This window comes from Ensifer sp. ENS02 (assembly GCF_014851885.1).
GTDB classification, from domain to species: domain Bacteria; phylum Pseudomonadota; class Alphaproteobacteria; order Rhizobiales; family Rhizobiaceae; genus Ensifer; species Ensifer adhaerens.
This window is the reverse complement of record NZ_JACVAO010000014.1, coordinates 56,267-112,539: the sequence shown is the minus strand read 5'-3', so window position 1 is coordinate 112,539 and position 56,273 is coordinate 56,267. Positions and strand designations below refer to the sequence as shown.

Annotated in this window: 55 protein-coding genes (2 of these 55 running past the window's edge); 20 read left to right on the top strand and 35 right to left on the bottom strand. The window is 62.6% G+C overall.

Going from position 1 to position 56,273, the window contains the following annotated elements; translation table 11 throughout:
- From IB262_RS26705 to IB262_RS26685, 5 genes are all read right to left on the bottom strand, one after another.
- Positions 1-378: the 5' portion of an ABC transporter ATP-binding protein gene (locus IB262_RS26705; RefSeq protein WP_112975175.1), read on the bottom strand. It extends 624 nt beyond the left edge of the window; the window shows 378 of its 1,002 coding nt (coding positions 1-378); the start codon lies at positions 376-378; its stop codon lies off the left edge, out of view.
- Between the two features lie 11 nt (positions 379-389).
- Positions 390-1,220, bottom strand: coding sequence for a carbohydrate ABC transporter permease (locus IB262_RS26700; RefSeq protein ID WP_034794097.1), 831 nt, complete (start codon positions 1,218-1,220; stop codon positions 390-392).
- A 5-nt stretch (positions 1,221-1,225) separates the two neighbouring features.
- A complete protein-coding gene (locus IB262_RS26695) occupies positions 1,226-2,098 on the bottom strand; it encodes a sugar ABC transporter permease (RefSeq protein ID WP_060518902.1) in 873 nt (290 codons plus the stop codon).
- Positions 2,099-2,240: 142 nt separating this feature from the next.
- Positions 2,241-3,551, bottom strand: coding sequence for a sugar ABC transporter substrate-binding protein (locus IB262_RS26690; RefSeq protein ID WP_060582418.1), 1,311 nt, complete (start codon positions 3,549-3,551; stop codon positions 2,241-2,243).
- 199 nt (positions 3,552-3,750) lie between these two features.
- The gene (locus IB262_RS26685; protein ID WP_192493993.1) at positions 3,751-4,704 is read right to left on the bottom strand and encodes a sugar-binding transcriptional regulator; all 954 of its coding nucleotides are present in this window, start codon (positions 4,702-4,704) and stop codon (positions 3,751-3,753) included.
- A gap of 311 nt (positions 4,705-5,015) precedes the next feature.
- On the opposite strand from IB262_RS26685, the gene IB262_RS26680 reads away from it, so the two are divergent.
- Positions 5,016-6,377 carry an NAD(P)-dependent oxidoreductase gene (locus IB262_RS26680; protein WP_112975176.1) on the top strand — a complete coding sequence of 454 codons (1,362 nt, stop codon included), beginning with the start codon at positions 5,016-5,018 and terminating at the stop codon, positions 6,375-6,377.
- A 20-nt stretch (positions 6,378-6,397) separates the two neighbouring features.
- On the top strand, positions 6,398-7,711 hold the full coding sequence (preA, locus tag IB262_RS26675; protein ID WP_112975177.1) for an NAD-dependent dihydropyrimidine dehydrogenase subunit PreA: 1,314 nt from the start codon (positions 6,398-6,400) through the stop codon (positions 7,709-7,711).
- 65 nt (positions 7,712-7,776) lie between these two features.
- Here the strand turns inward: preA and IB262_RS26670 are convergent, their stop codons facing one another.
- Entirely contained in the window at positions 7,777-8,799 is a 1,023-nt protein-coding gene (locus tag IB262_RS26670; protein ID WP_112975178.1) for an NAD(P)-dependent alcohol dehydrogenase, read from the bottom strand.
- 107 nt (positions 8,800-8,906) lie between these two features.
- On the opposite strand from IB262_RS26670, the gene IB262_RS26665 reads away from it, so the two are divergent.
- The 3 genes from IB262_RS26665 to IB262_RS26655 all read left to right on the top strand — a co-directional run bounded on the left by IB262_RS26665 (position 8,907) and on the right by IB262_RS26655 (position 12,891).
- On the top strand, positions 8,907-9,806 hold the full coding sequence (locus IB262_RS26665) for a LysR family transcriptional regulator (protein WP_034794112.1): 900 nt from the start codon (positions 8,907-8,909) through the stop codon (positions 9,804-9,806).
- Between the two features lie 327 nt (positions 9,807-10,133).
- Positions 10,134-11,810 (top strand): adenylate/guanylate cyclase domain-containing protein, encoded by a 1,677-nt coding sequence (locus IB262_RS26660; RefSeq protein ID WP_112975179.1) that lies wholly within the window; start codon positions 10,134-10,136, stop codon positions 11,808-11,810.
- A gap of 151 nt (positions 11,811-11,961) precedes the next feature.
- Positions 11,962-12,891, top strand: a complete 930-nt coding sequence (locus IB262_RS26655) for a DMT family transporter (RefSeq protein WP_051659304.1) — start codon at positions 11,962-11,964, stop codon at positions 12,889-12,891.
- Between the two features lie 8 nt (positions 12,892-12,899).
- Here the strand turns inward: IB262_RS26655 and IB262_RS26650 are convergent, their stop codons facing one another.
- The gene (locus tag IB262_RS26650; RefSeq protein ID WP_034794116.1) at positions 12,900-13,553 is read right to left on the bottom strand and encodes a TetR family transcriptional regulator C-terminal domain-containing protein; all 654 of its coding nucleotides are present in this window, start codon (positions 13,551-13,553) and stop codon (positions 12,900-12,902) included.
- A 282-nt stretch (positions 13,554-13,835) separates the two neighbouring features.
- Between IB262_RS26650 and IB262_RS26645 the strand changes: the two genes are divergently transcribed.
- Both IB262_RS26645 and hydA read left to right on the top strand, forming a co-directional pair.
- Positions 13,836-15,086 carry a Zn-dependent hydrolase gene (locus IB262_RS26645; protein ID WP_090298213.1) on the top strand — a complete coding sequence of 417 codons (1,251 nt, stop codon included), beginning with the start codon at positions 13,836-13,838 and terminating at the stop codon, positions 15,084-15,086.
- Between the two features lie 79 nt (positions 15,087-15,165).
- Positions 15,166-16,620, top strand: a complete 1,455-nt coding sequence (hydA, locus tag IB262_RS26640) for a dihydropyrimidinase (protein WP_134886344.1) — start codon at positions 15,166-15,168, stop codon at positions 16,618-16,620.
- 93 nt (positions 16,621-16,713) lie between these two features.
- Here the strand turns inward: hydA and IB262_RS26635 are convergent, their stop codons facing one another.
- The gene (locus tag IB262_RS26635; RefSeq protein ID WP_112975181.1) at positions 16,714-17,127 is read right to left on the bottom strand and encodes a cupin domain-containing protein; all 414 of its coding nucleotides are present in this window, start codon (positions 17,125-17,127) and stop codon (positions 16,714-16,716) included.
- Between the two features lie 121 nt (positions 17,128-17,248).
- On the opposite strand from IB262_RS26635, the gene IB262_RS26630 reads away from it, so the two are divergent.
- The 9 genes from IB262_RS26630 (at position 17,249) to IB262_RS26590 (ending at position 27,507) form a co-directional block, all read left to right on the top strand.
- Positions 17,249-18,040, top strand: a complete 792-nt coding sequence (locus IB262_RS26630) for an ABC transporter ATP-binding protein (protein ID WP_034794266.1) — start codon at positions 17,249-17,251, stop codon at positions 18,038-18,040.
- Positions 18,030-18,494 carry a GNAT family N-acetyltransferase gene (locus tag IB262_RS26625; protein WP_060518919.1) on the top strand — a complete coding sequence of 155 codons (465 nt, stop codon included), beginning with the start codon at positions 18,030-18,032 and terminating at the stop codon, positions 18,492-18,494. Before IB262_RS26630 ends, IB262_RS26625 begins: the two co-directional genes overlap by 11 nt.
- Positions 18,491-18,826 (top strand): membrane protein, encoded by a 336-nt coding sequence (locus IB262_RS26620; RefSeq protein ID WP_034794138.1) that lies wholly within the window; start codon positions 18,491-18,493, stop codon positions 18,824-18,826. Before IB262_RS26625 ends, IB262_RS26620 begins: the two co-directional genes overlap by 4 nt.
- Positions 18,827-18,828: 2 nt before the next feature.
- Entirely contained in the window at positions 18,829-19,713 is an 885-nt protein-coding gene (locus tag IB262_RS26615) for an ABC transporter permease (RefSeq protein WP_034794141.1), read from the top strand.
- Positions 19,710-20,579, top strand: a complete 870-nt coding sequence (locus IB262_RS26610; RefSeq protein WP_089045639.1) for an ABC transporter permease — start codon at positions 19,710-19,712, stop codon at positions 20,577-20,579. The genes IB262_RS26615 and IB262_RS26610 overlap by 4 nt, the downstream gene beginning before the upstream one ends.
- A gap of 51 nt (positions 20,580-20,630) precedes the next feature.
- The gene (locus IB262_RS26605) at positions 20,631-21,623 is read left to right on the top strand and encodes an ABC transporter substrate-binding protein (RefSeq protein ID WP_034794145.1); all 993 of its coding nucleotides are present in this window, start codon (positions 20,631-20,633) and stop codon (positions 21,621-21,623) included.
- 524 nt (positions 21,624-22,147) lie between these two features.
- On the top strand, positions 22,148-23,335 hold the full coding sequence (locus IB262_RS26600; protein WP_034794147.1) for an efflux RND transporter periplasmic adaptor subunit: 1,188 nt from the start codon (positions 22,148-22,150) through the stop codon (positions 23,333-23,335).
- A gap of 14 nt (positions 23,336-23,349) precedes the next feature.
- Positions 23,350-26,667, top strand: a complete 3,318-nt coding sequence (locus IB262_RS26595) for an efflux RND transporter permease subunit (protein ID WP_034794149.1) — start codon at positions 23,350-23,352, stop codon at positions 26,665-26,667.
- A 159-nt stretch (positions 26,668-26,826) separates the two neighbouring features.
- A complete protein-coding gene (locus IB262_RS26590) occupies positions 26,827-27,507 on the top strand; it encodes a Crp/Fnr family transcriptional regulator (RefSeq protein ID WP_034794150.1) in 681 nt (226 codons plus the stop codon).
- A 47-nt stretch (positions 27,508-27,554) separates the two neighbouring features.
- On the opposite strand, the gene ureG is transcribed toward IB262_RS26590, so the two are convergent.
- The 14 genes from ureG to IB262_RS26520 all read right to left on the bottom strand — a co-directional run bounded on the left by ureG (position 27,555) and on the right by IB262_RS26520 (position 38,106).
- Entirely contained in the window at positions 27,555-28,166 is a 612-nt protein-coding gene (gene ureG, locus IB262_RS26585; protein WP_034794155.1) for an urease accessory protein UreG, read from the bottom strand.
- A gap of 78 nt (positions 28,167-28,244) precedes the next feature.
- The gene (locus IB262_RS26580; protein WP_112975191.1) at positions 28,245-28,916 is read right to left on the bottom strand and encodes an urease accessory protein UreF; all 672 of its coding nucleotides are present in this window, start codon (positions 28,914-28,916) and stop codon (positions 28,245-28,247) included.
- Positions 28,909-29,382, bottom strand: coding sequence for an urease accessory protein UreE (ureE, locus tag IB262_RS26575; protein ID WP_192493992.1), 474 nt, complete (start codon positions 29,380-29,382; stop codon positions 28,909-28,911). The genes IB262_RS26580 and ureE overlap by 8 nt, the downstream gene beginning before the upstream one ends.
- A 2-nt stretch (positions 29,383-29,384) precedes the next feature.
- Complete coding sequence (locus IB262_RS26570) at positions 29,385-29,681, bottom strand: putative quinol monooxygenase (protein ID WP_112975182.1); 297 nt, start codon at positions 29,679-29,681, stop codon at positions 29,385-29,387.
- Positions 29,682-29,850: 169 nt separating this feature from the next.
- Positions 29,851-30,390: a peroxiredoxin gene (locus IB262_RS26565; RefSeq protein ID WP_112771951.1), complete on the bottom strand. Its 540-nt coding sequence runs from the start codon at positions 30,388-30,390 to the stop codon at positions 29,851-29,853.
- Between the two features lie 290 nt (positions 30,391-30,680).
- Positions 30,681-31,352 carry a TIGR02117 family protein gene (locus tag IB262_RS26560; RefSeq protein ID WP_112975183.1) on the bottom strand — a complete coding sequence of 224 codons (672 nt, stop codon included), beginning with the start codon at positions 31,350-31,352 and terminating at the stop codon, positions 30,681-30,683.
- 17 nt (positions 31,353-31,369) lie between these two features.
- A complete protein-coding gene (gene ureC, locus IB262_RS26555; protein ID WP_034794169.1) occupies positions 31,370-33,082 on the bottom strand; it encodes an urease subunit alpha in 1,713 nt (570 codons plus the stop codon).
- Between the two features lie 3 nt (positions 33,083-33,085).
- Positions 33,086-33,730 (bottom strand): Urease operon accessory protein, encoded by a 645-nt coding sequence (locus IB262_RS26550; RefSeq protein ID WP_192493991.1) that lies wholly within the window; start codon positions 33,728-33,730, stop codon positions 33,086-33,088.
- 3 nt (positions 33,731-33,733) lie between these two features.
- A complete protein-coding gene (locus IB262_RS26545; protein ID WP_112975184.1) occupies positions 33,734-34,144 on the bottom strand; it encodes a lysozyme inhibitor LprI family protein in 411 nt (136 codons plus the stop codon).
- On the bottom strand, positions 34,141-34,446 hold the full coding sequence (locus IB262_RS26540) for an urease subunit beta (protein ID WP_034794182.1): 306 nt from the start codon (positions 34,444-34,446) through the stop codon (positions 34,141-34,143). Before IB262_RS26540 ends, IB262_RS26545 begins: the two co-directional genes overlap by 4 nt.
- Before the next feature lie 99 nt (positions 34,447-34,545).
- Positions 34,546-34,848, bottom strand: a complete 303-nt coding sequence (locus tag IB262_RS26535; RefSeq protein ID WP_112975185.1) for an urease subunit gamma — start codon at positions 34,846-34,848, stop codon at positions 34,546-34,548.
- A gap of 123 nt (positions 34,849-34,971) precedes the next feature.
- Positions 34,972-35,805, bottom strand: coding sequence for an urease accessory protein UreD (locus IB262_RS26530; protein WP_060582407.1), 834 nt, complete (start codon positions 35,803-35,805; stop codon positions 34,972-34,974).
- 175 nt (positions 35,806-35,980) lie between these two features.
- Positions 35,981-36,955, bottom strand: a complete 975-nt coding sequence (locus tag IB262_RS26525) for a D-glycerate dehydrogenase (protein WP_112975186.1) — start codon at positions 36,953-36,955, stop codon at positions 35,981-35,983.
- Positions 36,956-37,095: 140 nt separating this feature from the next.
- On the bottom strand, positions 37,096-38,106 hold the full coding sequence (locus IB262_RS26520) for an alpha/beta hydrolase (RefSeq protein ID WP_192357230.1): 1,011 nt from the start codon (positions 38,104-38,106) through the stop codon (positions 37,096-37,098).
- 189 nt (positions 38,107-38,295) lie between these two features.
- On the opposite strand from IB262_RS26520, the gene IB262_RS26515 reads away from it, so the two are divergent.
- Positions 38,296-38,748 carry a MarR family transcriptional regulator gene (locus IB262_RS26515; RefSeq protein WP_112976574.1) on the top strand — a complete coding sequence of 151 codons (453 nt, stop codon included), beginning with the start codon at positions 38,296-38,298 and terminating at the stop codon, positions 38,746-38,748.
- Positions 38,749-38,837: 89 nt separating this feature from the next.
- Here IB262_RS26515 and IB262_RS26510 read toward each other — a convergent pair whose 3' ends face one another.
- From IB262_RS26510 to IB262_RS26460, 11 genes are all read right to left on the bottom strand, one after another.
- Positions 38,838-39,956: a branched-chain amino acid ABC transporter substrate-binding protein gene (locus IB262_RS26510; RefSeq protein WP_034798823.1), complete on the bottom strand. Its 1,119-nt coding sequence runs from the start codon at positions 39,954-39,956 to the stop codon at positions 38,838-38,840.
- A 114-nt stretch (positions 39,957-40,070) separates the two neighbouring features.
- Positions 40,071-40,415, bottom strand: coding sequence for a DUF6867 family protein (locus IB262_RS26505; protein ID WP_034798825.1), 345 nt, complete (start codon positions 40,413-40,415; stop codon positions 40,071-40,073).
- Between the two features lie 24 nt (positions 40,416-40,439).
- A complete protein-coding gene (locus IB262_RS26500) occupies positions 40,440-41,165 on the bottom strand; it encodes an ABC transporter ATP-binding protein (protein ID WP_034798827.1) in 726 nt (241 codons plus the stop codon).
- The gene (locus IB262_RS26495) at positions 41,165-42,049 is read right to left on the bottom strand and encodes an ABC transporter ATP-binding protein (RefSeq protein WP_090298237.1); all 885 of its coding nucleotides are present in this window, start codon (positions 42,047-42,049) and stop codon (positions 41,165-41,167) included. Before IB262_RS26495 ends, IB262_RS26500 begins: the two co-directional genes overlap by 1 nt.
- Complete coding sequence (gene livM, locus IB262_RS26490; RefSeq protein WP_192493990.1) at positions 42,049-43,434, bottom strand: high-affinity branched-chain amino acid ABC transporter permease LivM; 1,386 nt, start codon at positions 43,432-43,434, stop codon at positions 42,049-42,051. The genes IB262_RS26495 and livM overlap by 1 nt, the downstream gene beginning before the upstream one ends.
- Positions 43,435-43,438: 4 nt before the next feature.
- Positions 43,439-44,341, bottom strand: coding sequence for a branched-chain amino acid ABC transporter permease (locus IB262_RS26485; RefSeq protein ID WP_034798833.1), 903 nt, complete (start codon positions 44,339-44,341; stop codon positions 43,439-43,441).
- 287 nt (positions 44,342-44,628) lie between these two features.
- Positions 44,629-47,055, bottom strand: a complete 2,427-nt coding sequence (locus IB262_RS26480; protein ID WP_192493989.1) for an FAD-dependent oxidoreductase — start codon at positions 47,053-47,055, stop codon at positions 44,629-44,631.
- Between the two features lie 253 nt (positions 47,056-47,308).
- Complete coding sequence (locus IB262_RS26475) at positions 47,309-47,863, bottom strand: sarcosine oxidase subunit gamma family protein (protein WP_192493988.1); 555 nt, start codon at positions 47,861-47,863, stop codon at positions 47,309-47,311.
- Positions 47,864-47,873: 10 nt separating this feature from the next.
- Positions 47,874-50,831, bottom strand: a complete 2,958-nt coding sequence (locus IB262_RS26470; protein ID WP_192493987.1) for a sarcosine oxidase subunit alpha family protein — start codon at positions 50,829-50,831, stop codon at positions 47,874-47,876.
- A complete protein-coding gene (locus IB262_RS26465) occupies positions 50,828-51,106 on the bottom strand; it encodes a sarcosine oxidase subunit delta (protein WP_090298248.1) in 279 nt (92 codons plus the stop codon). Before IB262_RS26465 ends, IB262_RS26470 begins: the two co-directional genes overlap by 4 nt.
- Before the next feature lie 74 nt (positions 51,107-51,180).
- Positions 51,181-52,431 (bottom strand): sarcosine oxidase subunit beta family protein, encoded by a 1,251-nt coding sequence (locus tag IB262_RS26460; protein WP_034798844.1) that lies wholly within the window; start codon positions 52,429-52,431, stop codon positions 51,181-51,183.
- A gap of 214 nt (positions 52,432-52,645) precedes the next feature.
- Between IB262_RS26460 and cysQ the strand changes: the two genes are divergently transcribed.
- Positions 52,646-53,422 carry a 3'(2'),5'-bisphosphate nucleotidase CysQ gene (gene cysQ, locus IB262_RS26455; protein WP_034798846.1) on the top strand — a complete coding sequence of 259 codons (777 nt, stop codon included), beginning with the start codon at positions 52,646-52,648 and terminating at the stop codon, positions 53,420-53,422.
- Between the two features lie 28 nt (positions 53,423-53,450).
- Here cysQ and IB262_RS26450 read toward each other — a convergent pair whose 3' ends face one another.
- Positions 53,451-53,837, bottom strand: coding sequence for a response regulator (locus IB262_RS26450; RefSeq protein WP_034798951.1), 387 nt, complete (start codon positions 53,835-53,837; stop codon positions 53,451-53,453).
- Between the two features lie 266 nt (positions 53,838-54,103).
- On the opposite strand from IB262_RS26450, the gene IB262_RS26445 reads away from it, so the two are divergent.
- The gene (locus tag IB262_RS26445) at positions 54,104-54,616 is read left to right on the top strand and encodes a DNA starvation/stationary phase protection protein (RefSeq protein ID WP_112976579.1); all 513 of its coding nucleotides are present in this window, start codon (positions 54,104-54,106) and stop codon (positions 54,614-54,616) included.
- Positions 54,617-54,679: 63 nt separating this feature from the next.
- Here IB262_RS26445 and IB262_RS26440 read toward each other — a convergent pair whose 3' ends face one another.
- Positions 54,680-55,435 carry a Crp/Fnr family transcriptional regulator gene (locus IB262_RS26440; protein ID WP_034798848.1) on the bottom strand — a complete coding sequence of 252 codons (756 nt, stop codon included), beginning with the start codon at positions 55,433-55,435 and terminating at the stop codon, positions 54,680-54,682.
- A gap of 189 nt (positions 55,436-55,624) precedes the next feature.
- Between IB262_RS26440 and IB262_RS26435 the strand changes: the two genes are divergently transcribed.
- Positions 55,625-56,273, top strand: the 5' portion of a protein-coding gene (locus IB262_RS26435; protein WP_060605207.1) for an SDR family NAD(P)-dependent oxidoreductase. The gene runs 209 nt beyond the window's last position; the window shows 649 of its 858 coding nt (coding positions 1-649); the start codon lies at positions 55,625-55,627; the stop codon falls past the right edge of the window.

The following is a 56,273-nucleotide window of genomic DNA, read 5'->3' as shown; positions in this document are numbered from 1 at the left end:
ATAGTCGGTGAGGTTCAGCACGCGGGCTGCATCCGACACCTTCTTGTCGATGACGGCCTTGTCCTCGCCCGCCATTTTCAGGGGAAAGGCGATGTTGGAACGCACGCTCATATGCGGATAGAGCGCATAGGACTGGAACACCATCGACAGGCCGCGCTGTGCCGGTGGCAGTTCGGTGGCGTTCTTGCCGTCGATGACGATGTCGCCGTCACTGACGTCTTCGAGGCCGGCAATCAGCCGGAGCAGCGTCGACTTCCCGCAACCGGACGGTCCGACGAAGACGACGAACTCGCCATTGTTGATGTCGAGGTCGATCGAGGGGATGACGGCATGGGCGCCGAAGACCTTCGAAACCTTGCTGAGTGTAATGCTTCCCATTGTCGTATCCCTTATTTGACCGCGCCGAAGGTGAGGCCGCGTACGAGCTGCTTCTGCGAGAACCAGCCGAGTATGAGGATGGGGGCGATCGCCATTGTCGAGGCGGCCGAGAGCTTGGCGTAGAACAGGCCTTCAGGGCTCGAATAGGAGGCGATGAACGCCGTCAGCGGTGCTGCCTTGGCGGCACTGAGGTTCAGCGTCCAGAACGCCTCGTTCCAGGCGAGGATGATGTTCAAGAGCAGCGTCGAGGCGATGCCCGGGATCGCCATCGGCGTCAGCACATAGATGATCTCCTTGGAGAGCGATGCACCGTCCATGCGCGCGGCCTCCAGGATCTCGCCGGGGATCTCCTTGAAGTAGGTGTAAAGCATCCAGATGATGATCGGCAGGTTGATCAGCGTCAGTACGATCACGAGGCCGGTGCGGGTGTCGAGCAGGCCGGTGTTGCGGAACAACAGATACATCGGCACCAGCACACCGACCGACGGCATCATCTTGGTGGAGAGCATCCACATGAGCACGTCCTTGGTGCGCTTGGTCGGCGAGAACGCCATCGCCCAGGCGGACGGGATGGCGATGATCAGGCCGATCAGCGTCGAGCCGAAGGAGACGACGACCGAGTTCATGAAGTGCAGGAAGTAGTTCGAGCGGCTTTGCACCTCGTGATAGTTCTCCGTCGTCCAGTCGAAGAAGAACAGCGACGGCGGCGATGCGATCGCCTCGGCCTCGGTCTTGAAGCTCGTCAGGAACGTCCAGAGGATCGGGAAGAAGATGAGGATGCCGATCGTCCAGGCGACGACGGTCACAACGATCTTTCTTTGGGTGGAGACGTTGCGTGCCATGGTTCTCAAGCCTCCAGCGTCTTGCCGATCATGCGCATTAGGAAGAATGCGACGATGTTGGCGAGGATGACCGCGATGATGCCGCCGGCCGAAGCACCGCCCACGTCGAACTGCAGCAGGGCCTGCGCATAGACGAGGAAGGTCAGGTTGGTGCTCTGCGTGCCCGGGCCGCCATTGGTGGTGACCAGAATTTCGGCAAAGACCGAGAGCAGGAAGATCGTCTGAATGAGGATGACGACGGTGATCGCGCGGGAAAGATGCGGCAGCACCAAGTAGATGAAGCGGCTCAAGGCGCCGGCGCCATCCATCTGCGCTGCTTCCTTCTGCTCCTCGTCGAGCGATTGCAGCGCGGTCAGTAGGATCAGTGTCGCGAACGGCAGCCACTGCCAGGCGACGATCAGGATCACCGACATCAGGGGTGCGTTGGCGAGAAAGTCGAAAGGCTGCAGCCCGAAGAGCTTGGCGATCCAGGCAAAGAGCCCATTGACCGGGTTCATGAACATGTTCTTCCAGACGAGTGCCGCGACCGTCGGCATGATCAGGAACGGCGCGATGACCAGAATGCGCACGATCCCCTGCCCGAACATCGGCTGGTCCAGCAGAAGCGCCAGCGCGATGCCGCCGATGACAGTGATGAACAACACGCCGAGCACGATCGCCAGCGTGTTGAAGAGCGCCTGGAAGAAAGCGGGATCGGTCAGGAAGTAGCTGTAGTTGGAAAAGCCCGCGAACTCCTCCATCCCCGGCATCAGAAGATTGTAGCGCAGGAACGAGAAGTAGATCGTCATGGCCAGCGGAACGATCATCCAGGCCAGAAGCAGAAGCACCGAAGGCGCAATCATCAGACGCGCGGCGGAGCGGGTGTGCAAGGTCGCCATGGCGTCCCCCCAAATGACGGAATTCAACGCTGTTTCGAGATCGGGTCGGGCGGCGCGTTTTTCCGCGCGAGCCCTGCGGCTACCTTCGGGATTTACCGGGGCGCCAGCCATTTGCGGCCAGCACCCCGGGCCCTTGGGAGCCTTACTTGATGTAACCGGCCTTGGTCATTTCGCGTTCGGTCAGCTTCTGGGCGCTGGCAAGCGCGTCGTCGACGCTCATCTGGCCGGCAAGAGCCGCCGAGAACTGCTGGCCGACCGCCGTGCCGAGACCCTGGAATTCCGGGATCGCCACGAACTGCACGCCGACATAGGGAACCGGCTTGACCGCCGGGTTCTTCGGGTCGGCCGCGTTGATCGAGTCGAGCGTCATCTTCGCGAAGGGTGCTGCCTTCTGGTACTCGGGGTTGGCGTAGAGCGAGGTGCGCGTGCCCGGAGGAACGTTCGCCCAGCCTTCCTTGTCTGCGACGAGCTTCAGATAGTCCTTGCCGGTTGCCCAGGAGATGAACTTCTCGGCCGAGGCGACCTTCTGCGAGCCTGCGGGGATCGCGAGGTTCCAGGCCCAGAGCCAGTTGCCGCGTTTGCCGAGGCCGGTGTCCGGCGCCAGCGCGAAGCCGACCTTATCGGCAACGGTCGATTCCTTCGGGTTGGTGACGAAGGAAGCGGCCACGGTCGCATCGATCCACATGCCGCACTTGCCGGTCTGGAACAGCGACAGGTTCTCGTTGAAGCCGTTGGAGGATGCGCCGGGCGGTCCGGCGTCGTTCATCAGCTTGACGTAGAAGTCGAGCGCGTTCTTCCATTCGGGCTGGTCGAACTGCGGCTTCCAGTTCTCGTCGAACCAGCGGGCGCCAAAGGCGTTCGCGGTCGCCGTCAGGAAGGCCATGTTCTCGCCCCAGCCGGCCTTGCCGCGCAGGCAGATGCCGTAGACTTCGGCGTTCTTGTCTGTGATCTTACGTGCCGCGTCGGCGATGAAGTCCCAGGTCGGCGCGTCGGGCATGGTCAGCCCGGCCTTCTCGAACAGGTCCTTGCGGTACATCACCATCGAGCTTTCGCCGTAGAAGGGTGCCGCATAGAGCTTGCCGTCGATGGTGAGGCCGGAGCGGATCGCCGGCAAGAGGTCGTCGACATCGTAGTCGGCGCCGAGATTGTCGAGCGGCAGCAGCCAGCCCTGCTTCGCCCAGATCGGCACTTCATAGGTGCCGATCGTCATGATGTCGTACTGGCCGCCCTTGGTGGCGATATCGGTCGTCACGCGCTGGCGCAGCACGTTTTCCTCAAGCGTTACCCACTCGAGCTGAATGTCCGGATTCTTGGACGTGAAATCTTCCGTCAGCTTCTGCATCCGGATCATGTCGCCGTTGTTCACGGTCGCGATCGTCAGGGTTTCTGCTTGGGCCAGACCCGACAGTGCGACTGCCGAGCACGTGCCCAGCAGGAAAGTTCTCAAGTTCATCGACTTCCTCCCAGAAGAAATTGAGCATTTGCCTCGCTCATGGGCAATTACTCACTTCTCATGACGAATTGTCAATGCGCATTCGTTGCTGCGGCGCACACAGAAACATTAGAAGATTGTTTTGATTGCCGATTTTTTCGTTTCGCAAATGCGAAAGGACGGCGCTGGGGCCGGCCTTTTCAATCGTTTCGCATAACGATCATGCGTGGAGCAGATAGATCGCCGTCGCCTCATCGGTGATAAGGCCGTTGATAATGCCGCCCTTTACGGCCGCCCGCAGCGCCTCATATTTGCGCTGCCCCTTGGCAAGTCCGATGACAGACGCCCGGTCGCGCGGCGGCAAGGGAACGGAGGCGACGCGCTCGTTGAAGCTGCCCGAGAGCAACGCGCCATCATGATCGAACATCCAGCCACAGATCTCGCCCGCGGCACCCGCCTTGGTCAGACCGGCCATCTCGTCCTGGGCGAGGAACCCGTCCTGGCAGAGCGGCGCGTCCGGGCCGAGCTCGCCGACGCCGACGAAGGCGACATTGGCTTCGGCGCCTAGCTTCAGAGCCACCTGCACCAGGCTCTGGCTGTGCAGCACCTCCCGCTCCTCGGCCGAAGCGGCGAGCACCGGCAGCGGCATCGGAAAATGCCGGGCCTTGACCGCATCGGCCATGCTGAAGATGACGTTGTAATAGGCGGCCGAACCATCAAGGCCGATATTGCCCGTGAGCGACACGATGCGGTGCTGCGGACATTCCATCGGCGGCAACTGATCGACCGCCGCTTTCAGCGTGCGCCCGGTACCGATCGCCAGCACCTGCGGCTCGGACGATTTCAGCCAGCGCTCGATCTCGGCGGCCCCGGCTTCCGCGATGCCAACGGTCGTCGACGTCGAACCGGGATCGCTCGGCACCACCTCCACATGTTTCAGTCCGTATTTGTCGCGAAGACCTGCGGCCGCCTCGAGGCAGGCGGCAATCGGATGGTCAAGCCGAACCTTGATCAGCCGCTCGGACATGGCGAGCGAAACCAACCGCTGCGCCGACTGGCGCGAGATTCCCATGACGGTGGCGATCTCATCCTGGGTGCGGCCAGCGACATAGTATAGCCAGCCCGCCCGGGCAGCATCGTCAAGCCTGTTGTTCGCCTCGCCCCTGCGTGCCATCGCTGTTCTCCATTCCCCCCGATCACGATACTTTTGGATCCTGACGATCCAAAAGTATCGTGATCGATCTTCATAAGCAGAGCGGGGTGCGGGCAGAAAACCGCGCACACTTTTCCTCATCCCGCTCTGATCTGCTGCCACTATTGCCCCGCCCTGTCAAACATCGGCCAAGAACAAGGGCTTGGCAGGTCTGCCGCAAGGCCCGGGATCACAAGGCTTTTCGCCCGTTTCGACCTTAAATTTTTACCGTTTGATAAAAAAATAAAGCGTGTTACCGTTCCATCATCCTGAGAAAACATTGGGAGCCAAAAATGGGAACGACACAATCTGGGATCCTCGGCGGCCGCCTGCCGCTCGGGGAGTACGAGAGCAATTTCTCCGACCTGCATCCACCGCTCGACAGGCACGAGGCCCTCGTCGCTTCCGACCGCTGTTACTTCTGCCATGACGCGCCGTGCATGACGGCCTGTCCCACCTCCATCGATATCCCGCTGTTCATTCGGCAGATATCGACCGGCAACCCGATCGGATCGGCCAAGACGATCTTCGATCAGAACATCCTGGGCGGCATGTGCGCCCGCGTCTGTCCCACCGAAACGCTGTGCGAACAGGCTTGCGTTCGCAACACCGCCGAGGAGCGCCCGGTCGAGATCGGCCGCCTGCAGCGCTATGCAACCGACGTGGCGATGAAAGAGAACAAGCAGTTCTACACCCGTGCTGAAACCTCCGGCCGCAAGATCGCCGTCGTCGGCGCCGGCCCGGCCGGCCTTGCTGCTGCCCATCGGTTGGCCGTCAAGGGCCACGACGTCGTGATCTACGATGCCCGGCCGAAGTCCGGCGGCCTCAATGAGTACGGCATTGCCGCCTACAAGTCGGTCGACGACTTCGCGCAGAAGGAAGTCGACTACGTGCTGGCGATCGGCGGCATCGAAGTGCGCCAGGGCCAGGCGATCGGCCGCGATTTCACCCTCGCCGACCTCTCGGAACAGTATGACGCCGTCTTCCTCGGCCTCGGCCTTGCGGGCGTGAACGCGCTGCGTCTCGAAGGCGAAAGTGCCGAAGGCGTTGACGATGCCGTCGACTTCATCGCCGCCCTTCGCCAGTCGAAGACCAAGGCCGATATCCCGGTCGGCCGTCGCGTCGTCGTCCTCGGTGGCGGCATGACCGCAATCGATGCGGCGGTGCAGGCAAAGCTGCTCGGCGCGGAAGAAGTGACGATCTGTTATCGCCGCGGCAAGCAGCACATGAACGCCTCCGAGTTCGAGCAGGACCTGGCGGCCTCCAAGGGAGTCACCATCCGCCACTGGCTGCAGCCGAAGCGCATTGCCGAAAAGGATGGCAAGGTCGCCGGCATCGAGCTGGAATACACCACGCTCGAAGACGGAAAGCTGACGGCGACCGGCGAAACCGGTATCATTGCTGCCGACCAGATCTTCAAGGCGATCGGCCAGAGCTTCCTCGGAGCAGGCCTCGGCGCGCTGCAACTCGAAGGCGGCCGCATTGTTGCCGACGCCGAAGGGCGCACGTCGCTGCCCAACGTCTGGGCCGGCGGCGACTGCGTGCTCGGCGGTGAAGACCTCACGGTCTCGGCCGTCGCCATGGGCCGCGACGCGGCTGAATCGATCAATCGGGCCTTCGCCGCGGCAGCGCCGCGCGCGAGCGCAGTTGCCTAAGGGATCGGGAGGAGAAACCAATGGCTGATCTTCGCAATAATTTTGTCGGCATCAAATCCCCGAACCCGTTCTGGCTGGCATCCGCCCCACCAACGGACAAAGCTTACAACGTCGAGCGCGCCTTCAAGGCGGGCTGGGGCGGCGTCGTCTGGAAGACGCTCGGCGAGGAAGGCCCGCCGGTCGTCAACGTCAACGGCCCGCGCTACGGCGCGATCTGGGGCGCCGACCGCCGGCTGCTCGGGCTGAACAACATCGAGCTCATCACCGACCGCGACCTCTATGTGAACCTGCGCGAAATGAAGCAGGTGAAGATGAACTGGCCGGATCGCGCCCTGATCGCCTCGATCATGGTGCCCTGCGAGGAAGAGGCGTGGAAGGCGATCCTGCCGCTGGTCGAGGAAACCGGCGCCGACGGCATCGAACTCAACTTCGGCTGTCCGCACGGCATGTCCGAACGTGGCATGGGTGCTGCGGTCGGCCAGGTGCCGGAATACATCGAGATGGTCGTGCGCTGGTGCAAGCAGTACACGCGCATGCCTGTCATCACCAAATTGACGCCCAATATCACCGACATCCGCAAGCCCGCCCGCGCCGCCAAGGCCGGCGGCACCGACGCGGTGTCGTTGATCAACACGATCAATTCGATCGTCTCGATCGACCTCGACAACTTCGCCCCCAACCCGACGGTCGGCGGCAAGGGCACCCACGGCGGCTATTGCGGCCCGGCGGTGAAGCCGATCGCGCTCAATATGGTCGCCGAGATCGCTCGCGATCCGGAAACCTACGGCCTGCCGATCTCCGGCATCGGCGGCATCACCACCTGGCGCGACGCGGCCGAGTTCCTGGCACTTGGCGCCGGCAACGTCCAGGTCTGCACCGCAGCCATGACCTATGGCTTCAAGATCGTCCAGGAAATGATCTCGGGCCTCTCCGACTGGATGGACGCCAAGGGTCACCGCAACCTCGATGATATCACCGGACGCGCGGTCCCGAACGTTACCGACTGGCAGTATCTGAACCTCAACTACATCGCCAAGGCGAAGATCGACCAGGATGCCTGCATCAAGTGCGGTCGCTGCCACATCGCCTGCGAGGACACCTCGCATCAGGCGATCACACAGTTCGTCAACGGCGTACGTCACTTCGAGGTAATGGAAGACGAGTGCGTTGGCTGCAATCTCTGCGTCAACGTCTGTCCCGTCGAAAACTGCATCACCATGGAAGAGCTGCCGGCCGGCACGCTCGACCAGCGCACCGGCAAGCCGGTCGATCCAAACTACGCCAACTGGACGACCCATCCGAACAACCCGATGGCCCGCCAGGCCGCTGAGTAGCGGATCTCGTCACTTCATCGAAACGCCGCCGGACCACAAATCCGGCGGCGTTTTCTCATGTGCCCTCAGAACTCGACGACGACCTTGCCGAACGGGCCGCGGTCGAGATGCGCCAGAGCCTCGCGGAACTGTTCGAACGAATAGCGCGCATCGATGACTGGCTTGATCGCGGTCCGGTCGATCGCGACGACGAGATCCTGCAGCGCCCGGCGGTGAGCGACGCCAATGCCCTGGATGACCGGCGATTTCAGCAGGACCGGCGTGACTGGTGCCGAGATCTCCGCGCCTTCGAACACTCCGATCACCGATATCCGCCCTTGCACGGCAACCGCCTGCAGCGACTTGCCGAGATTAGCGCCGCCCGCCATCTCCAGAATATGATCGGCGCCGTGATCGCCGGTAATCTCAAGAACCCGCTCCGCCCAATCCTCTCTTACGCGGTTGATGCCATGGTCGGCGCCCAGAGCAAGCGCGCGCTCGAGCTTTTCCTGGCTGGCCGACGTGACGATGACCTCGGCGCCATGCGCCTTGGCGATCTGCAACCCGAACAGCGACACGCCGCCGGTCCCCTGCACGACCACGCGATCCCCGGCCTTCGGATGCCCCTTCTCGACCAGCGCGAACCAGGCCGTCACCCCGGCACAGGGCAAGGTGCTCGCCTCGCCGTCGTCGAGGCTCTCGGGTGCTGCGACGAACCAGTCCTCAGGGAAAGCGACATATTGCGACGCGACACCCGGGTTCAGGCCGCCAAGGGCAAACGACGTTGGGTGACGAGCCGTTCCCGGCTTTTGACCGTCGATCCAGGTCGGATCGAAAACGGAGATGACCCGATCGCCCGGCTGAAAGCGCGTCACGCCCCGGCCGACCGCTTCGACCACCCCTGCCATGTCGGAGCCCGGCACGAAGGGGAAGGAAAGCGGCATGCCCATGCCGTTTTCCAAGACCAGCTTGTCGCGAAAATTGAGCGACACGGCCGTCGTGCGAACAAGCACCTCACCTGGGCCCGGCTCCGGAACACGGCGCTCGGTAATTTTGAGGTTTTCGGCTCCAAGCGCGTCGATCGTCCATTCCTTCATCAGTCTTGCCATAGTCCGTTCCTTTCACTGGATTGATCTGATGGAGGAAGCATAGCGTTGAATTTATCTCTCCAGTTGCGATAAGAATTCGCCATATTGGTTCTTAAAAGGAGACAATCTTGGAGCGGTTGGGAGGCATTTCGATCTTCGTCGAGGCGGTCGAAGCTGGTGGATTTTCAGCGGCGGCCGAACGGCTGAACCTCTCGCGCTCCGCTGTCGGCAAGACGATTGCCAAGCTCGAACAAAGACTTGGCGTCCGGCTCTTCCATCGCACGACCCGCACGCAGAGCCTGACGGCCGAAGGCCAGCTCTATTATGAAAGTTGTCTCAGAGCCGTTGGTGAGATTCGTGCCGGCGAGGCACTGCTGGAATCGGGCAAGCAGGAGATCAGAGGTCGGCTGCGCATGTCCCTGCCCGTGGTTTTCGGACGGCAATGCGTCATGCCGCTCTTGTCGGAACTGCTGGGTCAGCACCCGCTCCTGGAACTCGACGTCAATTTCAGCGACCGCAGGGTCGATCTTGTCGAGGACGGCTTCGATCTCGCCATTCGCACAGGTCCACTGCCCGATGAACCCGATGTGATGGCGCGCAAGGTTGCCGACCAGCCCATGACGGTCTGCGCCTCCCCCGCCTACCTGCAGCGGCACGGCACGCCGCGCAGCATCGATGACCTTCTTCACCATCAGGCGATCCTCTATCGGCGCAGCAGCGATGCGCTTTCCTGGTCCTTCCCGGTCAAGGGAGCGGTACCCCGGCAGGTGACGCCGCCGGCACGGCTGAAACTCGACGACCTGACCTCGATCGCCGATGCGGCGGCAGACGGCTTCGGCCTCGCATGGCTGCCGTGCTGGCTGGTGCGCAGCCACATCGACTCAGGACGGCTCGTCCGCATTCTTACCGATGTGCCCGCCCTCTCCTTCGCAGCCCATGTCGTGTGGCCGCGCACGCAATACATGCCGCCGAAATTGCGGCTGATGATCGACACGCTGGCCGATCGACTGGCCCCCATGATGCAATGATCCGCGGAGCATTCCTGCTTCCAAAGGCGGCGGCGTGTGGATAATGGCCGGCTTTGGCGGCCGCTTCGCCCGGCTCTGCGGATCCCTCCGGCGCCCGAGCGCGGCCCGACGGCCGAACTCCGTTGAATAGCGTTCCCGGCCGATAACGAACAGGACACGAAAACGAAACAGATTGTGTAAAAATGGTAAGTTGTCGGCTCGTACGATCTGGATAATAAGGGAGTACTCATACGGGGTGCGTCGCGGGCTCGATCAGGGCCGCAACGCGATCTCCAAAGGTTTTGACACTGCAGCCGGACGACGCTCCGGCAGAGCCGGACTTGTTGCTTGACGATCATTTCGGCCAACCGACGCAAGCGAATGCACCTCGTCTCCGGGGCCATCCTCGGTACGTTTGTCCTGGCGCATTTCTTCAACCATTCGCTCGGCCTGATCTCCATCGAGGCGATGGAAACCGCCCGCAGGGGCTTCAATCTCATCTGGCACAGCCTGCCTGGCACGGTGCTGCTCTATGGCGCCCTGTTGCTGCACTTCGTCATGGCCCTCGAAAGCATCTATCGTCGGCAGACACTCAGAATGCCGGCGCGCGAGGCGCTGAAGATCGTCTTCGGCCTCAGCCTGCCTTTCCTTTTGATCGGTCATATCACCGCCGCACGCGTCGAGCCACTCCTCACAGGGATCGACGTGGACTATCCGGACATGCTTCGCACGCTCTGGTCGAATTCGTTCAACGCCATCAGGCAGTCGGTCGCCCTGTTGCTCGTCTGGGGCCACGGCTGCCTCGGGGCCTGGTTCTGGATGCGCGGCCGCGCCTGGTTCCCGCGTTACGAAATCCTGCTCTACACGGTCGCGATCCTCGTGCCGATCTTCGCGCTGCTCGGCTTCGTCAGCGGCGCCCGCTCGATCGAGGACGGTTACGCCGAACATGGCGGCTACGGCGACCGTTCCTATTCGAAGCCTCAGTTCGACCTCACGCTTCTCGAGGATATTCGGCTCGGCCTCTATTTCGGCTTCGGCGGCCTGATCGCCGGCACGTTCCTGCTGCGGGCCATGCCAAAGGGCGGGCGCATTCGCGTGCGCTATCCCGACGGTCGGGTGGCCACCGTCAATCTCGGCTTCAGCGTGCTCGAGGCGAGTAGGGCCGCGGGCATCGCCCACGTCTCGGTCTGCGGCGGCCGTGGCCGATGCTCGACCTGCCGGGTGCGCATCATCCAGGGGCTTGAAGACCAGCCGCCACCCGAGGATGCCGAGCTCGCGACACTCACCCGGATCGGCGCACCCGACAATGTCCGCCTCGCCTGCCAGTTTCGCCCTGTCCACAACGTCACCGTCGTGCCGATCCTCGACAGCGACAGCCTCGGCATCAAGAAGCAGATCGGCCGCGAGGGCGGCGAAGGTCGCGAACGGCGCATCGCCGTGCTCTTCTGCGACCTGCGGGGCTTCACCAGCATTGCCGAACACAAGCTGCCTTTCGACACCGTGTTCCTGCTCAACCGCTACTTCGAGATGGTGGGCGAAGCGGTCGAGGATTCCGGCGGCGTCATCGACAAGTTCATCGGTGACGGCGCATTGGCGATCTTCGGGCTGAAGAGCACCTACACTGAGGCCTGCCGGCAGTCGCTTGCCGCCGCCGTGCGCATATCCAAGGGCCTCGAGACACTGAACCAGACCTTCCGCGGCGAACTCGACGAGCCGCTGCGCATCGCCATGGGCCTGCACGCCGGCCCGGCGATCATCGGCGAGATCGGCTACGGCCAGGCCACATCGCTGACGGCGGTCGGCGATACGATCAACACGGCGAGCCGTCTGGAAGGCCTCGCCAAGGAACACGACGTACAATTGGCCGTCTCGGCCGAGCTCGTCAACCGCGCGGGCCTGGTGATCGAAGGGCATGAGCGGCTGGACATCGGCCTGCGCGGCCGGCAGGCGACGCTCGAAACCTGGATCGTCGGGGATGCCGCCGGTATCTCCACGGCCTTGCAACCTGCACCGTCGAACGCGTAGTGCAACCCCTTGAAAGCGTGAAACAGTTTCCACGCCCGAAGTTGCATACCTTCAAGGCTTTGGATCTTTTCACGGTTTCAATGAAGCGCTGAAATGATCTAGTAGTGGAGATCCTTCCCGCCCTCGCCGCCGATCCAATCCGGAAGCCCCCATGAAACAGGACGTCTCCCCGAAAACCGCGCACCAGGTTCATGCGAAGGGCGCCGAGAAGCTGAAGGCGCATCTGGCGATGATGACCTTCGCCGTCCTGATCGCCGGCTCCTTTTCCTTCGGCGGCCTTGCCACCCAACATATGGGCGCTGGGCCGCTGACGCTCTGGCGCTATCTTTTGACCGTCGTCGTCCTTGGCCTGCTCACCTTCGGCTATGCGCGCGTTCCCTTTCGCTTTCCCAAGCAAGCGTGGCGCTTCGTAATCCTCGGCGGGTTGATCGCCGTCTACATGCTGACGATGTTCAAGGCGCTGGAGTTCACCAGCCCTGTTTCAACAGGCGCGGTCTTCACGCTGATGCCGCTCTTGAGCGCCGGCTTCGCGTTTGTGTTGCTCGGTCAGCATACGCGCCCGGGCGTGCTCGCCGGGCTCATCATCGCTGCCCTTGGCGCCGTCTGGGTGATCTTTCGCGCCGATGTCGGCGCGATCCTTGCCTTCGACGTCGGCCAGGGCGAATTGATCTTCTTCGTCGGCGTCGTCTGCCACGCGGTCTATGTGCCGCTGATCCGCAAGTTCGGCCGAGAGGAAAGTCCATTCGCCTTCGGCTTCTGGGTGGCTGTCTTCACCGTGCCCTGGCTGCTGGTACCGGGCGCGGCCGGTCTCGTCACGGCCGATTTCGCCAGCCTGCCACCGGTCGTCTGGCTCGCCGTCCTCTATCTGGCCGTTGTGACCACGGCGATCACCTTCCTGCTCCTGCAATACGCCTCGATGCGGCTACCCGCATCGAAAGTGCTTGGCTACGGCTATCTGACGCCGAGCTTCATCATCCTGCTCGAGGGTCTTCTGGGCCATGGCTGGACCAGCCTGCCGGTGCTTGCCGGCGCGCTGACCACGGCCTGCGGCCTGCTGTTGATGGCGCTGCTGCCAGATTGAAAGGCGGCTCAAGCCGCCGGCTGCTCGCTCACCTGCAGCCCGTCGACGAAGAGCCGTTCGAGGAAGCGTGCCGCATCCTCGAAGCGCCCGTCCCCGGCGTTTCCCTGGCCGAGCACGGCGCGCACCTGCACGTCGAAGTCCGCGTAGTGCTGGGTGGTGGACCAGATCGCGAAGATCAGGTGATAGGGGTCGCATTTGGCGATCTTGCCGGCCTTGGCCCAGGCCCGGATTACCTCGGCCTTCTCGTCGACCAGCGACTTCAAGGGCCCCTTGAGCTCGTCCTCGATATGCGGCGCCCCCTGCAGCACCTCGTTGGCGAAGAGCCGGCTTTCGCGCGGATAGTCACGGGCCATTTCGAGCTTGCGCCGAATATAGCTGCGGATTTCGGCGACCGGGTTCCCCTCGGCGTTGAATTCTCGCAAGGGGTCGAGCCAGGTGTCGAGCACCCGGTCGATCAGCGCCCGGTGCATCGCTTCCTTGGTGCGGAAATAATAGAGCAAATTGGGTTTCGACATGCCCGCCACTTCGGCGATCTGATCGACCGTCGAGCCGCGGAAACCGTTGGCGGAGAAGACTTCGAGCGCGGCCTCGAGAATGCGCTCTTCCTTCTCCCCTTGTATGCGGGTCCGCCTCTGGGTCCTGGCCGCTCTCGGTAATACCATATGTCCCCCTGGCCATGCCTGCGCAGCTCGTCGCGCAGGAACCGGCTGCCCAATTTCCGGCCCCGCCATCTTATTGGGCAACAACTTCGTTTTTTTGTTTTTCCGGCTTGAGTGCCGCAACGGAAGTTGTAATGTTTACCAACCGGTCAAATTATCAGCCAGTTCACCGCCAAAGGCAACGGCTGATCGAAGGGCACCAGAAAAAACCAAGCCTGGATTTGACCACGGGAACATGAGGGCGCGCCGATCAAGGCAAAGCCCTGAAAAGATGAGGAGACCGCCGTGGCTGCACCTGGCGAGAACATGCGCGTCAATGCCGACCGCCTGTGGGATTCACTTATGGAAATGGCCAAGATCGGCCCTGGTGTCGCGGGCGGCAACAACCGCCAGACGCTGACCGACGAGGACGCCGAAGGGCGCCGGCTGTTCCAGTCCTGGTGCGAAAAGGCCGGCCTCACCATGGGCGTCGACACCATGGGCAATATGTTCTTCACAAGGCCCGGCACCGACCCGGATGCGCTGCCCGTCTATATCGGCTCGCATCTCGATACCCAGCCGACCGGCGGCAAGTATGACGGCGTGCTCGGCGTGCTCTCGGGCCTCGAGGTCGTTCGCTCGATGAACGATCTCGGCATCAAGACCAAGCATCCTGTCGTCGTCACCAACTGGACCAACGAGGAAGGCGCGCGCTTCGCGCCGGCCATGCTCGCATCGGGCGTCTTTGCCGGCGTGCACAGTCAGGATTTCGCCTATGGCCGCAAGGATCCCGAAGGAAAGACCTTTGGCGACGAACTGAAACGCATCGGCTGGGTCGGCGACGAGGAAGTCGGCGCCCGCAAGATGCACGCCTATTTCGAGTACCATATCGAGCAGGGCCCGATCCTCGAAGCCGAGGGCAAGGACATCGGCGTCGTCACCCACTGTCAGGGCCTATGGTGGCTGGAGTTCACGCTCACCGGCCGCGAAGCCCATACGGGCTCGACCCCGATGAACATGCGCGTTAACGCCGGCCTTGCCATGGCCCGCATTCTGGAAATGGTCCAGGGCGTCGCGATGGAAAACCAGCCGGGCGCCGTCGGCGGCGTCGGCCAGGTGTTCTTCTCACCCAATTCCCGCAATGTGCTGCCGGGCAAGGTGGTCTTCACCGTCGACATCCGCTCGCCGGACAAGGCCAAGCTCGACCGCATGCGGGCAAAGATCGAGGCCGAGGCACCGAAGATCACTGACGCGCTTGGCGTCGGCTGTTCCATCGAGGCGATCGGCCATTTCGAGCCGGTCACCTTCGATCCAAAGCTCGTCAGCGCCGTGCGTAACGCCGCCGAGCATCTCGGCTACAGCCACATGAACCTCATCTCGGGCGCCGGGCATGATGCCTGCTGGGCCGCCAAGGTCGCGCCGACGACGATGATCATGTGCCCCTGCGTCGGTGGCCTCAGCCACAACGAGGCGGAGGACATCTCCAGGGAGTGGGCCAGCGCCGGCGCCGACGTCCTCTTCCACGCCGTCGTCGAAACGGCCGAAATCGTCGAATGAGTTTGCGGGCGGGACGAAAGTTCCGCCCTTTTTCGTGGCGGTTGCCTGGCCGCCGGAAGCGCAATCGCGAGGAACAATCATGAGCACTGTCATCAAGGGTGGAACCATCGTCACGGCCGACCTGACCTACAAGGCGGACGTCAAGATCGAGGGCGGAAAGATCGTCGAGATCGGCCCGAACCTGTCGGGCGACGAAACGCTCGATGCGAGCGGCTGTTACATCATGCCCGGCGGCATCGACCCGCATACGCATCTCGAAATGCCCTTCATGGGCACCTATTCCTCCGACGACTTCGAAAGCGGCACGCGGGCAGCCCTTGCCGGCGGCACGACCATGGTGGTCGACTTTGCACTGCCCTCGCCCAACCAGTCGCTGCTCGAAGCGCTCACCATGTGGGACAACAAGTCCACCCGCGCCAACTGCGACTATTCCTTCCACATGGCGATCACCTGGTGGAGCGAGCAGGTCTTCAACGAGATGGAGACCATCGTCAAGGACAAGGGCATCAACACCTTCAAGCACTTCATGGCCTATAAGGGCGCCCTGATGGTGGATGACGACGAGATGTTCTCGTCCTTCCAGCGCTGCGCAGCACTTGGTGCGCTGCCGTTGGTGCACGCCGAAAACGGCGACGTCGTCGCGCAGCTGCAGGCAAAGCTGCTTGCCGAGGGCAACAACGGGCCGGAGGCGCACGCCTATTCGCGTCCGGCAGAAGTCGAGGGCGAAGCGACCAACCGCGCGATCATGATCGCCGATATGGCCGGATGCCCGGTCTACATCGTGCACACCTCCTGTGAGCAGGCGCACGAAGCGATCCGCCGCGCCCGCTCCAAGGGCATGCGCGTCTTCGGCGAGCCGTTGATCCAGCACCTTACGCTGGATGAAACCGAATATTTCAACAAGGACTGGGACCATGCAGCCCGCCGCGTGATGTCGCCGCCCTTCCGCAACAAGCTGCATCAAGATTCACTCTGGGCAGGCCTTGCCTCGGGCTCGCTGCAGGTAGTGGCGACCGACCACTGCGCCTTCACATCCGAGCAGAAGCGCTTCGGCGTTGGCGATTTCACCAAGATCCCGAACGGCACCGGTGGACTTGAAGACCGCATGCCGATGCTGTGGACCCATGGCGTCAACACCGGCCGCATCACCATGAACGAGTTTGTGGCGGTGACCTCGACCAACATCGCCAAGATCCTCAACATCTACCCGAAGAAGGGCGCAATCCTCGTCGGCGCCGATGCCGACCTCGTCGTCTGGGATCCGAAGCGCACCAAGACGATCTCCGCCAAGAGCCAGCAGTCGACGATCGACTACAACGTCTTCGAAGGCAAGGAGGTAAGGGGCCTGCCGCGCTTTACCCTTACCCGCGGCGTCGTCGCGATCGAGGAAAGCACGGTCAAGACCTGCGAGGGCCACGGCGAATTCGTCCGCCGCGATCCCTTCCCAGCGGTCAGCTCAGCCCTTTCCACCTGGAAAGAAGTCACCGCCCCCCGCGCCGTCCAGCGCACTGGCATTCCGGCCACGGGCGTTTGAGGCCTCATGTTTCGCGGCCTGCACGTCTTCGCGCCGCTCTGTCCCACCGGACATGCCCCGCCACCTTGGCGGGGCGTTTCGGCCTGGGAGCCGTCAGGCGGGCACGAGCTGATCGAGCTCGGGCAGCAGCACGAGGCTTTCGCGCTGGTTCGGATCCGTGCGCGCGATGACGGCCGAACAGGGCGCGTTCGAGCGGTTCTCCGGCAGATGCGGCATGCCGGCGGGGATGTAGACCATCTCACCGGCCCTAGCGACGATGTGCTCCTCAAGCCTCTCGCCAAACCAGGTCCAGGCCTCCCCGGAAAGCACGTAGATCGCCGTCTCGTGGCTCTCGTGCAGATGCGCCTTGGCGCGCGCACCGGGCGGGATCGTGACGATGTGCATGCAGAGCCCGGTTGCCCCGACGGTCTCCGCTGCAATGCCCTCGAAATAGTTGAGCCCCTGCTGGCCGGCCACGGCGCCTTCAGGACGAACCACGCGACAGCCCGGATTGGATGATCGAGACATGAGCGTTCTCCAGAATTCCCTGAAAAACCAGCAACAAACGGCTTCGCACCCAAATCCGCGATTGCATGTTGCCGGTCCGGATAGCAGTCTGACACAGACCAGCCAGAATGAGTATTCGCCGATGACGTCCAATACCGCATCCGTGGTTTCGGCCCGGGACCTCTGCCTGACTTTCGAAACCGCCGATGGCCCGGTGCATGCACTGACCGGCGTCAACCTGGATGTCGCCAAGGGTGACTTCGTTTCCTTCATCGGTCCGTCCGGCTGCGGCAAGACGACCTTCTTGCGCGTGATCGCCGATCTGGAAAAAGCGACCTCCGGCACGATCAGCGTCAACGGCATGACGCCTGAGCAAGCGCGCAACAAGCGCGCCTATGGCTACGTCTTCCAGGCCGCAGCGCTCTATCCCTGGCGCACCATCGAAAACAACATCGCTCTGCCGCTTGAGATCATGGGCTATTCGAAGGAAGAGAAGAAGGCCCGCATCGAGCGCACGCTCGACCTCGTCAACCTCTCCGGCTTCGGCAAGAAATATCCCTGGCAGCTCTCCGGTGGTATGCAGCAGCGCGCCTCCATCGCCCGCGCACTGGCGTTTGATGCCGACCTGCTTCTGATGGACGAGCCCTTCGGCGCGCTCGACGAGATCGTTCGCGACCACCTCAACGAACAGCTCTTGAAGCTCTGGGCCCGCACCAACAAGACGATCTGCTTCGTCACCCATTCGATCCCTGAAGCTGTCTACCTCTCCACCAAGATCGTGGTGATGAGCCCCCGCCCCGGCCGCGTCACCGATGTGATCGAATCGCCGCTGCCGCGCGAACGGCCGCTCGGCATTCGCGAAACGCCCGAGTTCCTCGAAATCGCCCATCGCGTCCGCGAAGGCCTGCGCGCGGGACACAGCTATGACGAATAGCATCGGCATCCGCCGGGCCGAACAGACCGACATGGCCGCCTGCGCCGGCATTCTCAACCGCTGGATCGACGCGACGGCCTGGATGCCGCGGGTGCACGAGCATGCCGATGTCGAACGCTATTATGCCGAGACCGTCTTTGCCGAACGCATCGTGCTCTTGGCAGAGGACGACGGCGAGATCGCCGGCTTCCTTTCCCTCTCTGACGACCACCACGTCACCGCGCTTTACATCGATGAGTGGCATCGTGGCGCAGGCATTGGCGCCCGGCTGATCGACACCGCCAAGGCGATGTCACCGGATGAATTGAGCCTATGGACCTTCGAACACAATCGTGATGCCCAGCGCTTCTACGAGCACCAGGGCTTCGAGGCTGTGCGGCGGACCGACGGCGACAACGAGGAGCAGCTGCCGGATATCCTCTATCGCTGGCGCGGCAGAGAGGTGCGGGCATGAACCTTGCCTTCGGCCTCTGGATGCTCTTGGCGACGACGATCTTCCTTGGCGGCGCCACCGCCTCGCGCGCCTATGTCTCCAACAACCACCTCGGCATGCTCTTGCTCGCACTCGGGCTCTACGTGATCGGCAACATCATCATGGTGAAGCTCATGCGCGAGGGCGGCCTCGGCCTGGCAATCTCGCTGTCGGCGATCGTGCAGCTCGTTATGGTCAATGTCATCGCCTTCACCGTGTTCGGCGAACGATTGAGCCTCACGCAGGCCGCCGGCGTGCTTCTCGGCATCGTCGCAATGGGCCTGATGTTGTTCCCCGCAAGCGGAAAGGCGTGACGATGCAGGAACCAAGTTTCTTCAGGGACAAGTTGGTGCCGGTCGGCACCGTCGTCCTGCTGCTGATCGCCATCTGGTATGTCGCGGTCGTCTTCCTCAACGCCCCCTTCGAGCGTGATACGGCAGCCCGCGCCGGCACCGAGATCAGCTTCTCTGAGATCGTGCGCAACACCATGGCGCAGGAACGTCCGGTACTGCCGGCACCGCACCAGGTGATCGCCGAGATCTGGGACACCACCTTCAACAAGGCAATCACCTCGAAGCGCAGCCTCGTCTACCACGCCTGGATCACGCTCTCGGCAACCCTTCTCGGCTTCGGCATCGGCGCCGCCCTCGGCATCCTCCTGGCAGTCGGCATCGTCCACAACCGCGCCATGGACCGCTCGCTGATGCCCTGGGTCATCGCCAGCCAGACGATCCCGATCCTCGCGATTGCGCCGATGATCATCGTCGTCTTGAACGCCATCGGCATTTCCGGACTTTTGCCGAAGGCACTGATCTCGACCTATCTCTCCTTCTTCCCGGTCGTCGTCGGCATGGTGAAGGGCCTGCGCAGCCCGGAGACGATCCAGCTCGACCTCATGCACACCTACAATGCCTCCCCGTCGCAGACCTTCTGGAAGCTGCGCTGGCCGTCGTCGATGCCCTACCTCTTCACCTCGCTGAAGGTTGCCGTCGCCATCTCGCTGGTCGGCGCCATCGTCGGCGAATTGCCGACCGGTGCGGTCGCAGGTCTTGGTGCCCGGCTGCTGGCCGGCTCCTATTATGGCCAGACGGTGCAGATCTGGGCCGCTCTCTTCATGGCGGCAGCCCTTGCGGCCGTTCTCGTCATGATCGTCGGCTTTGCCCACACCGCCGTCCTGAAGCGCATGGGAGCCAAGCCATGAACCTTCCCGTCCTTGCCGCCGCGATCATCTTCTGGCTCACCGCCTGGGCCTTCAACGAATGGCTGGTGCGCCAGAACTTCCAGAGCGCGGCCGCAAACAGCGCCGCCCGCTTCGCCGTACCGGTGATCTTCGGCATCACCATCCTGGTTCTCTGGGAAGGCATCGTCCGCGGCTTCCAGGTCCCCTCCGTGCTTTTGCCGGCACCCTCGATGATCTGGCAAAAGCTGATCAATTCGCTGCCGACGCTCGGCGCCGATTTCCGCCAGACCTTCCTGAAGGCAGTGTTGATCGGCTATGCGCTCGGCTGCGGCCTCGGCTTCGCCGTTGCGATCCTGATCGACCGTTCGCCCTTCCTGCAGAAAGGCCTTCTGCCACTCGGCAATTTCGTCTCGGCCCTTCCCGTCATCGGGGTAGCCCCGATCATGGTCATGTGGTTCGGCTTCGACTGGCAGTCGAAGGTCGCCGTCGTCGTCATCATGACCTTCTTCCCGATGCTGGTGAACACGGTTGCCGGCCTTGCCGCCGCCAGCCACATGGAACGCGACCTGATGCGCACCTACGCCGCCTCCTGGTGGCAGACGCTGGTCAAATTACGCCTGCCGGCCGCCTGGCCGTTCATCTTCACCGCGCTAAAGATCAATTCGACGCTGGCGCTGATCGGTGCCATCGTCGCCGAGTTCTTCGGGACCCCCATCGTCGGCATGGGGTTCCGGATTTCCACGGAAGTGGGACGCATGAATGTCGACATGGTCTGGGCCGAGATCGCCGTTGCGGCGGTCGCCGGTTCCGCCTTCTACGGCGTGGTCGCACTCATCGAGCGCGCCGTCACCTTCTGGCATCCCTCCATTCGCGGAGGGCGCGCCTGAGCCTGCTTGAAGAACTTAAATAAAACGAAGTAAAAACAAGAGGGAACTGACATGAACAAAAGACTTGCATCGCTTCTCGCCGCAGGCGTCTTTTCGCTCGCAGCGTTCCAGGCTGAAGCTGCCGAAAAGGTGACGCTGCAGCTGAAGTGGGTGACCCAGGCGCAGTTTGCCGGCTACTACGTCGCCAAGGACAAGGGCTTCTACGAAGAAGAAGGCCTCGACGTCGACATCAAGCCCGGCGGTCCGGACATCGCCCCGGCCCAGGTGATCGCCGGCGGCGGCGCCGACGTTATCGTCGACTGGATGCCGTCGGCCCTTGCCACCCGCGAAAAGGGCGTGCCGCTCGTCAACATTGCCCAGCCGTTCAAGAAATCCGGCATGATGCTGACCTGCCTGAAGGAAACCGGCGTCACCAGCCCGGACAAGTTCAAGGGTCAGACGCTTGGCGTGTGGTTCTTCGGCAACGAGTATCCGTTCCTCTCCTGGATGGCGCACCTGAAGATCCCGACCGACGGCGGCCCGAACGGCGTGACCGTCCTGAAACAGGGCTTCAACGTCGACCCGCTGATCCAGAAGCAGGCCGCCTGCATCTCCACCATGACCTATAACGAGTACTGGCAGGTCATCGATGCCGGCATCAAGACGGACGACCTGGTGACCTTCAAGTATGAAGACCAGGGCGTGGCGACGCTCGAAGACGGCCTGTACGTACTTGAGGACAAACTCAAGGATCCCGCCTTCAAGGACAAGATGGTCAAGTTCGTCCGCGCCTCGATGAAGGGCTGGAAATATGCCGAGCAGAACCCGGACGAGGCCGCCGATATCGTTCTTGAAAACGATTCCACCGGCGCCCAGACCGAGAAGCACCAGAAGCGCATGATGAGCGAAGTGGCAAAGCTCACCGCCGGCTCCAACGGCTCGCTCGACGAAGCAGACTACAAACGCACCGTGCAGTCGCTGCTTTCGGGTGGTTCCGATCCCGTGATTTCCAAGGAGCCCGAGGGCGCCTGGACACATGAGATCACCGACGCCGCGCTGAAATAGGCCGGTCTCCGCAACGCAAAAGAGGGTCGCACGGCTCAGTATCGTGCGGCCCTCTTCCGTTTTCTTAGCGGTCGTTCGCATCCGCCAAGCTGCTGCCGGGTACCGGGCGTGGGGGTGGTAATCCGGCGAACAACGGCGCTACCTTTGCTTGCCATTGTCAAGATCGTGTCAAGATCGCAACCATAACCGCAGAACGAACGGAATATTGAGGCACCATCGCTTCGTGCACCCTTGTAAGCGTCAAAGGCCGAGATTACATAGGCCACGATGTTTGTTGGAGGCAGGCATGACGGAGGAAGTCTTTTTTCCAGTGCCTTGCCTGCGGTAACCGGTCCCAGTTCCGCCCGCGTCTACGGTCTGATACCGTGCACGCGGAGCGCGAAGTGAGGAATACGCCATCTCCTGTTCTCGAGCACTTTGCCGGGACCTTGTGGCGGTGCGGTAAAATAGCCTGATTGCCCGTGGATCCTGCATCAAGCGGAGATCCGCTCGATATTGTTTCCATTGCCGGGACTGTGAAGCCGATGGCTCAAAAAGTATTGCCTGTCCTCAGCGTGTGCGCTGCGATGACCCTTGGTTCGCTTTCCTTCGCCCGGGCGGAGGAAGCAGCGCAACCGAAACCAGCGCCGAGCTTGCCCTCCATCGTCGTGACGACGGCGGTCGACCAGTCGATCAGCGACCGGGTGGTTGCGACCGGCACCATCCAGGCCGTCGAGCAGGTCTATGTCGCCCCGATGGTCGACGGCCTCTCCATCCGCACGCTCAATGTCGATGTCGGCGACACGGTTGAAGCCGGCAGTGTTCTCGTGGTCCTCAACGACGACGCGCTTCGCCTGCAAAAAAGCGAACTCGAAGCCTCGCTTGCCAAGGCCGAGGCCGGGCTTGCCCAGTTGAACGCCCAGCTCAGCGAAACCAAGGCTAACAACGACGAGGCCAAGCGCGTCAGCGACCGTGCGGCCGAACTCTCCAAGAACGGCACCGTCTCGACGGCCGAGGCCGATCGCGTCCGGGCGCTCGCGATCGCGACGCATGCCCGCGTGCTTTCGGCCGAACAGGCCGTTGCCGTGGCCAGTGCCGACATCAAGGTCGCTGAAGCGCAAATCGACGACATCGACCTGCGCCTCGCCCGAACCGAGGTCAAGGCACCGGTCGCAGGTGTCATCTCGGCCAAGAATGCCAAGGTCGGCGCGATCGCCACCGGTAACAGCGACCCGCTCTTCGCCATGATCCGCGACGGTGCCATCGAGATGAAAGCCGATGTCGCCGAAGCCGATATCATCAAGCTCGCTGTCGGCCAGCCGGCCGTCGTGACGCTTGCCGGCGGCAACACCAAGGTCGAAGGCAAGATCCGCCTGATCGCTCCGACGGTTGATCCCGTCAGCCGCCTCGGCACCGTCTTCATCAGCCTGATGGACACCGAGAAGGCACGCGCCGGCATGTATGCGAGCGCGCTGATCACCGCCGAACAGAAGCAGACGGTGGTCCTGCCGCAAACGGCCGTTACCAATGAGAACGGCCGTACCATCGTTCGCAAGGTCGAAAACGGCGTCATCCGCATCCTGCCGGTCAAGACAGGGATTTCCGACGGCAAGTTCATCGAAGTCCTCGAGGGCCTGAAGGCCGGGGAGGAAGTGGTAGCGAGAGCCGGCGCCTATGTCCGCGACGGTGACCGCATCAACCCCGTCAAGTCCGCCGCATCAGCGACCAACTGACAGGAACCGTGACCATGAACTTCTCAGCCTGGTCCATACGCAATCCGATCGCTCCGATCCTCTTCTTCGTCGTCCTGATGGTGCTGGGCTACCAGTCCTTCGTGTCGTTGCCGATCACCCGCTTCCCCAATATTGACGTCCCGATCGTCTCGATCAACGTGACGCAGAGCGGCGCCTCTCCGGCCGAGCTCGAAACCCAGGTCACCAAGGAAGTCGAGGACGCGGTCGCAAGCGTCACCGGCGTCGATCATATCCAGTCGACGATCAACGACGGTACCTCGACCACCGCCGTCATTTTCCGCATGGAAGTGCCTACGGCCCAGGCGGTGCAGGACGTCAAGGACGCGATCGACCGCATCCGCAGCGACCTGCCGACCTCGATCGAAGAACCGATCGTCTCCAAGGTCGACGTCGAAGGCCAGGCGATCCAGACCTTCTCCGTGTCCGCGCCGGGCATGTCGCTCGAAGAACTCTCCTGGTTCGTCGACGACGTCATCAAGCGTGAGATCCAGGGCAAGAAGGGCATCGGCCGCGTCGACCGTTACGGTGGCGCCGACCGCGAAGTCCGGGTCGAACTCAACGAAGACAAGCTGAATTCGCTCGGCATCACCGCCGCCGACGTCAACGGCCAGCTGCGCCGCATGAACATGGACCTCGGCTCCGGCCGTGGTCAGGTCGGCGGCAGCGAACAGGCGATCCGTACGCTGGGCGATACCCGCAATGTCGAGCAGCTCGCCAACACGATGATCTCGGTGCCGAGCGGCCGCTTCGTGCGCCTGTCCGATCTCGGCACGGTCACCGATACCTATGAGGAACCGCGTTCCTTCTCGCGCTTCAACGGCAACCCCGGCGTGACCTTTGCTGTCTTCCGGGCGAAGGGCGCCTCGGAAGTCAGCGTCGCCGAGACGGTCGCCAAGTCGCTCGAAAAGATCCGCGCGGCCAACCCCGACGTCACCATCGAGATGGTCGACGATTCCGTCTACTTCACCTACGGCAACTACGAGGCGGCGCTGCACACGCTGATGGAAGGCGCGCTGCTCGCCGTCATCGTCGTCATGCTCTTCCTGCGCAACTGGCGGGCAACGCTGATTTCCGCCGTGGCCCTGCCGCTGTCGGCGATCCCGACCTTTTGGGTCATGGACCTGCTCGGCTTCTCGCTGAACCTCGTCAGCTTCCTGGCGATGACGCTTGCAACCGGTATTCTCGTCGACGACGCGATCGTCGAGATCGAGAACATCGAGCGGCACATCCATATGGGCAAATCGCCCTATCGCGCCTCGATCGAAGCGGCGGACGAAATCGGCCTTGCCGTTATCGCGACGACCTTCACCATCATCGCGGTCTTCGTGCCCGTATCCTTCATGCCGGGCATTCCCGGCCAATACTTCATTCAGTTTGGTCTGACGGTCGCCGTCGCGGTGTTCTTCTCGCTGCTCGTCGCGCGTCTGATCACGCCTGTGATGGCCGCCTATCTGATGCGCCCGTCGGACGCCGGCAGTGATCATCATGACCGGGACGGCTTCATGATGCGCAACTATACGCGCCTTGTGGTCGCCACGACGAAGCACTGGTACACCCGCTACCTGACGCTGCTTGCGGCCATCGTCTTCTCGGTTGGTTCTGTCTTCGCGCTCGTCCTCTTCGTGCCCGGCAGCTTCCTGCCGCCGGAAGACGCCTCGCGCGTCAGCCTGTCGATCGAGCTGCCGCCGGACGCCATGCTCGAGGACACCGACCGCACCACCACCGAGATCTACGATCGGATCAAGGATATCGAAGGCGTCGACAACATCTTCGTACTCGGCGGCGCTTCGCCGAAGGGCGACCTGGAACTGCGCCGCGCGACGGTGACGGTGCTTCTGAAGAAGCTCGACCAGTCGCTCGTCAACAAGATCGTCAATGACGTCATCGGTCGCACGCCGGTGATCGGCGCGTACCTGCCGAAGATGCCGCCTGCCGGCCGCATCATCCCGCAGTCGCAGATCGAGAAGGAAATCTTCGCTCGCGTCCGTGACATTCCGGATGTGCGGGTGATCAAGCTCAACGACCGCGGTGAGCGCGATCTCTCCTTCAACCTGCTCTCCAACAACGAGGCCGATCTCGATCAGGCTGTGGCGACGCTGGAAGGCAAGTTGAGGAGCGACTCGTTGCTGGCCAATGTCAGCCCGGATGGCGCCCTTCCCCGTCCGGAACTGCAGATCCGTCCGCGGGACGAGCAGATGTCGCGCCTCGGAATCACCACCGCGCAGATCTCCGAGGTGATCCGTGTCGCCACCATCGGCGATATCGACGCGGCGCTGACCAAGATCGCCCTCGACGGGCGGCTGATCCCGATCCGCGTGCAGATCAACCGCGACTTCCGCACGGATATCGCCGCGATCCGCAATCTGAAGATCACGACCGCCGCCGGCGCCACCGTGCCGCTGTCGAGCGTTGCCGACATCAACTATTCGGAAGGCCCGAGCTCGATCAAGCGCTACGATCGCAACCGCGTCGTATCGCTCGGCGCGGATCTCCCGGTCGGCGTCGCGCTCAACACGGCCTCGGAGCGCTTCAAGCAGATCGCCGGCCAGGCCGATCTGCCGAAGTCCGTGCAGTTCCTCGAAAGCGGCGACGCCGAGGTGCAGGCGGAAATGCAGCAGAGCTTCGGCAACGCCATGCTGCTCGGCCTGATGCTGGTGCTGGTGGTGCTGATCCTCTTGTTCAAGGACGTGATCCAGCCCTTCACGATCCTGTTCTCGCTGCCGCTCGCAATCGGCGGCGTGGCGGCCGCGCTGATCCTGACGCAGAACGCGCTATCCATGCCGGTTCTGATCGGCATCCTGATGCTGATGGGTATCGTCACGAAGAACGCCATCCTGCTCGTCGACTTCGGTATCGAGATGATGCATCACGGCATGGACCGGCAGGTCGCCATGATCGAGGCCGGCCGCAAGCGCGCCCGCCCGATCATCATGACCTCGATCGCCATGTCGGCGGGCATGTTGCCCTCCGCGCTCGGCGTCGGCGAAGGCGGCTCGTTCCGCGCCCCGATGGCGATCGCCGTGATCGGCGGCATCATCGTCTCGACGGTGTTGAGCCTCGTGATCGTGCCGTCGTTCTTCCTGATCATGGACGACCTCTCGCGACTGCTCGCCCGCATCTTCGGCCGCTTCGTCGGCAAGAAGGACGAGGAAAACCTGCCGCTCGACCGCGAGGCCCTCACCGATCTGGTGCATGAGCAAGGCAAGACGATCGAAGGCCTGGAGGACCGGCTGAAGACGCTGGAAACGGACCAGACCAAGGGACGGTCCGGCGGCAAGGTCATCAACCACCCAGCGCTCGCTGCCGAGTAGGTCATCGCCGAAGGGGCTCACCGCCCGGGGCGGCCACAATTCTAAAGCAAGCCCGCGCCCTGCAAGCGCGGGCTTTTTGTGATTTCTATTTGATCGAGGTCAAACCAAGATCTGCAAAGCCCTCTACCCTAGCACTGGATTTTACTCAGGACGGGTACGATGAAGACGTTGCGATTGAACTCGAACGACAGGGCGGTGCTGCTCGGCTCCTGCTTTTTCGAAAAGCTGCCGGCGGCGGCGTCGAGCGCCATTCTCGATGATGTCGTGGTTTCCACACACGAGGAGCACGACATCCTCTTTGGCCAGGGCGAGGCACTGGATCAAGTCTTCTTGGTCCTCTCCGGTCTGGTGCGGCTCTACCGGCTGGGCAAGGACGGGCGCGAGGCGGATATCGCCGTCTTCCCGAAAGGCGAGCTGTTCGGCGAAAGCGCCATGTTCCTTGGCAACCGCGCCACCGCCAACGCCCAGGCGATCGAGACGACGATGCTTGCGCGCATCGACAGCCGCAGGCTTCGCAAGCTGGCCGAACAGACGCCCGAGATCGCCGACGCACTGATGCAGCTTTTGTGCCGGCACGCGCAAATGGCGGAGGATTGCCTGGCCGAAGACCGGCTGCTCACGGCACCGCAGCGGGTCGCGAGCTATATCCTCGGCAATTGCCCCGATGGCATCACCAACTTTTCCTTCCGCCTGCCCTTCCAGAAGAATGTGCTGGCCGGCAAGTTGGGCCTGGCGCCCGAGGCACTGTCTCGCGCCTTCTCGGCCCTTCGCCGCTCCGGCGTCACCGTCAAGGGCCGCGTCATCGAGATCCACGACCGGCAGGCGCTGGAGCGCTTCTGACGCGTTGACGAAGGTTCAGGCGCCAGAAGCAACAAAAGCGGACGGCGTCAGAGGCCGCCGTGCAGCGTCAGGAAATCGACGATCCGGTTGATGCCGTCGCCGCGCTTCATGTCGGTAAAGACGAAGGGCTTTTCCGCCCGCATGCGCGTCGCATCCCGCTGCATCACGTCGAGATCGGCCCCGACATAGGGCGCCAGATCCTTCTTGTTGATGACGAGAAGGTCCGATTTGGTGATGCCCGGCCCGCCCTTGCGCGGGATTTCCTCGCCCTGGCAGACCGAGATGACATAGATCGTCAGGTCAGCGAGATCAGGCGAAAAGGTCGCCGCAAGATTGTCACCGCCGGATTCGATGAAGACGACATCGAGATCGGGGATGCGGCGGTTGAGATCAGCGATCGCCTGCAGATTGATCGTGGCGTCCTCGCGGATCGCCGTATGCGGGCAGCCACCGGTCTCCACCCCGACGATGCGATCGGACGGTAGCGCCTGCATGCGCACCAACGCCTCGGCATCTTCCTTGGTGTAGATATCGTTGGTGACGACGGCGACGGAGTACTTCTCCCGCATCGCCTTGCAAAGCTTGTCGGTCAGCGCCGTCTTGCCCGAGCCCACCGGCCCGCCAATGCCGACGCGAAGGGGACCGTTCTTCGATGCCATCTGGATGTCCTTTCAAGGTGGAAGCAATTCCAGGGAAGCGTGAGACAGTTTCCGTCCGAAATTGCGCAGTTCTATGAGTTACGAACGGAAGAGCCGCGAATGCAGGCTCTCGTGTCTGAGCGACGAAATATCCGCTGTCATCGTGGCCGAGCCGAGATCGTCGAGCGAGGCGCCGGCGGCCTTGACGGCTGTCGCCGCGATGACCGGTTCGAGTGCTGCAATGATGCCGACGCCATCGCGCTGGCCGGTCACGCCGCAACGGATCGCCACCGAGACGGCGTTCGAGACAGAGGCGTTGAGATAGGCGGCAAGCGCCGGCTCGAGGCCCGTTTCATGAGCGCCGGCGACGGCACCGACTGCGACCGGATAGGCGACACTCTCAGGCAGCGCATCGAGAACCGGATCCGGCCACGAGCGCGCCGCTGCCAGAAACGCCTGGCCCTGCAGCATCGTTTCCATATGGCGCTCGCGGCCTCCCGCCAGGGCTTCGGCAAGCTCTGCCGCCGCAGCCAGCCGGGCATGGTCGTTCACGGCGCGATAGCTCTCGGCCAGAAGCAGCGCATCGTTCCAGCCGTAGCCCAGAGAGATGACCGCCTCCAGCCAGTTGCGAAGCTCGCCGGCGTCGCTCACCAGACGGTCGTGAACCGCCTGCTCAAGCCCGCTGGAATAGGAAAACGCGCCGACCGGAAAGGCCGGCGACATCCATGTCACGAGGCGAAGCAGCGCTTGCGTGTCGACCCGCTCAGCCATGGTGGTGATGATTATGGCCATGATTGTGGCCGCCGGCATGGTAGGCGCCGCGCAGCGGATGGAAAGGCAGCGAAACCTCGTTCACCGCCGCGCCCAGGCCTTCGAGCATCTGGCGGATCACCGGATCGCGGGCAATCAGGATGCGGCTCTCTTCGAACTGTGCCGGCAGGTGGCGATTGCCGAGATGCCAGGCAAGCTCGATCAGATGCATCGCGTCGCGCGGGCGGATCTCGTAGAGCGCCTCGGGCGCGGCAGCGATGCGGATCTGGCCGCCGCCTTCGAGCACCAGGAGGTCGCCATCGGCAAGCATAACCGCTTCCTTGAGATCCAGCATCACCACATCGTCGTTTTCGAGATGCAGCAACTTGCGGCGCAGATGCCGCGCGTCGTGCGTCAATGTCACGCTATGAAGCGGCGCAATATCGGCCGGCCCCGGCGAGAGAACCTCTGTCGAACGATAGGGCATCGTCAGAGAACCTCGACCTTTTCCGGCGTCACGAGCTCGAGGCGCGCCTCGACGAGCAGGTCGGCCATCGCCGCCTGAAAGGCCTTCAGATGTGGTTCGTCGAAATGCGCGTCGACGGCTGCCTTGTCCTTCCAGGTTTCGACAAAAACCAGCGCGTCGGGCTCGGCCGGCTTGCGGTAGAGATCATAGGTGATGCAGCCGGCCTCGCGCCGGGTGGCCTCGATCAGCGGTGCTGCGAGCGACACTACCTCATCCCCCTTGCCGGGGTGTGCGGTCAGGTAGGCGATAATGTAAACCATTGAACCCTCGATATCTTTTCTGCCGGCTACTTTAGCAAGAAAAAGCCCTGGCGCCAGCGGCGGGTGCGGCTTTTCAGGCGCTTGCGGCGGCTGTACCGCGCAAGAAAAAGCCCAAAGACCGGATCCGATCTTCGGGCTCTTTCCAATCAGGAACGATAGGTCGCTGCCATCAGGCGGCAAGCTTCTGGGACTTCAGCGTCTCCAGAATGTTCTGCGGCGAGGAAACGCCATAGGGGTCGCTGTCGCAGTTGTCGGAATAGCCTTCTTCTTCGAACCACTGCTCGACAACGCCGTTGTTGACGACGGCAGCGTAGCGCCAGGAGCGCATGCCGAAGCCGAGATTGTCCTTGGCGACGAGCATGCCCATCTTGCGGGTGAACTCACCCGAACCGTCCGGGATCAGCTTGACGTTTTCGAGGCCCTGGGACTTGCCCCAGGCGTTCATGACGAAAGCGTCGTTGACCGAGATGCAGTAGATTTCGTCAACGCCCTCGGCGCGGAAATCGGCCGTCAGCTTTTCGAAATCGGGCAACTGGAAGGTCGAGCAAGTCGGCGTAAACGCGCCCGGCAGCGAGAACAGCACGACGCGCTTGCCTGCGAAGTAATCGTCGGAGGACACGTCCTCCCAGCGGAACGGGTTCGAGCCGCCAACGGCCTCGTCGCGAACGCGGGTGCGGAACGTTACAGCGGGTACTTTTCTGCCAAGCATCGTCATCTCCTTTGGACCACGATGATTTGGATCGGTTCGACCAAAATCATGAACGTGATCGTCTCTTGTAAGTTAGAGCGGGATACATGCGGAGAACCGCAAACCGCTCTGGCGCAGCTCTCGGTCGGCAGGTCTTGGGAGGATTGCTGGCAACCGAGGAAGGTCAGCCGTCTTCCTATCGGATATTGCGCTGCGACGCAGCACGAAAGGCCCCAATTCACATGCGAGCATGGCAGCCATGCGGTGACCGCATGGCTGCCGCCTGCCAATCACTGCCTGCCAATCATTGCTCAATTGTGGAGCCGCAGCGACAGCCCGAGGCTTGGCGGGACCGGGTTCCACAGGCCCGTTCGCAAGCCCGCCTCACGCAACGCCCGCGCCGTCCATGTGTTGCAGCCGAAAAGCGCGTTGAAGCTGCCTCCGGCCTCGAAGAAGCGGTCGTTGCCATTGTAGGAAAAACCCTCGATCGAAACGACAGCTCCGGCCTCGCGGGTGAAGCTTTCGGCAATAAAGCCGAGCAGCCGATCGTATCCCGCTTCGTCCAGCTCGAAGCCGGTGACGGCAGCCTGCGGCTCGACGATCCGACCGGCGATATCCACATGCATCACCGAGCGGTCGACGGTCAGCGCCTTGAACACGGGCCCGGGCTTCAGCTCAGACCAGGTCGGCGTTTCCAGATAGAAGGCCCGCCCGCCCCAGCCAAAGATCAGCCATTCAGCCCGCGGATGCGCAAGCGGCACGCCGGCCGCCTCGACAAAGCCGAACCGCGCTCGAATCTCGTCCGTCAGGGGTATGGCGATGTCCGTGTGGATCGGGCCGGAAAGCAGAAGGATGCGCGTGCCCCCTGCTCCCGCCGCAGAGGCGGAAACCGGCAGGAGCGGCCGCGGCAGCAAGGTTCCGGCAACGATGGCAAGTATCGCCGCCAGTAGGCCGAAGAAAGCCCATTTCAGGCCACGCTTCATTCCCTGTCCCTGCTTGTTCAGAACAGGAAATAGCGCTGTGCCATCGGCACGACCGTCGCCGGCTCGCAGGTCAGAAGCTCACCGTCGGCGCGCACCTCATAGGTCTCCGGATCGACCTCGATATGCGGCAGCAGGTTGTTGTGGATCATCGATGCCTTGCCGATGCCGCCACGGGTGTTGCGGACCGCCACAAGCTGCTTGGCAACGCCGAGCTTGGCGGCAAGGCCGGCGTCGAGCGAGGCCTGCGACACGAAGGTTACAGACGAACTCGTGCGGTTCTTGCCGTAGGCGGCAAACATCGGCCGGTAGTGCACCGGCTGCGGCGTCGGGATGGAGGCATTCGGATCGCCCATCGGCGCCATCGCGATCGAGCCGCCGAGCAGCACGAAGTCGGGCTTCACACCGAAGAAGGCTGGGTTCCAGAGGACGAGATCGGCGCGCTTGCCGACCTCGATGGAGCCGATCTCATGGCTGAGGCCGTGGGCGATCGCCGGATTGATCGTGTATTTGGCGATATAGCGCTTCACCCGGAAATTGTCGTTGTCGCCGGTTTCCTGCGGCAGCGGCCCGCGCTGACGCTTCATCTTGTCGGCAGTCTGCCAGGTGCGGATCGCCACTTCGCCGACGCGGCCCATGGCCTGGCTGTCCGACGAGATGATCGAGAAGGCGCCGATATCATGCAGGATGTCCTCGGCGGCGATCGTCTCCTTGCGGATGCGGCTCTCGGCAAAGGCGATGTCCTCGGGGATCGACGGCGACAGGTGATGGCAGACCATCAGCATGTCCAGATGCTCGGCAAGCGTATTCTTGGTGTAGGGCCGCGTCGGGTTGGTCGAGGACGGAATGACGTTCGGCTGGCCGCAGATCTTGATGATGTCGGGCGCGTGGCCGCCGCCGGCCCCTTCCGTGTGGAAGGCATGGATGGTGCGGCCCTTGATCGCCGCGATCGTATCCTCGACGAAGCCGCTCTCGTTCAAGGTGTCCGTATGGATCATCACCTGCACGTCGTATTCGTCGGCGACACCGAGGCAGCAATCGATCGCCGCCGGCGTCGAGCCCCAGTCCTCATGTAGCTTCAGCGAGGTGGCGCCGGCGAGCACCATTTCCACCAGCGCACCCGGTCGCGACGCATTGCCCTTGCCGGCAAAGGCGATGTTCATCGGGAAGCCATCGGCCGCCTCGATCATGCGGGCGAGATGCCAGGGACCGGAGGTACAGGTGGTGGCGAGCGTGCCATGCCCCGGCCCGGCGCCGCCACCAAGCATGGTCGTAAGCCCGCTCACCAGCGCTTCCTCGATCTGTTGCGGGCAGATGTAATGAATGTGGCTGTCCATGCCGCCCGCGGTGATGATCTTGCCTTCGCCCGCGATGACCTCCGTGCCGGGACCGACGATGACGGTGACGCCCGGTTGCGTGTCCGGGTTGCCGGCCTTGCCGATGCCGGCGATGCGTCCGTCCTTGAGGCCGATATCCGCTTTGACGATGCCCCAGTGATCGACGATCAGCGCATTGGTGATGACGGTGTCGACGGCGCCCTCGGCGCGTGTCGCCTGACTCTGCCCCATGCCGTCGCGAATGACCTTGCCGCCACCGAACTTCACCTCCTCGCCATAGGTCGTGAAGTCCTTCTCCACCTCGACGAAAAGTTCGGTATCAGCGAGCCGCACCTTGTCGCCGACCGTCGGGCCGAACATGTTGGCATAGGCCGCGCGCGACATCTTGTAGGGCATGGTTCAGGCTCCTTGGGACGAAGTAGAAATGGGATGGAGGCGGCGAAGACGGCCGCTGGCTGCAAGCGCATCGACATGGCGGCGCTCGACGGCGAAGGGATGCCATTCCCAACCGACATGGCCGAAGCCGGCAAGAACGACCTCGTCGTCGGGTGTCGCTAGATGCGCGAGCACATCGGCAATGACGATCATCCCGCTCGATGGAACGACATAAGGGGCTGGCGAAAAGCCGGCGAGATCCTGCTCCACCTGGTCGTGCACATCGACCGGGACGACGCGAAAGCCGCGGTTGGTCGAACGGGCGAAGCTCTCGAAACCGACAGTGTAATCGTCGCAGAAATCGTCGAGGTCCGGATGCGTTTCCGCAAGCCCGGCCCGCATGGCGGCAAACTTCGCGCCGGAGCGAACGCACCATATCTCCCGCGCCTGGCGCACGGCGGCATTGGTCTTCCAGCGACCACCGCCGAGCATGGAAATCCCCGGGCGTCCGGTATTGCAGACCGCGACGATATCGGTCCTGTGGCCACCGGAGCCGACAGAGCGGCAATCGTTGAAGCGCACGACCAGATCGGCGGCATCGATCGTTGCGCCGGCGCCGTCAGGCACCTCGCCATTGCCCACGATCATGATGACGCGGCGAGCCTGCAACGGTCAGTTCCCTTGAGCTTCGAGAAATTCGTTGAGTTCGGCGGTACGCTTCTGCGTGAGCTGGGCAAGGCAGCCTGAAACCAGCATCGGCTCCGCCTGGCCGCCACGGGCCTGGAAACCGGCCAGCTCGCATTGTCCGTCACGATAGCCGATCCAGGCGCGCTGCGCCGTCTTCAGCGCCTCGACCGCGCCGATATCGGCGCCTTCCAGCTCCTTGTCGACATTCTGCGCCGCCGTCATCGCCTGCCTGTAGACCGCATTCAGTTCCGCGTCCGCCGCTTGGTATTCCCGGTAGGCGCAGTCATTCAGATCCGGCTGAGCCATCGCATTCGCGCAATCCACGTCTGGCTCATCCTCGGCGAGCGCCGGGGTGGCAAGCACCAGAAGCAGACCGAGAACCGGCAGCACTCTCATAGCTTGCCCATCACCTGCTGGCGGAAGCCATAGACCTCGCGCTTGCCGGAAAGCGGTATCAGCGTCACCTGGCGCGTCTGGCCCGGCTCGAACCGCACGGCCGTGCCGGCGGGAATGTCGAGCCGGCAGCCGTAGGCTGCTTTCCTGTCAAACTGCAGCCCCGCATTGGTTTCGGCGAAGTGATAGTGGCTGCCGACCTGGATCGGGCGGTCGCCGGTGTTGGCAACCTCGATCGTCGCCGTGTCGAGACCGGCATTGAGCTCGATCTCTCCGGCCGCAGCAATGATTTCTCCTGGGATCATGGTCTTCTCCTCAAGCCGCCCTCGGCCGGCCGCATGCTTTTGTCCCGCGTTCAGGCCCTCAGGCACCCTGCGCCAACAAGCCACCTACTCGTTCCGCGCCTAGCGGATCGGCTCGTGCACGGTGACGAGCTTTGTCCCGTCAGGAAACGTCGCCTCGATCTGGATGTCGTGGATCATCTCGGGGATTCCCTCCATCACCTGATCGCGCGTCAGCACCTGGGCGCCCGCCTCCATCAGTTCGGCAACCGAGCGCCCGTCGCGCGCGCCCTCGACGACGAAGTCGGTGATCAGCGCGATCGCTTCGGGATGGTTGAGTTTCACGCCGCGCTCCACGCGCCTGCGGGCGACCATGGCCGCCATCGAAATCAGCAGTTTGTCTTTCTCGCGCGGGGTAAGATTCATGCGTCGCCACCGGTTGTTCGTGAAGCAATTCCCTGGAAATCTGCGAAGCGGTCTTCCGCCAGGAATTACAAAGTTTCAATGCGTTAGATCATTTCACTGTTTCAAATAAAAATGTGAAACGAGCTAGAGAACCCAGACTTTCGGCACAGTCTTCTGCTTGCGCAAGTGCGAAATAACCGGGATGAGGATTTTTCTGAGCGCGAAGCCATCCGGCGCCACGAAACGGGCAACCAGCTTGTCGCGGCCATGGACCTGAAAATGGCTGATGCCGACGCCCGCTGCGCCATCGACGAGCGACCGAAGACGCGGCAGCAAGGGTTCGCAGTCGGGACCGACATGGAGCAGCGTGGCGAAGGCGGCCCCGCCATCGAGCACCGCCTTGCGCTGACTGAGGCGCGCGACCTCTCCTGATAGCGCCAGATTGTCCGCATGCAACAGCTTGCCCTCGACGCGGATGCGCCAGCGATCGCGGAAGAGCCCGGTTTCAACCGCCTCGCCCATCGCCTTGCGACCGAGCAGAACCGCTTCCACCGCGAGAAACGTCGCGTCGGCAGCAAGCTCCACCTCCAGCGAGCGCGACAGCGAGGCACGGTCGAAGAGGATCGTCTCCTGCGGCAACCAGTCGACGCGCGCGCCGGCGGCAACCTCGATGCGCGTTTTCACTTCGACGGTATCGGCGCTCGCCTTATAGATCTTCTCGCAGGCCTGCGTCGTCACCGTCACATCGGTTCCAGCCCCTGCCGCGACCTCCCAGACCATGCGGTCGCCGCCGGTGAGGCCGCCGGAGGAATTGATGAGCACTGCCTCCATCGAGGTGTCGAAGGTCTTTGGCAGGCGGATCTTGGCGCAGCCTTCCTGGTAGAGTTCGGCAATGCGGCTGTGGCCGAGCGCCGCCTTGGCGACCACCCGTCCCTTGCCCCAGGCCCGCTGCGGGGCGATGCGTGCTGCCTTGTCCATGTCAGACCGCTAAGCGGCGTCCTTCATTTTCGACGCGGCGCCCCATAGGCGCGATCGCCTTATCTTGGCGCTATCGTCCGCATCGCGGCACGACAAGTCAAGTTATTGTTTTGCAAAGAAAATCGTCAGCGTGCCGCATTTCCGTGCAGGCCCTGCGCAGAAAACGGGCAGCCGCCTACGCCACGCGATCCGGCGGTTCGCGACCGTCGAAAAACGCCGCGATATTGTCGACCACCTTCATGCCCATGGCGACGCGCGTCTCCTCCGTGGCACTGCCGAGATGCGGAAGCAGCACGACATTTTCGAGCCCGCGCAGACGTTCCGGCACGTTCGGCTCCGCCTCGAAGACATCGAGCCCGGCGCCGCGGATGACGCCGTTTTCGAGCGCCGCAATCAGCGCCGGCTCGTCGATCACATCACCCCGCGCCGTGTTGACGAGGTAGGCGCCCTTTTTCATCAGCGCCAGCCGTTCGGCGTTGATCAGGTGACGGTTTTCGCCGCCGCCGGGGCAATGGAGCGACACGAAGTCTGCAACCTTCAATACGTCCTCGACCGTGTCGAGTTGACGCGCACCGTAGCGGCTTGCCTCGGCCGGGTCGATGCGCGAGCGATTGTAGAAGACGACATCCATGTCGAAGCCGTAATGACAGCGCTTGGCCATGGCCTTGCCGATGCGGCCGAAGCCGATGATGCCGAGCGTCTTGCCGGTGACCTTGCCGCCGATCATGTGGGTCGGCCGCCATCCACTCCATTCGCCGGCCCGTACCTGCCGCTCGCCCTCGCCTGCCCGCCGAGCGACCGCAAGCAGCAACGTCATGGCGATGTCGGCGGTGCAATCTGTGAGAACGCCGGGCGTGTTGGTGACGACGATGTCGGCAGCCTTGGCGGCCGCGACGTCGATGTGATTGTAGCCGACGCCATAGTTGCCGAGGATCTTCGCGCGGAGGCCGCCACCGGCGAAGAGGTCGGCCGGAAGTCGATCAGAAACTGTCGGAAGAACGGCGTCATAGGTCCGGAGTGCTTCAGCCAGTTCTGCAGCCGTCAGAGGCACGTCCCCTTCGTTCAAGGTGACGTCGAAGCGTTCGGCAAGCACCTGCTCCACCGCCGCCGGCCAACGACGGGTGAGGAGAATGCGGGGTTTCGAGCTCATGCCTGCCTCCGGATCAGAATCGCTGCGAGATAGTGCACGAAACGGCGCGACGCGACAGCTATCTCGACAAGCGAAACACCTATCACGAAAAGCAAAAAAGAGGCGCCGTTGCGGGCGCCTCTTCTCGGGCTTCGGACATGTCAGGCCTTGGCGAAGGCGAGCAGGTCGGCGTTGAGCTGGTCCTTGTGGGTGTCGGTGATGCCGTGCGGGGCGCCGGCATAGACCTTGAGCTCCGCATGCGGCACCAGCGTCTTCGAGGCCCGTGCCGCCGCATCGATCGGCACGATCTGGTCGTCGTCGCCATGGATGATCAAGGTCGGCACGTCGAACTTCTTCAGGTCCTCGGTAAAGTCGGTCTGCGAGAAGGCGACGATCGAGTCATAGGTGTTCTTGTGTCCCCCCATCATGCCCTGCAGCCAGAAGCTGTCGATCATGCCCTGAGAGGCGACCGCGCCCGGGCGGTTGAAGCCGAAGAACGGGCCAGACGCGATGTCGCGGTAGAGCTTCGAGCGATCCTTCAGGCTTGCCGCCTGCAGGCCGTCGAAGACTTCCTTCGGCAGGCCGCCGGGGTTCTTGTCGGTCTTGAGCATCAGCGGCGGCACGGCCGAGATCAAACCGGCCTTGGCGATCCGGCTGGTGCCATGGCGGCCGATATAGCGGCTGATTTCGCCGCCGCCAGTCGAAAACCCGGCAAGGAAGATATCCTTCAGATCGAGCGCGTTGATCAGATCCGCGAGGTCGTCGGCATAGTGGTCCATGTCGTTGCCGTCCCAGGGCTGCGACGAGCGGCCGTGGCCGCGGCGGTCATGGGTGACGACGCGGAAGCCGTTGGCGGCAAGGTGGAAGGCCTGCGCTTCCCAGCTGTCTGACGACAGCGGCCAGCCGTGGCTGAGCACGACGACCGGGCCATCCTTCGGACCCCAGTCCTTGTAATAGATCTCGACGCCATCGCGGGTGATGATGCGGCTGCCCATGGTGTTTTCTCCCTTACTGCCGGAGGCGCCGGCGGTTGCTGCGGTGGTGGATGCGGCCTTGGCCGACGTGTTCATGGCATTGACCGCGGCTGCCGTGGCGGCAGCGCCAAAGGCGGCCGAGAGAACCGTGCGGCGGGAGATGCCGTTGGCTTCGGTCTTGCTGATTGCCTTGCTCATGGAAACGCTCCTTCTTTCCTGCGGTCACACCGCTGTTAAATGCTTAGCGATTAAATCGTGCACGACTTATATGGTTTATATCGCTACCGATTAGATCGTGCACAATATTTATATCGCAACTGCGCTATAGTCAATGTCTTGCGATTATATCGTGAACGATTTATTTTGAGGGCATGACAGGAGAAAGCGATGACTGACACCGATCCCAAGGGCGATGAGGCAATGCTGGCGCTCGATAGTTTCCTGTGCTTTGCGGTCTATTCCGCAAACCACGCCTTCACGCGCATTTACAAGCCGCTGCTGGACGAGCTCGATCTCACCTATCCGCAATATCTGGTGATGGTGCTGTTGTGGGAAAAGGACGACCAGACGGTCGGCAGCCTCGGCGAGCGGCTCTTCCTGGAATCGAGCACTTTGACCCCGATGCTGAAGCGCCTGGAGTCCGCCGGCTATATCGACCGCGTGCGCGACAAGGCGGACGAGCGGCAGGTCCGGGTGCAATTGACCGACACGGGCAACGCGCTGCGGCAGAAGGCAATCGACGTGCCCCGCAACCTTGGCGAAGCAACAAAGCTCGGCCCCGACGATCTCGAGCGACTGCGCGCCGAGGTCTCGTCGCTCAGAGACACGCTACTGAAATAATAGACCGCTGCGCCAAGCGTCACCAAAAGAAAAGCCCGGCGATCGCTCGCCGGGCCCCAACCAGTCGGACACAAGGTCCGAAATCAGAACTACTCGTTCTGGAAGTAGTTGTACTTGCCGTCGTCACCCTTCTTCCAGGTGTACATGACGTAGTCCGGACGCGTGATGTCGCCCTTTTCGTCATAGCCGAGTTCGCCGATTGCGGTCTTGAACGGACCCTTTGCCTTGATGGCTTCGGCAACTGCCTGCGGGTCGTTGCCGCCGGAAGCCTTGGCAGCTTCGGCGATGACCTGGAGAGCGGCGTAGGCGTAGAGCGTGTAGGCTTCCGGTTCGAAGCCGGCCGAGCGGAACTTCTCGACGAGGTCCTTGGCAGCCGGGTTCTTGCGCGGATCCGGAGCGAACGTCATCAGCGTGCCGTCAACGGCGTCGCCGGCGATCGAAGCCAGTTCGTTCGAAACGATACCGTCGCCCGACATCAAGGTAGCCTTGAGGCCCTGGTCCTTCATCTGGCGCATGATCAGGCCGGCTTCGGTGTGCAGACCGCCGTAGTAGACGATCGAAACGCCGGCTTCCTTCATCTTGGCGATCAGAGCCGAGAAGTCCTTGTCGCCGGTGTTGATGCCTTCATAGAGGGCTTCGGTGAGACCGGCTTCGTTCATCGACTTCTTGGTTTCGTCGGCAAGGCCCTGACCATAGGGGGTCTTGTCGTGAATGACCGCGATCTTCGCGTCCTTGAAGTTGGCAGCGAGGTAGGCACCGGCAACCGCACCCTGCTGGTCGTCACGGCCGCAGGTACGGAACGTGTTCCAGAGACCGCGCTCGGTGAACTGCGGGTTGGTGGAGGCCGGGGTTACCTGCAGGATACCGTTTTCGGCGTAAACTTCAGAAGCCGGGATGGACACGCCCGAGTTGAAGTGACCGACAACGAACTTCACACCGTCAGCAACGAACTTGTTGGCAACCGAAACGCCCTGCTTGGCATCCGAAACGTCGTCGCCGAGCACAACCTTGATCTGTTCCCCATTGATACCGCCAGCGGCATTGATGTCGGCGGCGGCCTGCTCTGCACCTTTCTGGAGCTGTGCACCGAAAGCGGCGTTCGGGCCAGTCAGCGGGCCGGCGACACCAACGAGAATATCAGCCCAGGCGCTGCCGCTGAAGGCAACCATAGCCGTCAGCGCGACCGCCGACAGAAGAGACTTTTTCATCTTGTTACTCCCAATTATTCGAGCGGGTCTCGTTACCAACCTGCGCAATGCCCACCATAGTTGCGCCGGTGTTTCTTTCGCACCGGCCGCGGCGGCCGGCGCGCGCTGTTCCCTTTATTTGGCTTTCCAGGAGAAAGGCGAAGCCTTCTCATAGAGCCAATAGTAGTTATTGGTCATTTGCTTGGTCCGGTAGTACCGGAAACCTGCGGTAGCAAACAACAAAAGTACGATCGTGTCCACGATATAGTATTGCAGGCTGAACATGGTGCCTTCGAACAGCGCATGGTGGACGAAACGGATGCCCAGTCCCAGCAACGCCACGTAGAGGATGAGCCGCGGCATGCCTTCCCAGCTTTCAGCCACGCTCTTGCCCGTGCGCCAGGCGGTCCAGCCGCCAAGCACGCAGCTTATGAAAAGAAACTGCCAGATCGACACTTCTTCGTAGAGAATTCCCTGCATGTCACTTGCTCCAGATGCGGCCGGTCAATGACGGCCGCCTTCGAGATAGGCCGCGCGCACTTCCGGATTGGCGAGCAGTTCCTTGCCGGAACCGCTCATCGTCACCCGGCCGTTCACCATCACGTAGCCGCGGTCCGAAAGCTTGAGCGCGCCGAAGGCGTTCTGCTCGACGAGGAAGACCGTCAGCCCCTCCTCCTTGTTGAGTTTCTTGATCGCTTCGAAGATGCCCTTGACGATCAGCGGTGCGAGACCGAGCGACGGCTCGTCGAGAAGCAAAAGCTTCGGCCGGGCCATCAGCGCGCGGCCGATCGACAGCATCTGCTGCTCACCGCCCGAAAGCGTGCCGCCGCGCTGCGCCTGGCGCTCCTTCAGGCGCGGGAAAAGCGTAAACACCTTTTCCACGTCCTGGTCGAAGTGCTTCAGGTTGTCGAGGCTGGCGCCCATCTGCAGGTTTTCGAACACGGTCATGCGCGGGAAGATGCGCCGACCCTCAGGCGATTGCGCAATGCGCAGCCGGGCAATCTCGTGCGTCGGCATGCGGGTGATGTCCTGGCCTTCGAAGAAGACCGAACCGGTGCGCGCCTGCGGGCTGCCGCAGATGGTCATCATCAGCGTCGACTTGCCGGCACCGTTGGCACCGATCAGGCAGACGATTTCACCACGGTGAACTTCGACATCGACCCCGCTGAGCGCCCGGATGTTGCCGTAGTAGGTCTCGACGGCTTTGACTTGGAGAAGTGGCGCCGTCATCAGTGGGTGCCCCCCTGCCCGCCTTCGATTTCCTCGATTTGTTCGATCACCTCTTCAACCTCTTCATCCTCGACACCCAGATAGGCCGCAATGACCCTCGGATCGTTCTTCACGAAATCCGGTGTGCCGTCGGAAATCTTCTGTCCATATTCCAGGACCACCACGTGGTCGGAGATCTCCATGACCACGGACATGTCGTGTTCGATCAAAAGAATCGACGTGCCGGTATCGGCGCGAATGCTTTTCAGCAATTCGTTGAGCGCCAGAGACTCGCGCGGATTGAGACCGGCGGCCGGCTCGTCCAGGCAGAGAAGCTCGGGCCCGGTGCACATGGCACGCGCGATCTCGAGACGACGCTGGGCGCCATAGGAGAGATCGCCGGCCGGATCGTCCGCACGGTCGATCAGCGACGCCTTTTCCAGCCAGTGCTTGGCAAGTTCGATCGCCTCGCGCGATGCCTGGCGATAGGCCGGGAAGCCAAGCAGGCCGAGGAAGGTGTAGCCGGATGCCTGCATCAGCTTGTTGTGCTGCGCGACGAGCAGGTTTTCGAGCACCGTCAGACCGGAGAACATCCGGATGTTCTGGAAGGTACGCGCTACCTTGGCGAGCTTCGTGATCTCGAAGTCGGGCAGACGCTCCAGCAGGTATTCCTTGCCGGCCTTCTGCTTCATCGTGATCATGCCCATCGTCGGCTTGTAGAAGCCGGTGATGCAGTTGAACACCGTGGTCTTGCCCGCTCCGTTCGGGCCGATCAGCGCGGTGATGTCACCGCGATAGGCTTCGAAGGAGAAGTCGTTGATGGCCATGAGACCGCCGAAGCGCATCGACAGGTGCTCAACCTTGAGAATGGGGTCTTTTGTCATTGTCGTTGTCTCGCGGGCCATCAACCGTGCCCTTCCTTGGTGAAGCTGCCGGAGACTGCCTTGCGTTCGTGCAGGAAGGCTGTCGGTTCGCGTGATCCGACGAAGCCGCGCGGCTTCCAGACCATGACGACGACCATGGCCAGGCCAAAGATCAGCATACGGTAGAGTTCAGGTGTGAAGTCCGGTCCGAAGACCATCTTCAGGAAGGAAAGCTCACGCAGGATTTCGGTGCCGCCGATCATGACGGCCGCAGCGACTGCGATGCCGGTAAGCGAGCCCATGCCGCCGAGAACCACGATCGCGAGAATGACCGCGGATTCCAGGAAGACGAAGGATTCGGGCGACACGAAGCCCTGGCGCACCGCGAAGAACGAGCCGGCGATACCGCCGAACATGGCGCCCGTCGCAAAGGCGGTGAGCTTGGTCGTCACCGTGTTGATACCGAGCGAGCGGCAGGCGATCTCGTCCTCGCGCAACGCTTCCCAGGCGCGGCCGATCGGCATGCGGCGCAGCCGGATCGTCACGTAAGCCGTGAGCAGCGCAAGTGCCAGGATCAGATAGAACAGGAAGATCTTGTAATAGGCCGACGACATCGGCAGGCCCATCATTGCTGCAAAACCGTCCTTCGAGGCATCGAACTTGATGCCGAACAGCGTCGCCTTAGCGATACCGGAGACGCCGAAGGTACCCTTCGTCACTTCGGTCCAATTGATCAACACCAGTCGGATGATTTCACCGAAGGCCAGCGTCACGATCGCCAGATAGTCACCGCGAAGACGCAAGACCGGGAAGCCGAGAATCATGCCCCAGAAGGCGGCGAGAATACCGGCGACCGGAAGAAGAACCCAGAAGGACAGGCCGAAATAGGTCGACAGCAGGGCGTAGGAATAGGCGCCGACCGCGTAGAAGGCGACGTAACCCAAGTCCAGCAGGCCAGCGAGGCCGACGACGATGTTGAGCCCCCAGGCCAGCATCACGTAGATCAGGATCTGGATGCCGAAATTGTCGACCCACTTCAGCGAGCCCTGGACGCCGAAGATCGCGACGACGAGCGGCGGATAGATGAGCAGGAACGCAATCGCGAGCTTGGAGAAGTTGCGGCTGAAGAAGGTCTCCTCCTTCACCGCATCGTCGGCCTCGGCCTTGGCGGCCTTGCGCCGAGCCATGGCCGGCTGGACATAGGCAACCATCAGGAAGCGGCCGACGGCAGCGACAATCACGAAGATCGCCAGCAGTCCCCAGCGCTCGTTGAGGATCAGCTCGTTGCGGATGTTCTGGTCGGACTTGAGACCGACGAACAGCACGAAAAGGCCGAGCGAAATCAGGCCCGCGAAGACAGCCTCGCGCAGGGCCCGCGCCGTCACGTCAGTGCCGGCGCTTGCAGTCGTAGAAGCAATGTTTGCCATGGAATTATACCTTCTCGACTTCCGGTCGTCCGAGAATGCCAGACGGCTTGAAGATCAGGACGATGGCGAGAATGGAGAAGGTCGCGACGTCCTTGTAGTCGATGGTGAAATAGGCCGACCAGAGGGACTCGATGAGCCCGATCAACAGTCCGCCGAGAACGGCGCCCGGCAGCGATCCGATGCCGCCGAGAACGGCCGCGGTGAACGCTTTGACGCCAGGCACGAAACCGTCGGTGAAGACGACGACGCCATAATACATCAGATACATCGTGCCGGCGACGGCAGCGAGTGCTGCGCCCATGATGAAGGTCACCGAGATGGTGCGGTCGACGTCAACACCCAGCAGCGCCGCCATCTTCCGGTCCTGTTCGGTCGCGCGCTGGGCGCGGCCGAGCGGCGTCTTGTTGACGATGTACCAGAAGATCGAAAGCAGAGCCGCCGTGATGACGATGATGATGATCTGCTTCAGCGAGATGGTGATGCCGAAGACTTCGTAGACCGAGGAGACGAGCGGCGGGATCGGCTTGTTGCGCGGGCCCTGCGTCACCTGGATGAAGTTCGACAACGCAATCGACATGCCGATCGCCGTGATCAGCGGCGCAAGCCGGAACGAACCGCGCAGCGGCCGATAGGCCACTTTCTCGATCGTCCAGTTCCAGAGACCTGCGGTCAGCATGCCGACGATCATCATCAGCAGGAGAGCAAGTACAACCGGGACGCCCCCGATGAATGTTGTGAGAATAAGAAAGACAATCAAAGCAGCAAAGCCGCCGAGCATGAAGATATCGCCGTGGGCGAAGTTGATCATGCCAATGATGCCGTAGACCATGGTATAACCGATTGCGATCATACCATAAATAGACCCAAGAGTCAGCCCGTTGACGAGCTGCTGGACGAAATACTCCATCAATCTTCCCCTGGACCAGATCCATAACGGTCCGGTCTCTTGTTTTTTGAGCTCATTGTTGAGCGCTGTGTTTGCTCGATTCCATACCTCTTTCAAACGAAAAGGAAAGCTAAAAAACGCGACTTCGCCAAAAACTTCCTCGATAAAATCGATTTGACGCTTTTACAGCCAGAAAAATCAAATCTTTCGCAGCTTTCGCCCGCGAAAGCATCAACTTTAGTCGTAAAAGCGTCGGGTATTCTATGAAGCTTCGACAGCCACTTCGGTCTGCATTACACCTCGAATGCTTAGGCGCGCATGCGCTGACCGTTCGAATCGAACAGCGGATGCGGCTGAAGACGGGCCGGCAGGATCTCACCCAAGAGTTCGATCGACCAGCCATCGCTTCGGTCGGCGATCTCCTTGGGCACGTAGCCCATGGCGACCGAAACCCCACTTGCATGCGCATAGCCGCCCGATGTCACCCAGCCGCGCACGACACCGTCGAGATAGATGGGCTCGTCGCCGATGACGTCCGCATCCCTCGCATCGAGCACGAAGGTCCGCAGCCGCATCGCGCCGCCATCCGCCTTCTCCTTCAAGGCCGCCGCCTTGCCAATGAAATCCGCATCCTTGCCGGTCGCGACGAAACGGCCGAGCCCAGCCTCGACCGGGCCATAGAGCGGACGATATTCGCGCGCCCAGCTGCCGAAGGATTTTTCGACGCGCAATGCATTCAGCGCCCTCAGGCCGAACAAACGGATCCCGGAAGCCGCCCCCTTCTCCATCAGCAGTTCGAAGAGATAACGCTGGTACTCCGGTTTCATCCAGATCTCGTAGCCGAGATCGCCGGTGTAGCTGACGCGGCCGACGAGCGCGGGCGCCATGCCGAGATCCATCCGGCGGATGTCCATGAACGGGAAATCGGCGTCGGAGACATCGAGATGGGTCAGGCTTTCAAGCACATCGCGCGCCTTCGGCCCGGCGATCGACAGGCCCACCAGCTCCAGCTTCAACGCCTTCAGCGTCACCGAGCCGTCCGCCGGCAGATGCGCCTCGAACCAGCGCATGTGGTAGTCCTCGGCGATGCCGGATCCAACAAGCAGGAAATCCCCCTCTTCGAGCTTGGCAAGGGTGAAGTCGCCGATCAGCTTGCCGTCCTCCTTCAGCATCGGTGCCAATGCCATGCGCCCGACCTCAGGGATGCGGCAGGCAAGCATGCGGTCGAGCCAGGCTTCAGCGCCCTTGCCGGTGATCGCATATTTGGCAAAGCCCGATGTCTCCATCAGGCCGACGCCTTCGCGCACGGCCCGGGCCTCCGCGCCCACCGTCTCGAAGTCGGTCGAGCGCCGCCAGGAGAAGGCGTCCTTGACGCCTTCGGGTGCAAACCACAGCGGCGTTTCAAGCCCGTAGGACGCGCCGAAGACGGCGCCCGCAGCCTTCAGCCGGTCGTAGATCGGCGTCGTCAGCAGCGGCCTTGCCGCCGGCAGCTCCTCGTTCGGATAACGGATAGAGAAGCGACGCGAGTAGTTCTCGCGCACCTTGGCATTGGTATAGGCAAGCGTGGCGAAATCGCCGTAGCGCGAAACGTCCATGGCAAAGACGTCGAAGCCGGGGTCGCCATGGATCATCCAGTTGGCAAGCGCCAGGCCGACGCCGCCACCCTGGCTGAATCCGGCCATGACGGCGCAGGCCGACCAGAAATTCCTCAAGCCCCGCACCGGGCCGACCAGCGGGTTACCGTCCGGCGAGAAGGTGAAAGGACCGTTGATGATCTTCTTGATGCCGGCCTTGTTGAAGGCCGGGAAGTGCCGGAAGCCGACCTCGAGTTCGGGCGAGATACGGTCGATGTCCTCGGCGAGAAGTTCATGGCCGAAGTCCCAGGGCGTCGTGACGGGCGACCACGGCCGGCACGCCTTCTCATAGGTGCCCATCAGCATGCCGTTCCGCTCCTGGCGGAGATAAATCTCGCCGTCGAAATCGACACAGTGCATCAGCTCCTTGCCGCGTGTCTGGTTGAACTCGATGACCTCTGGCATGTCCTCGGTGATGAGATACATGTGCTCCATAGCGAGCACAGGCAGCTCCAGCCCCACCATGCGCCCCACCTCGCGGGCCCAGAGGCCGGCGGCGTTGACGACATGCTCGGCGACAATCTCGCCCTGGTTGGTGATCACCCGCCAGCAACCGTCTTCCCGCTGCACCAGGTCCTCGACCTTGGTGTGCAGATAGATCTCCGCACCGTTCTTCTTCGCCGATTTGGCATAGGCATGCGTCGTGCCATAGGGATCGAGATGCCCCTCGACCGGATCGAACACCGCACCGACGAACTGGTCGGGATCGAGCAGCGGCATCAGGTCATGCGCTTCCCTGGGCGTCAAAAGCTCGGCTTCGAGCCCCATGTAGCGGCCCTTGGCAAGGATCGACTTCATCCAGTCGAAACGTTCCTTGGTGGCGGCGAGCATCATGCCGGAGGTCATGTGCAGGCCGACATCCTGGCCGGAATACGCCTCGATCTCCTTGTAGAGCTCGACCGTATATTTCTGCAGCTTGGCGACGTTCGGGTCACCGTTGATCGTGTGCATGCCGCCGGCCGCGTGCCAGGTGGAGCCGGAGGTGAGTTCCGATCGTTCGAGCAGCACGGCGTCGGTCCAGCCGAATTTCGTCAGGTGATAGAGCACCGAACAACCGACGACACCGCCTCCGATAACGACGACCTTGGCATGGCTTTTCATGCGTACACTCCGTCTCCCCATGCTCCTGCCGGAGGCATGGCCAAATTGTCAGGAAGAAACTCAGGCACGGCGACCGCTTGCTTCAGGGACAGAAGTGCAAGCGACGAATGATGAAAGCCTAGTCAGAAAGACGGCGCCGATAAAGACACGGCTGCGAAGGACGCTTGTCCATTTCCGCCGTTTGCTGGCGGATGGGCGACCTGTTTGCGGCATTTCATGCCGCATTTGATTTCGACCTCTTGAAGGGGCCGTCTCAATCCGAGAAGGCGGCGGTGAGATCGAAGGCCCGCCCCATCTTCATCAGGTCATCGAAGAGCGATTCCGCATAGCTCCGCGGCACGATCAGCTCGAACGTGTCCTCGTCCGTCCGGGCGAGATTGACCGGGATGTGACCGCACAACGCATTGGTGCTGCCGCCAACCGTGAAGGCTGAGGGATGAAGATCAAGGCCGATGCCCTTGACGAGGATGCTGCGCACGTTCGGGCCGGCGATCCGGAAGACGACGCGCCCATCGCTTTGGTCTACAACATAGGCACTGCCGTCGCAAAGCTCTTCGAGCCAACGCACGAGCCCGCTCGGCGCTTCCACCTCGGAGACGACAAGCCATTCCCCCGGCGCCGAAAACCGCATGGACAAGTCGGACTGTGCGGCGATCGCCTCACGCACGGTCTCCTCCCGGCCGGCGCGCGCAAGAACCGTCGCCATCGTGCGCCAATGCCCGACCATCAGGTGGTCGGCCGCCGGCGACGTGGGTGCCGATCGCAGTTTCTGCTCCAGTGCGTGGCGGTTGTTGTAGTCGCGAACCATCACCGCCTCCTCAGGCCTTCAGCTTTGCATTTTGCGGATCGACGAAGACCGGGTCGCAGACCTCGGCGACAATCTCCTGATCACGCAGCTTGTCGAACACCACGACCTTCTCGCCATAGCGTTCGCGCCCGGATTTCAGGAAGGCAAGCGCGATGGCGTGGCCCAGGACCGGCGAGAAACCGGCCGAGCTGACCCAACCCTGATCGTTCAGCGTCGAGGGCTTGGTCCCCTCCTTCAGAAGATGCGCTCCGGCCCGCATGTCCTTGTCGGCATCGACGGGCTTCAGACCAACAAGCTGCATGCGATCCGCCGCCGTCAGGCCGTAGCGCGTCGATAGGCGCTTGCCGATGAAGTCGGTCTTCTGCATCGAGAGCATTCGGCCGAGCCCGGCATCGTCTGGCGTCACGCGACCGTCGAATTCGGCATGCGTCAGCAGACCCTTCTCCAGCCGCAGCACGTTCAAGGCTTCGACGCCATAGGCACAGATTTCATGCGGCCGGCCGGCCTCCATGATCTGGTCGGCCACCGCCTCGCCATAACCTGCCGGCACCGCCAGTTCGAAAGCCAGCTCCCCGGAGAAGGAAATGCGGAAGAGCCGCGCCGATACGCCGCTTTTCAGGACGATCTTGCGGGCGGACAGGAACGGAAACGCACCATCGGAAATATCGCCATCGACGATCTGCTGCAGCACCGCGCGCGCTTTCGGACCAGCGATCGCCATCTGCGCCCATTGGTCGGTCGACGAGGTGAAGCGGACTTCGAGTTCCGGCCAGAGCGTCGGGGCGCAATATTCCAGGTGCGCCATGACGGGACCGGCCATCGCCGTCGTCGTGGTGACGAAGAAATGTTCCTCGTCGAAGCGGCTGACCGTACCGTCGTCGAAGACGAAACCGTCTTCGCGCAGCATCAGGCCGTAACGCGCCTTGCCGATCGGCAGCTTCAGGACCGGGTTGCAATAGAGACGGTTGAGGAACTCCGCAGCGTCGGGGCCGAAGACCTCGATCTTGCCGAGGGTCGAGACGTCACAGAGGCCGACATTGGCCCGCACGTTCAAGACTTCTCGATCGACGCTGTCGCGCCAGGTCTTTTCGCCGGCGCGCGGGAACCATGCGGAACGATGCCAGAGCCCGGCCTCGACGAAGGTCGCGCCATTTTTCATCGCCCAGCCATGCAGCGGCGACTTGCGCGCCGGTGCTGCATTCTCATCGCGCGCCGTGCCGGCAAGTGCACCGAAGGAGACCGGGGTGTAGAACGGCCTGAAGGTGGTGGTGCCGACCTCTGCCGGGCTGACGCCGCGCATGCCGGCGAGAATGCCGACGGCATTGATGTTGGAAAGCTTGCCCTGATCGGTCGCCATGCCGCTGGTCGTGTAGCGCTTGGCGTGCTCCACATGGCCGAAACCTTCGCGCAGCGCCAGGCCGAGATCCTTCGCATGCACGTCGTTCTGGAAATCGACAAAGGCCTTCGATTTGGCGCCCGGTACATACCAGAGCGCTGAAAAGGACGTGGCCTCTTCGCCATCGACGACCGGTGCTGCGGCCGAGCTGGCGCTGAAACCGAGGTCGGCCGCAATCGCTGCGGCCTTCTCCGCACCATCGGACAGGCAGCCCGAGAGCGTGTAGACACCGTTTGCAGCGCCCACGGGACGCAGGCCGCCACCGACATCGGGTGCGACGAAGGCGTTCAATTCCTCCGACCAGACCGGTCTTGCGCCGCGCTGGCAGGCAAGATGCACGACCGGGCTCCAGCCACCGGACATCCCCAGCGCATCGCAGGCGATCAGTTCCTCGAAGCCGGAGCGTTCGACGACGATGCCCTTGAGGCGCTGCCTGCCCTTGGTGTCGACGATCGAGGCCGAGCGGATCACCCTGACACCCTCGGGCGCGTGATCGGTCGCCTCAGCGCGGGCGTCGACGATCGCCGCGATGGCGACGCCCTTGGACGCAAGGGCCCGCGCTGTGCGGTACCCGGCGCTGCCGCTGGTAAAGATCGTGACCTGCTTGCCGGCGGCCACACCATAGCGCTCGGCATAGGCGGTCATGGCGCCCGCCATCATCACGCCGGGCCTATCATTGCCGCCGAACACCAGCGGGCGTTCCTCGGCACCGGTTGCCATCAGCGCGCGCTTGGCAACGATGCGCCAGACACGCTCGCTCACGAGCTTCGAAGACGGTTCAGCGACGTGTTTTTGCACGCGTTCAACCGCGCCGAAGACGTTGTCGTCATACCAGCCGAAGACAGTGGTGCGCGAAAGCAGAGTGACGTTGGGCAGCGCTTGCAGTTCGGCGACGGTGCGGTCGGCAAAGACCGATGCCGGCGCGCCGTCGATGGTCTCGCCGGTCGCAAGCAGGGAGCCGCCGAGCCGGAAATCCTCGTCGGCGACGATGACCCGAAGGCCGGCGCGGCCGGCCGTCAGTGCTGCCATCAGGCCGGCGGGACCGGCACCGACGACGAGCAGGTCGCAGAACGCCCAGGACTTCTCGTAGCTCTCGGGGTCGCGCTCCAGCACCGCCCGGCCGAGGCCGGCGGCGCGGCGGATGAAGGGTTCGTAGACGCGCTCCCAGAACTGCTTCGGCCACATGAAGGTCTTGTAGTAGAAGCCGGCACCGAGGAACGGCGAAAGGACGCCGTTGACGGCCCCCACATCGAAGCCGAGAGACGGCCAGCGGTTCTGGCTTTTGGCAGTCAGCCCGCCATAGAGCTCGGCGACGGTCGCCTTGGAGTTGGCATCGGTGCGGGCGCCGGAACCGAGGGTGACGAGCGCGTTGGGCTCGGAGGGCCCGGCGCTGACGATGCCGCGCGGCCGGTGGTATTTGAAGCTGCGGCCGACGAGCAGCTGGTCATTGGCAAGAAGTGCGGAGGCGAGCGTATCGCCGGAAAATCCGCGCAGCGGCCGGCCGTCGAAGGTGAAGCTCAACGTTTTGCTGCGATCGACGAGGCCGCCGGAGGAAAGACGATAGCCGGTCATCGCGCAGCCCTCCGCGCAAACTCGGCCGCATCGACGACGGAATAGACCTCGTGGGTGGCCGTATCGCGCTCGACCACCAGGAAGCGGCGACAGCCGGCGATGTGATGCCAATGCTCCAACGTGCGCCCACGCGGGTTGGCGCGCACATAGACGTAATCATGCCAGGCCTCGTCCGAATCCATCGGCTCGGGACGGCCGCGCGAGGCGTCGCCGCGGATCGCGAATTCTTCCTTCGGTCGGACCCCGCAATGCGGGCAGGTAATCAGGCTTGCCATCGTCTTCCGTGTCCTGAAGCCGCACCCCGGCTTCCTGTTCATTCCATACGAGCCGGCGGGCCGGCCGTGTCCTGTCAGTGAAGGTTGGGCTGCGGGCCGGCGCCGGCCTCGTCGACGGCATAGCCGCGGGCGAAGCGATCGAGCCTCAAGGCGCGCGCCACCGGATGGGTGTCGTTCTTGGCGATCAGGTGAGCGAAGCAGTAGCCGGAAGCCGGCGTCGCCTTGAAGCCGCCGTAGCACCAGCCGCAGTTCAAGTAGAGATTGTCGATCGAGGTGCGGTCGATGATCGGCGAGCCGTCCATGCTCATGTCCATGACGCCGCCCCAGGCGCGCAGCACCCGAACGCGCGACAGGCCGGGGATCATCGTTACCCCCTCCTCCATCACGTGCTCGGCGGTCGCCAGATTGCCGCGCTGGGCATAGGACGAATAGCCGTCGATCTCGGCGCCAAAGACGAGGCCGCCCTTGTCCGATTGCGAGATGTAGAAGTGGCCGCCACCATAGACGATCACGTGATCGATGCAGGGCTTCAGCCCCTCGGTCACGAAGGCCTGCAGCACATGGCTTTCCAGCGGCAGCTTCAGATCGGCCATTTCGCCGACGCGCGAGGTGTTGCCGGCCGCCGCCAGCGCCAGCTTGCCGCAACCGATGAAGCCCTTGGTCGTTTCGACGCCGGTGACGACACCGTTTTCGCGTCGGATGCCGGTCACTTCGCAATGCTCGATGATGTCGACACCATGCTGGTCGGCGCCGCGGGCATAGCCCCAAGCGACCGCATCATGCCGCGCGGTACCGGCGCGGCGCTGCAGCAGGCCACCGAGGATCGGATAGCGGGCATGATCGTAGTTGAGGAAGGGGATCATCTTCTTCAACTGCTCACGCTCGATGAGCTCCGCTGCCACGCCTTCCATCCACATGGCATTGCCGCGGCGCACATAGGCATCGCGCTGGCCGTCGCTGTGGTAGAGCATGATGACGCCGCGCTGCGACAGCATCACATTGTAGTTGAGATCCTGCTCCAGCCCCTCCCACAGCTTCATCGAGAACTCGTAGAAGGGCTCGTTGCCCGGCAGCATGTAGTTGGAACGCACGATCGTCGTGTTGCGGCCGACATTACCCGAGCCGAGATAGCCCTTTTCCAGGACCGCGACGTTCTTCACGCCGAATTCCTTGGCGAGATAATAGGCGGTCGAGAGCCCATGGCCGCCGCCGCCGACGATGATCACGTCATAGTGGGATTTCGGCTGTGGCTGGCGCCAATGCGGTTTCCAGTTCAGGTTTCCGGAGAGGGCGTTCCTGACAAGCGAGAAGGCGGAATAACGCATGAAGGCATCCAGTTCAGTTGCGCCGGCACATTTGCACAGCCGGAACGCGGAAGCAAAGACGCAAAGCCTCTCGCAATTGCAAAAAAGCTTGAGATGCTCCGCCCCGCAGATCAGCTGCGACCACGCGTAAAGAGCCGCCTGCCATGTCAAAAGCATGGCTATAATCTTCCTCTCAATATGCTATGGCCTGATGACGGACCGAAAGACAGGGCGAATGCTGGAGATACTGCAACAATCGGCAATAACGGCGGGTCGGGCCATTCTCGACATCTACAATGCCGGGCCGGAGGTCACGCACAAGCCTGACTGCTCGCCGGTCACCGATGCCGACACGACGGCCGAACGCATCATCCTGGCAGACCTCGCCTCCGCCTTTCCGGACATCCCCGTGGTCGCCGAGGAAGCGGTGTCCGCCGGCTTCGTGCCGGAGATTTCCGGCAAGTCGTTTTTCCTTGTCGATCCGCTCGACGGCACCAAGGAATTCATCAGCCGCAACGACGACTTCACCGTCAACATCGCGCTGATCGAAAACGGCGCGCCCGTCGCGGGCGTCGTCTACGCCCCGGCGCTTGGAATCCTCTATGCGGCACACCATGGCAAGGCGGTAAAGTCGGTTATTGATGGCAGCTTTCGCCTGACCGAAGAAACGATCATCGGCTGCCGCAGCTGCGGGGATCGCATGGTGGGGCTCGCCAGCCGCTGGCACAACAGCGCCGAGACGATCGACTACCTCGAAAAACACGGCATCGCCGATTACCGGACGGTCGGCTCGTCCTTGAAATTCTGCCTGCTCGCCGAAGGCGTGGCCGACGTCTATCCCCGCTTCAGCCGGACGATGGAATGGGACACCGCCGCTGGCGACGCGATCCTGAGGGCCGCCGGTGGCGAAACGCTGACGATGGATGGCACGCCGCTCACCTACGGCAAGCGCAACCAGAAGGACGACAGCGACTTCGCCAATCCCTGGTTCGTATCGCGCGGCAAGCCCTGAGCAGGTCGCGCAAGGGCTGAGGCGGTTCCTAAGCCTCTCTCGTCTGGATCCCAGCGGCGATCAGCTGGCCGATCGATTTCTCGTTAAAGGGTTTGTCGATCCGCGGAACGTGCCTGAGATAGGTCGGGAAGTGCTCGGCATCGCCGTAGCCGCTGGTGAAGCCGAACGGCATGCCGCGGGCAAGCATGGCATCGGCAACCACGAAACTCGTGTGATCGCCGAGATTGACGTCGAGGATCGCAAAATCGAAGGCCTGGAGCGCCAGCAGTTCCAATGCCTGGTTCGCATTTCCGGCGATCGTAACCTGCAATATTCCGAGAGAAGCGAGGATTTCCTCGACGTCCATGGCGATGATGAAGTTGTCCTCGAGAACGAGGACCGTCCGGACGGACGGTGAAAGCTCGGCCATGTCAATGCACTCCATTTTTCACGCACAGCGACGGCAGTCATCGTCGCTGCAGGCGCATTTCCAGGCGGAATGCCGTCCAGAGTCCCGGAACCTCCACTGAGGCAACGGCAACGACTGAGCTTAGGCTCCAATGGCCTGACCTGGCATTTAAAAAAGACATGTGAGCGTCATGACGGGATCGGGAACAAGCCTTTCGTCGCGGCGTTCAGTTCATGCGGCGTGGCCCTCGGCCGCCTCCGCTCGACATTCCAAGACAGAACTGGAGCAGAAGAATGAAACAGACTGCCGCCGTGCTGAAGCCCAAGGTCAGGGACGAAGAATTCGACATCGGCCTGACGAAGGCCTATCGCCAGCAGATGGCAACCGCGCTTTCCGATATCCTTGCCGATACCTACAAGCTGGTGATCAAGAGCCACATCTACCACTGGAACGTGGTCGGCCCCCTGTTCAAGCCGCTGCACGAACTGACCGAAGAGCACTACAACGCGCTGTTCAAGGCAACCGACATCATTGCCGAGCGCATTCGCGCCCTTGGCCACCTGGCGCCGGCGAAGCTCGCCGAAGCAAAAACCTTCGCCCCCAGCGCCGCCTCGGTCAACCACACGACGGCGGCCGAGATGGTGGCAGACCTGATCACCGATCACGAAGCGGCGGCGCGGCGCATACGCGAGGCCGGCACCAAGGCCGATGAAAACGGCGACCTGGTCACGACGGACATGCTGACCGATCGCCTCAACTTCCATGAAAAGGCTCTGTGGATGCTGCGGGCGATCATTGCCGCCTGAACTCCCCCACCTTGACATCGATGCGGCCCCCGGCGCCGCATCGATCGGCTTCGACTGGGCACGTCAGATGAACGGCCGCTTGGGTTCGCGGAGCCCTTCCCAGCCTGAAACCGCGAGCAGGCCGTCGATGTCGCGGACATTGCAGCCCTTCTCCGCCCAGCGGATCAGGCCCCGCTCGGCAAGTTTCTTCAACGTCTTGTTCGTGTGAACTATCGAAAGGCCGAGCGTGTCGGCTACATGCTGCTGGCTGATCGGAATGGCGACGCGGCTGTTGCTGAAGAGGTCGAGCACCTCCGCCCGCTGGTAGAGGAAGGCGATGAGATAGGCCGCCCGCTCCAGCGCGGATCGGCGGCCGATGCTCAAGAGGTTTTCATCCAGAATGCGCTCCTCGCGTGCAGCGATCCAGGTGAGATCATAGGCAAGCTCAGGGTAGTTCTCGAACAGACGGTTGAGCTTGCCGCGCTCGAAGACGCAGAGAGTGACGGGCGACAGCGCTTCGATCGAATGCTGCATCTCCCCCATCAGGCTGCCCTGCAGTCCGATCAGATCGCCGGGCATCACATAGTTGAGGATCTGGCGGCGGCCGTCATCGAGCATTTTGTAGCGGAAGCCCCAGCCGGAAAGCACGGTGAAAAGGTGCGCACTGTGCGCGCCTTCGACGAGTATGGTCGCGCCACCATCGACCGCCAGTTCGCCAGTCTTGAACTGCGAAACGAAGGCAAGTTCTTCGCCGGTAAAGGCACGAAAATGATCGAGCTTGCGCAAGGGACAGCTTTCGCAAGGGGTGCGCTTTTCGTTGCGGGCTGTCATTTCGTTCATCGTTCCATCCACCGCATGCGTTCGTTCAGGCTTTTGCGTTCAAAACTGCAAGTAGCGCCGGCATCGCAGGTGACAAGATACAACCCTGAAAACACTTGGTTTTCCGAAGCGCCATCGTTGCCATGATCATGGACAGCCAGCCCTTGGCGCCCTATCTCTTGCACTCGACCCCGCCACAGGAGCTTCACCATGTCCCACCCTGCCTTCGCCCCCGGCAATGTCGCCGTCGTTACCGGTGCTGCTTCCGGCATCGGCCTTGCGGCTGCCAGACACTTCGCGACGCTCGGCATGTACGTCGTGCTCACCGACCTCGCGGGCGACAAGCTGGAGAAGGCGGCCGCCGAAGTCGCAGCCGCCTCGCCCGGCGGGGCGCGGCACGTCACGGCCATCGCGACAGACGTCTCGCGGCTCGACACGCTGGAAGCGCTCGAGCGGGAGGTGCATCAGCGGCTCGGCGACGTGCATGTGCTCATGAACAATGCCGGCATTCAGCCCGGCAGCGCGATCCTCGGCCCCTTGGCCGCCTGGGAGGCGACGCTTGGGGTCAATCTCTGGGGCGTCATCAACGGTTCGCGCGTCTTTGCATCCCGGATGATCGCCCACGGCAAACCGGCCGTCATCATCAACACCGGCTCGAAACAGGGCATCACCACGCCGCCCGGCGACCCGGCCTACAACGTCTCCAAGGCGGCCGTGAAGGTCTTTACCGAGGCGCTGGAGCACGAGCTGCGCAACACCGCCGGAAGCCAGGTCCACGCGCACCTGCTGATCCCCGGTTTCGTCTACACCGGGCTGACGGCTGGCGGCCGAACGGAAAAGCCCGCCGGCGCCTGGACGT

Excerpts from the sequence above, each read along its gene's own strand:
- IB262_RS26655 (WP_051659304.1), top strand. The coding sequence starts at position 11,962 with ATGAAACAGGACGTCTCCCCGAAAACCGCGCACCAGGTTCATGCGAAG.
- IB262_RS26625 (WP_060518919.1), top strand. The coding sequence starts at position 18,030 with ATGACGAATAGCATCGGCATCCGCCGGGCCGAACAGACCGACATGGCC.
- IB262_RS26545 (WP_112975184.1), bottom strand. The coding sequence starts at position 34,144 with ATGAGAGTGCTGCCGGTTCTCGGTCTGCTTCTGGTGCTTGCCACCCCG.
- IB262_RS26615 (WP_034794141.1), top strand. The coding sequence starts at position 18,829 with ATGCAGGAACCAAGTTTCTTCAGGGACAAGTTGGTGCCGGTCGGCACC.
- IB262_RS26485 (WP_034798833.1), bottom strand. The coding sequence starts at position 44,341 with ATGGAGTATTTCGTCCAGCAGCTCGTCAACGGGCTGACTCTTGGGTCT.
- IB262_RS26560 (WP_112975183.1), bottom strand. The coding sequence starts at position 31,352 with ATGAAGCGTGGCCTGAAATGGGCTTTCTTCGGCCTACTGGCGGCGATA.
- IB262_RS26580 (WP_112975191.1), bottom strand. The coding sequence starts at position 28,916 with ATGGCTGAGCGGGTCGACACGCAAGCGCTGCTTCGCCTCGTGACATGG.
- IB262_RS26685 (WP_192493993.1), bottom strand. The coding sequence starts at position 4,704 with ATGGCACGCAGGGGCGAGGCGAACAACAGGCTTGACGATGCTGCCCGG.
- hydA (WP_134886344.1), top strand. The coding sequence starts at position 15,166 with ATGAGCACTGTCATCAAGGGTGGAACCATCGTCACGGCCGACCTGACC.
- IB262_RS26525 (WP_112975186.1), bottom strand. The coding sequence starts at position 36,955 with ATGAGCTCGAAACCCCGCATTCTCCTCACCCGTCGTTGGCCGGCGGCG.
- IB262_RS26620 (WP_034794138.1), top strand. The coding sequence starts at position 18,491 with ATGAACCTTGCCTTCGGCCTCTGGATGCTCTTGGCGACGACGATCTTC.
- IB262_RS26445 (WP_112976579.1), top strand. The coding sequence starts at position 54,104 with ATGAAACAGACTGCCGCCGTGCTGAAGCCCAAGGTCAGGGACGAAGAA.
- IB262_RS26465 (WP_090298248.1), bottom strand. The coding sequence starts at position 51,106 with ATGGCAAGCCTGATTACCTGCCCGCATTGCGGGGTCCGACCGAAGGAA.
- preA (WP_112975177.1), top strand. The coding sequence starts at position 6,398 with ATGGCTGATCTTCGCAATAATTTTGTCGGCATCAAATCCCCGAACCCG.
- IB262_RS26595 (WP_034794149.1), top strand. The coding sequence starts at position 23,350 with ATGAACTTCTCAGCCTGGTCCATACGCAATCCGATCGCTCCGATCCTC.
- IB262_RS26460 (WP_034798844.1), bottom strand. The coding sequence starts at position 52,431 with ATGCGTTATTCCGCCTTCTCGCTTGTCAGGAACGCCCTCTCCGGAAAC.
- IB262_RS26470 (WP_192493987.1), bottom strand. The coding sequence starts at position 50,831 with ATGACCGGCTATCGTCTTTCCTCCGGCGGCCTCGTCGATCGCAGCAAA.
- IB262_RS26475 (WP_192493988.1), bottom strand. The coding sequence starts at position 47,863 with ATGGTTCGCGACTACAACAACCGCCACGCACTGGAGCAGAAACTGCGA.
- IB262_RS26650 (WP_034794116.1), bottom strand. The coding sequence starts at position 13,553 with ATGGTATTACCGAGAGCGGCCAGGACCCAGAGGCGGACCCGCATACAA.
- IB262_RS26605 (WP_034794145.1), top strand. The coding sequence starts at position 20,631 with ATGAACAAAAGACTTGCATCGCTTCTCGCCGCAGGCGTCTTTTCGCTC.
- ureC (WP_034794169.1), bottom strand. The coding sequence starts at position 33,082 with ATGCCCTACAAGATGTCGCGCGCGGCCTATGCCAACATGTTCGGCCCG.
- IB262_RS26535 (WP_112975185.1), bottom strand. The coding sequence starts at position 34,848 with ATGAATCTTACCCCGCGCGAGAAAGACAAACTGCTGATTTCGATGGCG.
- IB262_RS26530 (WP_060582407.1), bottom strand. The coding sequence starts at position 35,805 with ATGGACAAGGCAGCACGCATCGCCCCGCAGCGGGCCTGGGGCAAGGGA.
- IB262_RS26500 (WP_034798827.1), bottom strand. The coding sequence starts at position 41,165 with ATGACGGCGCCACTTCTCCAAGTCAAAGCCGTCGAGACCTACTACGGC.
- cysQ (WP_034798846.1), top strand. The coding sequence starts at position 52,646 with ATGCTGGAGATACTGCAACAATCGGCAATAACGGCGGGTCGGGCCATT.
- IB262_RS26610 (WP_089045639.1), top strand. The coding sequence starts at position 19,710 with ATGAACCTTCCCGTCCTTGCCGCCGCGATCATCTTCTGGCTCACCGCC.
- livM (WP_192493990.1), bottom strand. The coding sequence starts at position 43,434 with ATGGCAAACATTGCTTCTACGACTGCAAGCGCCGGCACTGACGTGACG.
- ureE (WP_192493992.1), bottom strand. The coding sequence starts at position 29,382 with ATGCCCTATCGTTCGACAGAGGTTCTCTCGCCGGGGCCGGCCGATATT.
- IB262_RS26630 (WP_034794266.1), top strand. The coding sequence starts at position 17,249 with ATGACGTCCAATACCGCATCCGTGGTTTCGGCCCGGGACCTCTGCCTG.
- IB262_RS26680 (WP_112975176.1), top strand. The coding sequence starts at position 5,016 with ATGGGAACGACACAATCTGGGATCCTCGGCGGCCGCCTGCCGCTCGGG.
- IB262_RS26510 (WP_034798823.1), bottom strand. The coding sequence starts at position 39,956 with ATGAAAAAGTCTCTTCTGTCGGCGGTCGCGCTGACGGCTATGGTTGCC.
- IB262_RS26695 (WP_060518902.1), bottom strand. The coding sequence starts at position 2,098 with ATGGCGACCTTGCACACCCGCTCCGCCGCGCGTCTGATGATTGCGCCT.
- IB262_RS26600 (WP_034794147.1), top strand. The coding sequence starts at position 22,148 with ATGGCTCAAAAAGTATTGCCTGTCCTCAGCGTGTGCGCTGCGATGACC.
- IB262_RS26440 (WP_034798848.1), bottom strand. The coding sequence starts at position 55,435 with ATGAACGAAATGACAGCCCGCAACGAAAAGCGCACCCCTTGCGAAAGC.
- IB262_RS26570 (WP_112975182.1), bottom strand. The coding sequence starts at position 29,681 with ATGGTTTACATTATCGCCTACCTGACCGCACACCCCGGCAAGGGGGAT.
- IB262_RS26590 (WP_034794150.1), top strand. The coding sequence starts at position 26,827 with ATGAAGACGTTGCGATTGAACTCGAACGACAGGGCGGTGCTGCTCGGC.
- IB262_RS26480 (WP_192493989.1), bottom strand. The coding sequence starts at position 47,055 with ATGAAAAGCCATGCCAAGGTCGTCGTTATCGGAGGCGGTGTCGTCGGT.
- IB262_RS26520 (WP_192357230.1), bottom strand. The coding sequence starts at position 38,106 with ATGAGCAAGGCAATCAGCAAGACCGAAGCCAACGGCATCTCCCGCCGC.
- IB262_RS26635 (WP_112975181.1), bottom strand. The coding sequence starts at position 17,127 with ATGTCTCGATCATCCAATCCGGGCTGTCGCGTGGTTCGTCCTGAAGGC.
- IB262_RS26540 (WP_034794182.1), bottom strand. The coding sequence starts at position 34,446 with ATGATCCCAGGAGAAATCATTGCTGCGGCCGGAGAGATCGAGCTCAAT.
- ureG (WP_034794155.1), bottom strand. The coding sequence starts at position 28,166 with ATGGCATCGAAGAACGGTCCCCTTCGCGTCGGCATTGGCGGGCCGGTG.
- IB262_RS26505 (WP_034798825.1), bottom strand. The coding sequence starts at position 40,415 with ATGCAGGGAATTCTCTACGAAGAAGTGTCGATCTGGCAGTTTCTTTTC.
- IB262_RS26670 (WP_112975178.1), bottom strand. The coding sequence starts at position 8,799 with ATGGCAAGACTGATGAAGGAATGGACGATCGACGCGCTTGGAGCCGAA.
- IB262_RS26515 (WP_112976574.1), top strand. The coding sequence starts at position 38,296 with ATGACTGACACCGATCCCAAGGGCGATGAGGCAATGCTGGCGCTCGAT.
- IB262_RS26495 (WP_090298237.1), bottom strand. The coding sequence starts at position 42,049 with ATGGCCCGCGAGACAACGACAATGACAAAAGACCCCATTCTCAAGGTT.
- IB262_RS26700 (WP_034794097.1), bottom strand. The coding sequence starts at position 1,220 with ATGGCACGCAACGTCTCCACCCAAAGAAAGATCGTTGTGACCGTCGTC.
- IB262_RS26690 (WP_060582418.1), bottom strand. The coding sequence starts at position 3,551 with ATGAACTTGAGAACTTTCCTGCTGGGCACGTGCTCGGCAGTCGCACTG.
- IB262_RS26565 (WP_112771951.1), bottom strand. The coding sequence starts at position 30,390 with ATGCTTGGCAGAAAAGTACCCGCTGTAACGTTCCGCACCCGCGTTCGC.